Raw genomic sequence first — 46,802 nt, 5'->3', positions numbered from 1 at the left:
AGATACAAAATCTTTAGGTAATAACAAAGCCCCAGCTTGTGAAAGTCGGGGCTTTGTGCTTAAAAAAAAGAAGGTGCGCATTTTGACACACCTCCTTTTTCAGTTTTCAATAGGTATTAGTTTTTTTTAAGGTAAAAAGATTGTTTTCAGGATAACGGTGCAAATATAGTCGCTTTTACTGATACTCTCCAAATTATAAAACATGTCATATAACATCTTTTTGAAAATTCTTTGGATTTATTATCATTTGACGCAAAAACGCCTGTAACTTACCCGTTATAGGAGACAAATATAGGATAAAATTTTAAGGAGCCCTAATTTCTGTTTAAAAAACTGCAAAAAATTATCTATTCGGATAGTTCTCGTCTATCTTTCCGCTATGCTTTAATACCTTGGCGTCAATGAAGAAAACAATCTCTTCGGCGATATTATTAATGTGGTCGCCGGAACGTTCCAATTTACGGAAAACGCTCACCAAATCCACACACGTATGTACTGTTTCAGGATGTTCAATGATATAATCGGCAAGGATTCCCGTTGCCTGTGCGTTGATTTCGTCCAGCAGATTATCTTTGCCGAATACGGTAGTTGCCATTTCAATACTCTCCTCATGCAAGGCACGTTTTGCCAGTTCCAACATTGAAAGTACCTCAGCATGCATCTCACCCAAACGCAGACGCGTCATTAACTCAGCGTCAAGCACCGGTTCTTTGCAACGTATCACGAAACGGGCAATCCCTTCCGCAAAGTCTCCCAAGCGTTCCAGATTCGTATTAATCTTCAGCATAGCCAATACAAAACGAAGGTCGATTGCTACCGGATTGTATAGTGCGATAATATCTTCCACATCACTGTCTATTTTTAGTTCGAAGGCATTCACCCGGCGTTCACGGACCATTACCTGTTGCGCCAACTCCTTGTCGAGTGTCAAAACAGCCTCCCCGGCACGGTCAAGCTGATTATACACCAACGTCCACATCTCGTCAATTTCCTTCTTCAATAGAATGAGTTCCGATTCTATAAACTTTACCATAGTCTATTATATATAAGTGTTAATATTCCTATTTATCCCCGCCATTCCGGTACAAACTATCCGAAACGTCCTGTAATATAATTCTGCGTAGCCTCTTTCTCCGGATTCGTGAAAATCTTCTTCGTATTGTCAAATTCCACCATTTCACCCATATAAAAGAACGCGGTCTTATCACTTACACGAGCTGCCTGCTGCATATTATGCGTTACAATCACAATCGTATAGTCCTTCTTTAATTCGTGAATCAATTCTTCCACTTTAGCCGTAGAAATAGGGTCGAGTGCAGAAGCAGGCTCATCCATCAACAACACTGAAGGAGATACCGCCATTGCACGAGCGATACAAAGACGCTGCTGCTGCCCGCCGGACAAAGCATAGGCCGATTCTTTCAGTTTATCTTTCACTTCATCCCAAAGCGCAGCTCCTTTCAGCGTTTCTTCCACCCGTTGACGAATGAATGCATTATCCTTCACTCCATTCACACGAAGTCCATAAGCCACATTCTCGAAGATACTTTTCGGAAAAGGATTAGGACGCTGGAACACCATTCCCACATTCTTACGAAGTTCGTCCACTTCCACTCCTTTCGCATATATATTCTGTCCGTCAATACGAATCTCCCCCTCCAAGCGGGTAGCGGGAATCAAATCATTCATCCGGTTGAAAAGCCGGAGAAAGGTAGACTTTCCACAACCGGAAGGCCCGATAAACGCAACAACCGATTTTTCCTCAATCTGCATACTGATTCCTTTCAAAGCATGGAAATCACCATACCAGAAATTCACATCACGCGCATCTATTTTTACTGTATCCATATATTATTTAATTCGTCTTTACTCTTTTTTCAAAATATTTCCTCAAAGCATTAGCCAGCAGATTCACCAGTAGGATAATCACAATCAGGACCAATGCAGTGCCATAAGCTAACGGCAACTGCGCCTCCATATCTGTTCCACTGGTCGAAATCACATACAAGTGATAAGGCAACGCCATACACTGGTCAAGAATACCGGTCGGCAACTGCGGCAGGAAGTAAGCGGCGCAAGTAAACAGAATAGGAGCCGTTTCACCCGAAACACGCCCTAAAGCCAGAATCAGCCCGGTGATAATGTTCGGCATTCCCATAGGCAGAATTACATGCCAGATCGTTTGCAACTTTGTTGCTCCCAATGCCCGACTACCTTCACGCATACTATCCGGAATAGCCTTCAACGCTTCTTCCGTAGTACGTATCACCAAAGGTACACAAAGTAAGCCTAACGTCAAAGAACCCGCTAGGATACTGTCACCAAAGCCCATATAATTGACAAACAATGCCATACCAAACAAACCGAACACAATAGAGGGAATACCACTCAGGTTATTCGTCATTACCCGGATAAAGCGTACCAATTTTCCTTTCGGCGCATACTCATTCATGTAGATGCCACTCATCACACCTACCGGGAAAGCAAACAACGCACTACCTACCATTAGATAAAAAGTACCTACGATAGCCGGCCAGATACCTCCACCCCTCATACCGTCCGTAGGTGCTGAAGTGATAAACTCCCAACTGATAGCACCACTGCCTTTATATATAATAAACCCGAGAATTGCAAAGAGTATCAGCACAATACAAAGACTCAACAAGCGGAAAATTCCGAAAGCCAGCTTCTGCGAACGATGTTTAGCCTTATTATTACTACAAATTTCCATTTTATTTACTACGTTTTAATCCTTTAGAAGAAATGTATTCCACGCTAAAGTTAATAATTAGTGTGATGAAGAACAGCACGACGCCCAACATAAACAAGGCCTGATAATGCGGACCACCGGCAGGAGCTTCTCCCAATTCCGCCGCAATGGTAGCCGGAATGGTACGCAACGGTTCGAGAATAGTAGTCGGAATTACGGCAGCATTACCCGTCACCATTAACACCGCCATTGTTTCACCGATAGCCCGTCCGATGCCAAGCACTACTCCGGAAGTAATCCCCGAAATAGAATAAGGAATCACTACCTTATATATAGTCTGCCATTGCGAAGCTCCTAATGCCAGACTCGCCTCCCGCATAGCACGCGGACAGTTTCTCATCGCATCCTCCGTCACCGTAATTATGGTAGGCAATGCCATAATAGCCAGCACGACACTTCCTGCCAATCCACTCTCGCCCACCGGAAGATCAAACAGTTTCTGAATCAACGGAACAATAACGATCAATCCGAAAAAGCCGTATACAACGGAAGGAATACCACTCAATAATTCAATAATAGGTTTCAGCCAGCTCCGTACCTTCGGATTTGCCACTTCGGACATATAAATAGAAACCGAAAGTCCGAACGGTAATGCAAAAAGAATAGCAAACAAGCTTACCCACAACGTACCGGCAATCAAAGGCAGAAATCCGAACTGTGCTGCCGGAGTTGCCGTCGGAAACCATTCGGCACCTGCAAAAACATCCTTTACCGAGATCGTGTTATCCTCTATAAGATGCACCGAGTCAGGATGAACGATAAACTTCTGCGGAACAAATGCCACAATACCCGGCATCTTTTCCACTAGTTCCGTTATCTTCTCACCTGCATATTCATAAGCGGGGCCGAGTTCTTCTTCGGTATAATACTGTGTTATATCCTCCAGACGGAAAACCCGGATAGGCAGGTCTTTCCCGCCGAGTTCTTTCCAGTTCGTTATCTCCTCATCGAAAACATTCTTTATCTGCGCCGGAGTCAGCACGCTTACCTTATTACTCTTATTCAGCGCCAACACATATCCTTCTTCAATCACTTTACTTTTGAATAGCCCGAAAGCTTCAGTAAACAGGAAAAGAACGATAAGCAGAATTGTAATACTCGTTACGAAACCGCTACAAGTCAGGACACCTTCTATAATCTTTTCAAAAAACTTTTTCATACCTATTTGAATTCTGATGCAAAGAAAGCATCTCCTTATTAAGGGGATGTGACTAACGTTTGAAGGAAATGTTTCAATCATATTACATTTGTATTACAACATCTATTTCCACCCTACATGAAACAAGAATGTAATATCCAATTGTTTTATTTGCACCAGCAATAAAAAGAATAATTTATGAAAGTGAGAAGAAACTTATTAATCGCCTTTTCCCTACTCTCTCTTAGTGTCAATGCACAACGTATCAAAGGCAGCGACACTGTATTGCCTGTCGCCCAGCAGACAGCAGAACGGTTTATGAACCAGCACCCTGACGCCCGTGTCACAGTGACTGGCGGAGGAACCGGTGTAGGTATCTCCGCTTTAATGGATAACACAACGGACATCGCCATGGCCTCCCGTCCAATCAAGTTCAGCGAAAAGATGAAAATCAAGGAAGCCGGACAGGATGTAGACGAAATCATTGTAGCCTATGATGCTCTTGCCGTAGTGGTACATCCTTCCAATCCTGTGAAACAACTTACCCGCCAGCAATTGGAAGACATTTTCCGTGGAAAGATCACCAACTGGAAACAAGTGGGCGGAGACGACCGCAAAATAGTAGTGTACTCCCGTGAAACATCTTCCGGAACTTACGAATTTTTCAAGGAAAGCGTATTGAAAAACAAAAATTATATGTCGAGCAGCCTTTCCATGCCTGCCACCGGTGCCATTATCCAGTCTGTCAGCCAGACAAAAGGAGCCATCGGATATGTCGGTCTGGCCTATGTATCTCCACGTATCAAGACTCTCTCCGTATCCTATGACGGAAGCCATTATGCTACGCCTTCGGTAGAAAATGCCACCAACAAAACATATCCGATCGTGCGCCCTCTTTATTACTATTACAATGTAAAAAACAAAGAGGCAGTCACCCCCTTGATTCAGTTTATTCTTTCACCCGAAGGACAGGAGATTATAAAAAAGAGCGGCTATATTCCGGTTAAGTAATCACATCCGTATCTATCAGAAGATGTGTTAAAAACCTGAATTAGAAAACAATTGGCAGATAGTCTAAACTTTTTTTCTATTTTTGAGGTTTTATTCCTTTTTTTTTCATAATATAGCCGATAAATATAATTATCACCAGAGCTTTAAATATGGAATTTGAGGAAAAAGACCTTGCAGCAAAGGTTTTTCATGGAAAAAAAGATAAACTACTATACATACTAGAACTTTCTTATAAGAAGTACTATAATTTGTTGTATAACTATGGATTAAAACTAACCAACGATTCTGAGTTGGTTCAGGACTTTATCCAAGAAATATTCACTAAACTTTGTAAACGTGAAAATATCGATAACATTTCTAATATAAAGATATACCTACTCCGTGCTATGCGTAATATAATCTACGATTATTACGCAGCCCAAAAAGATATAGTCAGCATCGATGATATGGAATTCTTAATTCCTGATAATGATGAAGTATTCAAGACATTCTTTTCTAAAAATGATGAGGAACTGCAAAAATATCAAACCTTATTGCAGACAATCAATTCTTTGCCCAATCAACAGAAACAAATTCTTTATTTATTTTACATAAAGGGATTAACTCATAAAGAGATTAGCGAAGTGTTGGATATCAATCCGCAATCATCTATGAACTCCCTTGCCAAATCTATCCGCAAGCTACGCATACAGTTCGGGCAGATATCCGAAAAATAGAGAAACCTTCATCGACGGATTTATTTTGTAAATATCCGAAAATGAAGGTTTTTCTAAAACATTAATATCTGACGAGTATATTAACGAACAGGTATTTCTACACGCCTCCCATCGGCCTGGACTGCATAAAGCTTAGCATCAGCCAGATCAATTCCACCAGGTATATCATACCCATACATATTAAAAAAATAAAGCAGGTCACCGTCCGCTGCCCCACGACGTAACTCGAAAGCCACAGCATTCTCTCCATTCTTCACTGAATATCTACGACCGTTAACCGTGCAATATACTTCACTGCTGACCGGTTTTACACTACCTTTAAACTGTGTATAATACCCGACATCCGAAGGCTCACTATCCAAACCAATATCTCCGGCTTTACGGTCTTCAATATATTGAAACGCGTGTTTCGGTTTGGGATAGATAGACATCTCTGCCTTTGCTTTCCGAATCATTTCCTCTGTTACAAGATAATCATAAGTTCCATATTGTTCGATGACACCCTTTCCCGGTATAAAGAATCCCCACAATTCAAAAAAGTCACTCAAATCCTCATGAGCAGCCTGTGAAGCCTTTACCGCTAACTTCAATTGAGCAGCTCCCGGGTTATTCTCATCAATACGATCTGCCCGTAATAATTGGAAAAGCGTTTGCCAAAATTTTTCATTATAACCACACCGATGATAATAATTCCACAGTTGCCAATACATACGCATATGGATTTCGGTATCTTCATTCATGTGATGTGGGTTTCCCATGTCGAACCAAGCCTGTCCTTCTACAAAACGCGCATCAGCCAAATGAAAAAGTTCACTACCACGAGAACAATATTTGCCTAATTTATAAAGCACATAATTAGAAAATAAATTATTGGAAGATTCAGTACAACCAGGCCAGTTTATCGCTTTCTGATGAATGTGTCCGATCTCATGTGCAGGTCCCCAGGCATTATCTTTATCTGCCATTACATTATCCCTCAATAAGATATTATCAAGATAAGTATAAACAAAAGCCACACGATAATCCGACGCCCACATATACCCATATTCCGGTGAAATAGCAAAAATATGATTATTCATTTGTGAAGGCCATACATCTTCAATCCCCATTAATTCCTGTTCCCAGCCAACAATATCATCCCACAAGTTAATGGCGGAAAGTATTCTATCGGGAACAAAACTCCGTAATTTTTCAGTATGGAAATAAAACATGATCTTATTACCACGAACACAAAAATACTTATGGTTTGCCGCAGCCAACAACTGTGCATATTTCTGATCCGTCTTATGATCTTTCAAATCAAAAAAGCCGGTCACTTTTCCACTACCTGAAGGAATATGAATGTTTACAGGTTTAGCCCTGTCATCATTGAGCATAGCTGTATACATCACAAATAATTGCCCGGATTCTTTCATCGTCAATTTGTTTATACCCGGAGATAGAAAATAAATAGAACCACTTGAGTTGACTATCCAACCTCTATCTTCTTCATCATTCGTATAAGTCTCTCCTATCACTTGCAAAGAGAGTTGCTGTCCGTATGTATCTCCGACCAATACGATGATTTCTTCATCTTTCTCCACCGATATACCGGTAGGATTATCAAGATTGCCATATTTTTTAGTCATCAATTTGTCTGCCCATTCGACAACATCACTGTACGGGGCATACTTTCTGATTCGGAACTCTTTCTCATGTGTATCGTATGTATCATTATACAGAGCTAAAGCCAAACGGGCAAAGTATCCCGGCAATTCATTGATAACATCTTCTGTGACACCTTCGTTCAAGGCAGTACATGAAAGATCTGTGAAGACTTTAAGTAATTGGTCATTCACCGAGCTTTCTTTATTATATCGGAAAAACTCCATTTCATCACAACTCACAAAGTTATTATATCCTGAATATACCATAAATTTAATGCCGCTAACACGCTTTGTCTCGTCAAACAAAACCCGTGACGCCATATCTTGTCCACGAAAATCGTATTCCCCATATTTCACCCAATCAGTATGTCCGATATCAGTGGCCGTATAAACTTCCACCCGACCAAAATTACCATTGCCGGCACGGGTATGATAAATCACATAATCAATCTCTGTATCCGGTTCAAAATAATATTCGAGCGACACTGGAAAATTTGCTGATTTTCCAAATAAAGAATGATAGCCATCAGCTTCAGGAGTAAACTTTCCGTCAAAAGAACATTCAATTCCACGACCATTTTGATGTTCCGAATCTTTGCCTCCAATAACCTTTACCTGGATATCTTCAGGCACCTCGAAGGTAGAAAACTGTAACACCGTAATCATATAATCATGAATAGCAGATGTTACGGATATCGTAGCAGTTCTATTATCACGAGTATTATTAGACTCTGCCTTCATCACTATAACCTGTCCTTTTTCCGGATCAGCCTCTTTATAAACTTTAAGCCAGTCCGCATCACTTTCCACCTGCCAATCCGACATAGGAAGCGTAGTCTTTACCTGAACGACAACGGTAGAAGCATTCCCGTCCAAGCTCTGTTGCAAAGCAGTTCCCTCAATTTCAAATTTTGAATTTAATTGTTCCTCATCTTTACAAGATTGCAATAGAAACAACCAAACTCCAATGAATCCAGCTAATCTTATGATATTATATATTTTCACAATTTCCTCCTTTCTATTCAAGTTCGAACACTGTTAATACAGCAGCATGGTCTCCAGGCCATACGTCATCTATCTCAGGCATTGTACGTACAATCTTCGAAGCAACAGTTTTTATTCCATTACCTTTACTATAAATAAAATCAACACGAGAAGTCTGCGACTGTCCGAAAATGACCGCATACGTTCCTTCTCCCCGCTCCAGTTCATCCGGGTTTATCTCTCTGAAAGTATCCCTAAAACCTTTATCAAGCATATAACGTGACACGGGCAGTTCCTCAGCTATATATCCGAAATGAATAGGAGCCGCCTTATGCGTCCAATCCAAATGGCTGCACGAATTAAAGTCCCCACCGATAATGACCGGCATAGAAGAATCCACATAAGGAATCAAGTCATTCTCCAACAGACGTTTCATATCGACCAAAGCTAATATACTATCCTCCGCAGCCCACCTATGAGTGTCCATTCCATAATTAGCATAATAACAAGTATATTCCGGCCGGTAGGCATAACGCAACCAGCAAGCATTCACATACACCTTTTTCCCGGAAGGGAGCGTGATTATAGCAGGATTTGAATAAAAAGTATTCTTCGTCTTAATTTTCTGTATAGGATAACGGCTAAACAAACACAAATTATCCCCTGGAGAAGGAGTCTGCAAATTAAATCCGATAGCTTTTGCTATCATTTCTTGCGAACCGTATCCTTCTTGCATAGTAACAACATCAGCACCGGACTGCTTAATCAGATCGATAATACGTTCGCGCCCATCTTTGCCCAAATGTTTACCTCCGTGCCAGATATTCCATTGGAGTACTTTCAGATATTTCTTATTATTCCGGCTATCAGATGTAATCATTACCGGGAGACAATCATCGGATAATATGGGAGTAATAGAACGACGGCCTATTTTTACAGACTGAACGTTTACTCCCAAGCAATTACCCAATACAGCCTCAGCATTGACATCGACCGTAACTAATAGATAGTTGGTACCATGTTTCAACCGCGTGAATTCGTTTTCCGAAAGACGTATCTTTATCTTTCCGGATTTCGGGACCAATCCGCCTTTTACCAATTCAATCCGTACATTCGAACGAGGTTTCGACCCGGTATTATAAATATGGATCCGTTCGATATCTTTCAACGAAGTACAATTTCCAAAATCAAGCACCAGTTCTTTTACCGCTTTAGGCGACTGTTCACCTTGAGTCTCTATACGTAGTTTTAACAGTTGAAAGTCTCGTTTTCCCCGGTCAACATCCCATTCGGCAGGCAAAGCCACTACCTTGAACAATTCTTGTTCTCCATATTCCGCACGAAATAAAGGGTTATCATTTTCAACCGCATAAGCTAAAGGGGCAGACTTATATTGCTCCAGACGGCCGTTACGCAAATGAAATGACAACCGTCCCTCCGCAGCTCTATTGATAGAGATATCCTCCGATAAATCATCAAAATTATAATAACCTTTCAAACAATCAAACTGACTGTGCCGTGCTGTGACCGGACGATACATCCATTCATTCAATTCCTTTTCCGTCAATCCTGTTTTCCAAATGCGCACTTCATCAATGCAACCACCAAAAGCGCTCTCTGATGATTCATTGATTCCGATTGCTCCGGGTAAAATGACAGTGGCAGTATCTTTACGAGCGACTTCCCGGCCATTAATATATAACAAGGTACAACGTCCATTACAGACTGCTGCTACATGCGTCCACTTTCCTTTAGGAATTTCTTCCCCAACCAATCCTGTAGCTACATTGCACAATCGTCCATGATCTATCACCAACGGCAGATAGTCCAACGAATTGAGTTCACTGTATTCTCCACCGCCAATAATCACTTCCTGCGACTTCCATTCATTATTATCAGGTTTAATCCATGCTTCCAATGTCCAATGGCGGCATAAGGTATCCATACCTATACGCAGATTATTGTCTTTACCGTCCAAACAGACAGCCTTGTTGGATTGTGCCAATAAATGTATTCCAAACAAACTAAAAAAAATAGTATATAACAATGTCTTCATAATACTTATTATAAAAAGTAGGGCCGGGAAGACCAAAGAATAACTGCGGTCGACCCGGCCACTAAATAAAAAAGTTAAGAGAGAGAGAATCAATTATAATATGGATTCTGCACTAATTGTGGCATTTTATTAGTTTCCTTCATCGGAATAGGCATTAAGTACTGTCCTTTATGGAAATTACGGATCAAAGGAATCTCTCTTACCTGGAAGAATCCTGCATCATCATTGGCAGCCACATTCAAACCTAAATCGGGTATCCCCAAATATTTCTCTGCAATTTTCCACCGACGAATATCAAAGAACTTCTGACCTTCAAGATAAAATTCAAGAGAACGTTCCTGTCTGACAATCTCCCTCAATCCTTCTTTTGTGTCTTGGTAACCGGGGTTAGTAGAAAAATTATCCCAGGCCTCGTCTACTTTGGGAATGCCCGCACGTACACGCACTTTATCGATATAATCTTTAGCTTTATCCAATTCTCCAATCTCCACCAAGGCTTCTGCATAATTCAAATACATTTCAGCCATACGGAAAAGAGGTAGCGGATAGTGCACCACGCCATCTTCATACGAAGGATGCACCAGTTTTTTGTTATGATATCCGGTAACAGAATAATAAAGGTCTTGATTTCGCTTACCATGACGGTCATTATTGCGTAATTCCTCCACAATGACCCGCTTGGCAGGATCATCACTCGTTATCTCGCCGTCATACTGCGTGATTTCATAGAAACCATGATGAAAACCTATGTTTGCATAAAAACGCGGCTCTCTGTCAAGATGCATTTTTATAGAAGTACCATTACTAACATTCGAGTAATTGTTTCCGTCATAATTCACCGGTAGCTCAACAATATTAAACCTCCCGTCATAATCATATGTCTTATCTTTATCCATTGGCAATCCATTCTTTGTATAAAACGATTCCACCATTTGCAATGTAGGCGCTATACCGCCTGAACCATCATACACAATGTCAATATATTGGCGAGGAATAGACCGATTCTGAATATCATAGTATCCTTCTTTCCGGGTATCAGCCCAAATGACTTCCGGACTTGGATTTGAAAAATCAATCACAGAATAACGTATTCTACGTTGTGCCGGATTAGATAATCCCGGACGATTATCGTCAGGAGTACCTGCATCATTATCATCATAAAGCCGGAAATTCAGTTTTTCCAGTTCTGTAATAGCCTGCAAAGAGATTTCCGCACTTTTTCTCCATTTGTCTTCCGAGTATTCCTGTGCAATCAAATGGCGTCCGTCTTTCTTACTTTTAAAATCGGCATACATCTCACTGTTACCATTAAATAACGGTGAAGCCGCATATAAATAAAGCCGGGATTTCAATGCATAGACAGCTACTTGTGTAGCTCGCCCAAAATCTTTTCCGGAATATGTGGTAGCCAAATCAGGAAAAGCTTCATCAAGCTTGCGATTTATGAACTCTACCACCTCATCATAACTACTACGTTCAGGAAATTCTTCAACATCCAACTTTGGGTCATAAAGTTTATCAATAATACATGTAGGACCGTAAGAACGCAAGGACAGAAAATGATAATAAGCTATCAAAAAATTAGCTTCGCCACGATAATGTTGCTTATCTGTAGGAACCAGATTTTTTGCCTTATCCAGGATATCCAGAAACATATAGCACTGCCGGATACCTTCCCAGATAGGAGACCATGTATCAGAAGTCATGTGCAGACTGGAAGGCCCGTATGTACCTTCATTAAAAGTAGAAAACATTTCTTTACGATAAAAAGAAGTTTCCGCCCCACACATCATCCAATAAGCATTATCACTAATCGCTCTGTTGGTAGGAAGAAAAGAATAACATGAATAAAGGTAATTCCGTACCAAATCCGGAGTTTCGTAAGAATCTTCTTCTTTCACAACTTCATCTGGTACAATATCCAAATAGTTACAAGCTGACAAGCCTAGCAAAAAAAGTCCACAGAACAAATATTTAAGTTTCATAGTTTTATAATTTTGTATCGTTTGATTACTGTATGGTCATTTGAAAACCAATATTGAACACTCTCTGGGTAGGATAATAAAGACCATTACCACCTCCCATTTCAGGATCCCAATGCTTGAAAGGAGAAAATGTCAGTAAGTTGACCCCACTTAAATAAAAGCGCATACCTTTATAAGTATAACCTATCTCCGCATTTTTTAATTTCAAGAAAGCTGCATTCCTTAACCAATAAGTAGAATACTGATCGTTATTACCATTACTATCTTTAGTCAAGCGTGGATACGCTGCATTTGGATTAGGATTATCAACACTCCAATGATCATCAGCCACAAATTGTAACATATTTTTAATACTCGTTGTGCCAAAGGGATGCATACCATACATCATGAAAGAGGTACGAGCCACTCCTTGGAAAAAGAAAGAAAAGTCCCAGTTTTTCCACTTCATAGAAGGGCCGAAACCATATACAAGCTCCGGATCATAAGGATGACCAATAGCCACACGATCATTACTATTAATTACATTATCATATTCTCCTTTTGCATTAGGCTGATTTACATATTTAATATCACCCGGCTGTGGTGTATAACCTAAATCTTGGCGCGGAGAATTGTCAATAGTTTCTTGGTCGGGGAAAAGTCCATCAGCTACATATCCCCAGTAAGTACCCAATGGATGCCCTACGTCGGACAATCCCGGATATTCAAAATACGGAGGCTCATCCATTTTCAAGACCTTGTTACGAGCAAAAGTCAATGTACTTTTGAAAGAAAGGAAAAAATCTTTCGTGATTTGTTTATTGTAGTCTATAGCTAAATCTAATCCTTTGTTCTCCATTTCTCCATTGTTGGAAGTAATTTTAGTTTCACCTGTACCAACAATTTCCGGAATGGAATTTTCACGGGTCATAAAAATATCACGGCGCTTTTCTCTAAATATATCAAATGTCAGATTAAAGTCATTGAATAACTGTAAATCAAGCCCCAAATTAATTTTTTCACCAACTTCCCAAGTTAAATCAGGGTTAAAATATCTATTCCATGACGGACCGGAATAATACGTATCTTGCCTAATACCCGTCGTATAGGAATCGCTACCACCCAATACAAGATCTTCCATATAAGCAAAGCGCCCTGCATTCGTAGCATCATTGCCAACCAATCCCCACGAACCTCTGATTTTCAGATTTGAAATGACCGGTTTTATTGGCTGCCAGAATTTTTCATTTGAGATGTTATAACCAACAGCTATTGAAGGGAAAAAGCCAAATCGATGTCCTTTAGCGAAATTCTCCGAACCGTTATAACCAAAATTTCCCTCAATATAATAACGGCCATCATAAGAATAAGATACACGTCCAGCTACTCCTTGCTTCCGTTGCGGCAAAGATGAAAAAAGTGTAGTAGGACCATTAATATCATATTGTTCCTGATTATAAAGGAACATAATATTCAAATCGTGTACTTCTTTAAAAATACGATTATAGTCCAAGATAGCCTGAAAATACATTTTCCTATCCCCGTTCCGACTACCGTCATTTGTCAATGCGGTACTTTGTTCGTCACCAATACGGGTTATTTTATATTCCATGGATGAAGGACCATAAGAAGACATATAGTAATGGTTATAGCTAGCACTACGTTCTGTAGATGAACTACTATAATTTTTAAATGAAAATAATCCTGTAAATTTCAAACCCTTAGTAATCATATCTAATTCTTGTGCCAATTTGAAATTAGCAGTAATAGTAGTACGCAAATTTGTTTTGTATCCTGTCACGTATTCCGCCACCGGATTTCTATACCATCCTTGTCCATGAATGCCACCAGGTTTGTCTCCCCATAAAACAAAATCACGGTCTGACATATTTGCAGGAAAACGTACTGGAAAATCTACCGGATTTGCTTCCATAGAAAGTTGGAAAATATCATTCACATCCATTAAAGGAGATTTCTTATCGGCAACAGAAAGATTCAACCCTAAAGATATTTTAGTAGTTCTGGTCGCACTAATATTCAAATTGTTTATAAAGTCGTAATTATAATTACGCACATTATTATTATATGAAAAATAGTCCTTGCTTAATGACTTTAAATGTCCGTTACTATGCTTGAAACTGGCACTCATAAAGTAATCCATTTTCGAACTACCTCCACGTATATTAAAATTGGCACGTTCAGAAAAAGCACTCTTATTAAATATTTCATCAAACCAATCTACATTAGGATAAATATAAGGATTCAATCCTGCAATAGTACCGTCAATTTTTTCCTGTGAATAAGGGCTTACATCGCATCCCGGACGCGATACCGCTTCATTAAACATTTTCATATACGTGGGACCGTCAACCATATTGGGCACACGCGTCATTGTAGATATAGCTCCTTCCAACCGAAAATTAATAATAGGCTTATCCAGATTCTTACCGTTTTTAGTCGCAACAATCATCACTCCATTGGCACCACGTGTACCATACAACGCCGTAGCAGTAGCATCTTTCAGAATAGAAAAACTTTCAATAACCTCAGGATCCAACGCATTCAATTCCGTTGAACTAATTTCAACCCCATCCATGATAATCAAAGCAGAAGTGTTACCATTGAAGGTCGATTTACCACGGATCCAAAAGTTAGCGCCATCAGCTCCCGGTTCACCACTGCGTTGCACCGCTATCACACCGGCCATACGTCCTGCAAAAGCAGTACTCAAACTCGAAGAAGGTACTTTAAGTTCCTGCGGCTTGATCTGCTGAATAGATCCCACAAGCGATTCTTTCTTCTGCCCTACACCAAATGCAGTAACGACTACCTCTCCCAGTTCTGCTGCAGACTCTTTTAAAGCAATAGCATAAATATTACCACTCTTTACCAAAACCGACCGATCCTGATAACCAACAAAGGAAACAGTCAAGGTATCTCCCACAGCACATTCCAAAACAAAGTCACCTTCTATATTCGAGGTAGTTCCTGTCATACTTCCGTTCACCCTTATAGTAGCTCCGATAATAGGTTCCTGTGTGCTATCATCGGAAACGATTCCACGAATTGTTTTTTTCTTTTGCGTTGTCTTTTGCTGCGATTTTTCGGAAGCGTTTTTCTCTCGTATAATTATCTGCTTCCCGTCTATATCATAGATTAGTGTTGTGTTCTTTAATATTTCATCCAAAACTTGAGTAATATCTTTCTTATTGACATCCACATTGATTTTTTTCAATAAGTTTTTATCCGTAGAATATAAAAAGATATATTCACTGTTTTTCTCGATATACTTGAATATATCTTTCACAGTAACATCCTGTAATTTGAATGAAAATACTCCATTGTTTTGTTCCATGGCAACCATGGAAATCGGAAGAAGCAATGCAAAGAACAATAACATTGCCGAAATTTGTTTTCTTCTAAAATAATCCATATTTTTGCATAATAGTTTAGATGCTCATGGCATAAAATGTCATTCATCCAGGCTCGGATAATGTGAGGTTATCCGGGCTTTTTTTATTTGAATGAAAAATACCACGAGGGATTAATAAAATAAATTAAAAGATTAAAGGTAGAGCAGTCTTTGACTATATCTTCTACCAGAAGTTGAGTGAAGTGTTACTTTTTCTTTTTCATAGGCATCGTGTGTTTTTAAAGATTAGTATTTCGGTTAATAAACAAATAATATCCATTAGCAGTTGCACGGATACCGATAGGGTGTATTTTTGAAATTCTTTCAAGAACCTTTTGCAGTGGCACACTTAAATCAATCGTTCCTTGTAAAGGGAAATTTTCGATAGACGGATCACAAGTAATTTCACAACCATAATAGAGGGAAAGTCGTTGCAATATAGTACTCATATCACGCCCTTCCAAAGGAAAGTGTCCTTTCGTCCATGCCGTATATTCTTCCGCATTAACAGAACGTTTGACATTAGCCACCCCTTCGGATAATTTCAACAACTCGTTCGGTTTTACGGCGGTCTCCTTATTTGCATGATCTTTCACTATGATAGAGCCACGCACCAAAACCACTTCTGCCTCACGCATTGCTTTGTAAGCATCGACATTGAAAGCAGTTCCCGTCACACGGATATCAAAACCGGAAGTTTTCACTATAAATGGTTTTTCAGTATCCTTCTTTACATCAATGAAAATCTCGCCGTCTACATAGATTTCACGGGATTTACCCTCAAACACACTAGGATATACGACCTTAGTACCAGCGTTTACATACAGCGAAGTCCCGTCAGCCAGTACCAACCGCGATGTTTTCCCTTTAGGAACAATCAATTGGTTATACTCCGTCTTTTGCGGTTTACTTTCCACTTGCTGCTCATTGACCGAAGCCTCTCCTTCCTGCGAATAACTGATACGGGCGCCTTTATCCACTTCTATCCGTTGCTGTGCATGAGTGATAAGAAGCACCTGTTGCACCGTATCAGTCGTACATTGTTCCAATAATGCAATAGCAGTATCTATGGAATGTGAATGATGATCCATATATATTTTTGTTCCCCAGGCGATACCTGCAAATAAAGCAGCCACCCCTGCCGCTAACATATATATTCGCAAATACCTGTGTCGTTTGGAAACAGGCTCGCGATTTACATTTTGCATTAAAGCATTCCAGCGTTTTTCTATATCCGCTTCGGGTACTTCTTTCTCCAAAGTCCGGAAATAGGAAATCAACGGATCACGTTCATTATCTTTATCTTGTATAGTGTCTTTTTTCTGCATAAATTAGAGTTCGTTTTATAATAAAGACGGAATGGATAAAAAAACCTACTCCATTATTCTGGATTTTTTTTAATTCTATGGCTCCGTTTTTCTCATTTCCACTTTTTATTGTTACTTTTGCAGCTCTTAAATAGAGCTAACACACTTACCGTTATGACAGATATAAAAAACGAAGAAGCAGGTGAAAAGAAAAGCTTGAACTTTATTGAGCAAGCAGTAGAGAAAGATTTGAAAGAAGGTAAAAATGGAGGAAAAGTGCAGACGCGCTTCCCGCCCGAGCCTAACGGATACCTTCACATCGGTCATGCCAAAGCTATTTGCCTTGATTTTGGCATTGCAGAAGCACATGGAGGTGTATGTAACCTTCGTTTCGACGACACAAACCCTACCAAGGAAGATGTGGAATACGTAGAAGCTATCAAGGAAGATATCCAATGGTTAGGTTACCAATGGGGAAATGAGTATTATGCTTCCGACTACTTCCAGCAATTATGGGACTTCGCTATCCGCCTTATACAAGAAGGAAAAGCATATATCGATGAGCAGACTTCCGAACAGATTGCACAGCAAAAAGGAACTCCTACCCAACCGGGTGTGGAAAGTCCGTACCGGAATCGTCCTATCGAAGAAAGCCTCGAACTTTTCAAAAAGATGAATAGCGGTGAGATCGAAGAAGGCGCTATGGTGCTCCGTGCAAAGATTGACATGGCTAATCCCAATATGCACTTCCGCGATCCGATCATCTATCGTGTGGTAAAACACCCGCACCACCGCACAGGCACCACATGGAAAGCCTATCCGATGTACGACTTCGCCCACGGACAAAGTGACTTCTTCGAAGGAGTTACCCATTCCCTGTGTACGCTCGAGTTCGTTGTGCACCGCCCGCTTTACGATCTCTTTATCGACTGGTTGAAAGAAGGGAAAGACCTGAACGACCATCGTCCCCGTCAAACGGAATTCAATAAATTGAATCTTAGCTATACACTGATGAGTAAGCGTAACTTGCTGACACTGGTGAAAGAAGGCCTGGTAAACGGCTGGGATGATCCTCGTATGCCGACAATCTGCGGTTTCCGCCGTCGCGGTTATTCTCCCGAATCTATCCACAAATTTATTGATAAAATCGGATATACCACTTACGACGCGCTGAATGACATCGCTTTGCTCGAAAGTTCTGTAAGAGACGACCTGAACAGCCGTGCTATCCGTGTGTCCGCCGTTATCAATCCGGTGAAACTTATCATTACCAACTACCCGGAAGGACAGGTCGAGGAACTGGAAGCTATCAACAATCCGGAAGATCCGGAAGCAGGAAGTCACCTGATCGAATTTAGCCGTGAACTGTGGATGGAACGTGAAGACTTTATGGAAGATGCTCCCAAGAAATATTTCCGTATGACACCGGGACAGGAAGTGCGTCTCAAAAATGCCTATATCGTAAAATGTACAGGATGTAAAAAAGACGAGAACGGTATCATCACCGAAGTTTATTGTGAATACGATGCAAATACCCGTAGCGGTATGCCGGATGCCAACCGTAAGGTGAAAGGAACACTTCACTGGGTAAGCTGCAACCACTGTATGCAAGCGGAAGTACGTCTGTACGACCGTCTGTGGAAAGTAGAAAACCCGCGCGACGAACTGGCTGCTATCCGCGAGGCCAAAAACTGTGATGCATTGGAAGCAATGAAAGATATTATCAACCCCGATTCACTGAAAGTTCTTCCGAACTGCTACATAGAGAAGTTTGCAGCAACCCTGCCTCCACTCTCCTATTTGCAGTTCCAACGAATCGGTTACTTCAACATTGACAAAGATTCAACTCCGGAAAAACTGATATTCAACCGTACAGTGGGCTTAAAAGACACGTGGGGTAAGATCAATAAATAACTAAGCCGTCAGGCTTTACTTTATAACATGGGGCTGTGTCAAAAGGAAATGAACAAGAACTTTTGTAGCAGCCCCATGTCAGCAATTAAAAAGAAAAAAATAAAATGGGGAGAAAAAATTCACCAAGTGCAAAAAAAGAACTGACTGAAATCATCCAAAGATACGAAGCCGCCAAAGCAGAAAAACGACAACTATACCTGGATGGCGACCAGCTCGCTGATATTGCCGATTGGTATGCCACCGAACGCAAATTCAACGATGCACAGGAAGTCATTAATTACGGACTTCAACTGCACCCCGGCAACACTGGCTTACTGATAGAACAAGCCTTTCTTTATCTGGATACTCAAAAACTAAGTAAAGCCAAAGAAGTGGCAAACAGTATCACAGAAACGTATGACTCCGAGGTAAAAATGCTGAAAGCAGAACTGTTACTGAATGAAGGTAAACTGGAAGAAGCACAACAACTGATAAATACAATCGAGGACACCGACGATCTGGCCTCAATCATCGAGATCGTTTATCTTTATATGGATATGGGATATCCGGAAGCCGCGAAAGAATGGATAGAAAAGGGACAAGACCAATATGGCGAAGAAGAAGACTTTATCGTACTTCAGGCCGACTATCTGGGAGCAACGCAACACATGAAAGAAGCTATCGAGTGCTTTGACAAGTTGATTGACATCGCTCCTTATAACCCTTCTTACTGGATGGGACTGGCAAAATGCTATTTTATGAGCGAGGATATAAACAAAACTATCGAAACCTGTGATTTCGCACTGGCTGCCGATGATAAATACGGAGAAGCTTACGCTTACAAAGCACACAGTTTCTTCTACCTCAACAACCCCGACAGCGCTATCGAGAATTACGAAAAAGCCATTGAATACAAAGCCATCCCCCCCGAATTGGGGTATATGTTCATGGGGATGTCCTATGCTACCAAAGAAGATTGGGAAAAAACAGAAGAATGTTGTAACCAGGTTATCCGGATTTTTGAGGAAAACGGAGACAGCGGTTCGATTCTACTGATAGATACTTATACCACTAAAGCAAATGCCGTTGCCAAAATGGGAAGATATAAGGAAGCTCACCAGCTATGCAAGAAAGCAAAAGAAATCAATCCGGACGAAGGCCTTATTTTCCTGACGGAAGGGAAAGTATACCTAGAGGAAGATATAGAGAAAAAAGCAACCCAAGCATTTAAAAAAGCTGCAAAAACCAGTACCGGTCCGGAAATGTGGTACATGATCGGTACTGCTTATTCGGAACACAATTATATGTACGAGGCCAAAGAAAATTATGAGAAAGCCTACAAAATCAATCCGAAATATGAAGACCTGCCGGAAAGATTGAGTGTTATCAGTATCATGACCGATGACCTGGACGGTTTCCTCAAATACAATAAAGATTGCGAACGTCCATTCAGAGAAGAAACCATTCAGCAGTTGTTGAACGGTCCGGACCATAGAAAAGAGGATGAACCGATCTTAAAAGAAATTATGAAACGTCTTAAAGAAGAAAAAGAAAACAATAAATCAAATTAAATCATTCATCCCTTAAAAAATGGAATCAGTAGCAGAACTTCTCAAATGGGTATTAGAAAACTTGAACTATTGGGTAGTCACAATCTTTATGGCTATCGAGAGCTCTTTTATTCCCTTTCCCTCTGAGGCCGTAGTGCCACCTGCCGCATGGAAAGCCATGGCAGACGACAGTATGAACATCTTTCTAGTCATTGTATTCGCAACTGTGGGAGCAGACATCGGTGCATTAGTCAATTATTACCTGGCCCGTTGGTTAGGGCGTCCCATTGTTTACAAATTTGCTAACAGCCGTTTGGGGCATATGTGTCTTATCGATGAAGAAAAAGTGCACCATGCCGAAGAATATTTCAGAAAACACGGTGCGGCCTCCACTTTCTTCGGACGTCTCATCCCTGCTGTACGTCAGCTTATCAGTATTCCTGCCGGATTGGCCGGCATGAAGTTAGGCCCTTTCCTACTTTATACAACGCTAGGCGCCGGAATATGGAATACGGTATTGGCCGTGCTCGGATATCTGATTTATCGGTTTACAGACCTTAAAACAACCAATGACGTTTATGTAATGGCAACCAAATATAGTCACGAAATCGGTTATGTCATTATAGCTGTTGTCATACTGGTTGTCGGATTCATCGCTTACAAAGGACTGAAAAAAAAGAAGAAATAAGTAGTAGATATAAAATATAAAGCGCATCTACCAGTCAGGTAGTTACGCTTTATATTTATACTTGAATTAGAAATTAAACTGCACTCCCACGCCCAATATCTCTTTGAATTGTACACGTGATCCTTTTGTACCGTCTTTCTGAGCTATTTTCACATCATCATCATACATCAGATTGGTAGTCAGAGTGGTTGAGAACCATTTATTGATAATCATATTTACTTGTACTTCCCAATTCACATCTATATTCAGAGGTTTATGCAGATAGTCGGAATATAAGTCAAGACGAGAATATACGGTCATATTCTTTAGAAATTCATATTTGACCTCCCCCTTCAGGTTTGCACCAAAAGCTGATAGCAGATGTTTACCGGGATCTACTCCATAAGCCCCCTCATCAGAGAGACGGTCGTTTAGTACGAAGGTGCCACGCCAAGAAGCAGGAGATAGTACAACTGTAAATATCTTGCCCGGATCATAAGTAAATCCCAAACCGGTAGTCAAATAACCGGGAGCCATAAATTCGGAGATTGAAACATCTTTGTTGATCGAATAGTCATACCCCGGAGAGAATTGAGTTTGGAATGTCGCAAATGCACTGGCATACCAATTTTTGGCAATGGAATAACCGTAATTCGTATTCAGATAAATCTTATCATTTGCTTTTCTCGTACCATCTTCCCCAGTCTTATTAAGTCCGTATGCCAATTCCAGACGATTGGTCCATAAATGTTTTTCTTTCTTGTAATTAATCTGATATGTACCTTGCAAGTCAAAGGCCACAGAGTTATCACCTCCGGCAGCCCAGTTGGTCAGACTAACTTGTGTCAGTTTCAGTCCGGCAAATCCTTCTTTAGTCCAGGGAGAAGTTTGAGTACTATCGGCAGTTTGAGCCGAAAGGGTTCCAATGCCCATAGTTGACAGGGCAAAGAATAAAATTCCTATTTTGTTCATGTCAATAAGGTTTAGTGTATAAAAAAACACAACCTAACAAGAATGGAGGTCTGGTGTCCTGCCAGACCTGTCTACCAGTTCTCATTAGGTCAAAATCTTATAATTCCAAATTAAAAAATCATTTCACAGCAGCCAGCGCCTTATCATAATCAGGTTCTTGCGTGATTTCCGGAACAAGTTCAGTATAAGCTACCTTTCCATTTTTGCCAATCACCACCACTGCACGTGCCAAAAGTCCGGCCAATGGCCCGTCCGCCATACGCACACCGTAGCTTTCATCAAAATCCGAAAAACGGAAGTCTGACAATGGAATTACATTCTCAATACCTTCCGTCGTGCAGAAACGACCGTGAGCAAAAGGAAGATCTTTAGAAATAGCCAATACAACCGTATCTTTCAATCCGGCAGCCATCTTATTAAATTTGCGTACCGACGTTGCGCATACACTTGTGTCCAAACTTGGGAAAATATTCAAAATCACATTTTTACCATTCAAGTCTTTCAGAGAGAAAGAAGATAAATCTGTTTTTACCAGCTCAAAATCGGGAGCTACTTTACCCACTTGTATAAATTCACCGATCAGTTTCACCGGTTGTCCTTTGAAATTTGTTGTTGCCATAATGCATATTTTTTTTTAAATTTACTTTATATAGAAAACAACTATTCCTCGAAATATGTTCACGGAAAACCTTTTCTAAATTCAAATTGTTATTCCACAACGAAATTACTCTAGTATTCAATTTTAAATATAAAAACGTATGGAAACAGTATTCAATGAGATTCAACACTCAGTAAAAAATTGGTGGGCTTCTCTTCTCTTGGGAATCGTGTATATTATTGTAGCCCTCTGGCTGATGTTTGCACCTTTAAGCAGCTATGTAGCTCTAAGTATCGTATTCAGCATATCCATGTTGATAAGCGGTATCTTGGAAATCCTCTTTGCAGTCAGCAATCGAAAAGGTGTGCCAAGCTGGGGCTGGTATATCGTGGGAGGAATCATCGACGTTATTCTCGGCATCTACCTGATTGCCTATCCCATGGTCAGCATGGAAGTCATTCCGTTTATCATAGCCTTTTGGCTCATGTTCCGCGGCTTCTCCTCCACCGGTTACTCGATCGACCTGAAACGTTATGGTACTCGCGACTGGGGCTGGTACATGGCTTTCGGTATCCTTGCCATTATATGTTCCTTATTGATATTGTGGCAACCGGCCATAGGTGCACTCTACGCGGTCTATATGATTTCTTTCACTTTCCTCATTATCGGACTATTCCGTGTCATGCTTTCCTTTGAACTTAAGAATTTGCATAAAAGAAAATAAAATTCTTTCGGCACTTACTTTGGTATTTTGTTTATCTTTGTAGGCAATTTACATGAATCAATTAATTAAAAAGGAAGAAAATTATGGCAATGCATACTTGGTTTGAGTGCAAGATTCGTTATGAAAAAGTAATGGAAAACGGAATGCAGAAAAAAGTTACCGAACCATATCTTGTTGATGCACTCAGCTTTACAGAAGCAGAAGCACGAATTATTGAAGAAATGACTCCATTCATATCCGGAGAATTTACAGTTTCCGACATTAAACGTGCCAATTATAGCGAACTTTTCCCCAGCGACGAAGAAAGTGCCGACCGTTGGTTCAAATGCAAACTTATTTTCATCACGCTGGACGAAAAAAGCGGTGCAGAGAAAAAGACTTCCACACAGGTATTGGTACAGGCTGCCGACCTGCGCGATGCAGTTAAGAAACTGGACGAAGGCATGAAAGGAACCATGGCAGACTATCAGATCGGCATGGTATCCGAAACTCCGCTCATGGATGTATATCCTTACAGCGCCGGACCGAATGACAAACCGGAGTTTGATCCGTCAAAAGCATAAGCAACAATGAGTATTGCTGAAAATTTAAAGCAAGTACTGGCCGAACTCCCGCAAGGAGTCCGGCTGGTTGCTGTCTCAAAATTCCACCCCAATGAAGCGATAGAAGAAGCATATCAAGCAGGACAGCGTATTTTTGGAGAAAGCAAAGTGCAGGAAATGACAGCTAAATACGAAAGTTTGCCCAAAGATATCGAATGGCATTTTATCGGACACCTGCAAAGTAATAAAATTAAATACATGATACCATACGTAGCGATGATTCATGGAATTGACACTTATAAGTTACTGGCAGAGGTCAACAAGCAAGCTGTCAAAGCAGGACGCATCATCAACTGCCTGTTGCAAATCCATGTGGCACAGGAAGAAACTAAATTTGGTTTCAGCCCCGACGAATGCAAAGATATGCTGAACACCGGAGAATGGAAAGAACTGACCCATGTCCGTATCTGCGGTTTAATGGGAATGGCGAGCAACACCGATAATGTTGAACAAATCAACCGGGAATTTTGTTTACTAGACAGGCTCTTTAAAGAGATAAAAACAACCTGGTTCGCCGATTCGGACGCTTTCCGGGAATTATCCATGGGTATGTCACACGATTATCACGAAGCTATTGCTGCAGGAAGTACCTTAGTACGGGTAGGAAGCAAGATTTTCGGAGAACGAAATTATTAAATTAGAAGTAGTAACTACTAAAAAAAGATTCATTATGACCGATTTAAAAACTACTTTCGCAGGGCTTTCTCTTAGAAACCCAATCATCATCAGTAGCTCGGGACTGACTAACAGTGTCGGCAAAAATAAGAAATTGGCAGAAAACGGCGCCGGTGCCATTGTTCTGAAATCACTGTTCGAAGAACAGATCATGCTGGAAGCGGACCAACTGAAAGATCCGGCTTTCTATCCGGAAGCAAGTGACTATCTGGCAGAATACATCCGTGAACATAAATTGTCCGAATATCTGACTTTAATCAAAGAAAGCAAAAAGGAATGTCCTATTCCTATCATTGCCAGTATCAACTGTTACAGTGATTCCGAATGGATTGACTTTGCCAAACAAATTGAAACAGCGGGTGCCGATGCATTAGAAATCAATATTCTGGCTTTACAGTCCGATGTTCAATATACATACGGTTCGTTCGAACAACGTCATATCGATATTCTCCGCCACATAAAAAAGACAATCAACATTCCGGTTATCATGAAACTGGGCGATAACCTGACTAATCCAGTGGCACTGATTGACCAGTTATATGCCAACGGTGCGGCTGCAGTTGTCCTCTTCAACCGTTTCTACCAACCGGACATCAACATTGAAAATATGGAGCATATGTCCGGTGAAATATTCAGCAACGCTTCCGACCTCGCCAACCCGCTTCGTTGGATCGGCATTGCATCTGCGGTAGTAGACAAGATTGATTATGCAGCTTCCGGTGGTGTAGCCAATCCCGAATCAGTAGTAAAAGCGATTCTTGCCGGCGCTTCAGCTGTGGAAGTGTGCAGCGCAATCTATCAAAACACCAACGCATTCATCGGAGAAGCCAACCGTTTCCTCTCCGCCTGGATGGAAAGAAAAGGATTCAACAATATCGCTCAATTCAAAGGTAGACTGAATATTAAAGATGTAAAGGGCGTTAATACATTTGAACGCACCCAATTCCTGAAATATTTCGGAAAGAAAGAATGATAAAGAGTGAATTATAAATAATGAACGGTGAACTCATTGCAGCATGACAGCTCAATTTGTTCACCGTTCGTCGTTTACAGTTTATCGTTTAATAAAGATTATCTGTTTATAGCAAGTTACTCGCCAGTTCACTCAACTCACTACGTTCGCCCTTCAACAGGTTGACGTGCGCAAAGATATTCTGATCTTTCATGCGGTCAATCATATATACCAGCCCGTTAGACTGGCTATCCAGATAAGGCTGGTCAATCTGTTGGATATCTCCGGTAAATACCATTTTCGTACCTTCTCCCGCACGAGTGATAATCGTTTTTATTTCGTTCGGAGTCAGGTTCTGCGCTTCGTCGATAATACAATACATCTCGCTTAAACTGCGTCCACGGATAAAAGCCAGAGCCTCAATTACCAGTTGCTCGCTCTTTTGCATATCCTCAATGCGTTTCACCTCTGTGGAGTTCGTCGCAAACTGACGTTTGATTACATTCAAGTTGTCGAACAACGGTTGCATGTAAGGAGCCACTTTTTCCTGTGCGTCTCCCGGAAGGAAACCGATATCCTTATTCGAAAGTGCCACTACCGGACGTGCCAGTAATATCTGTTTGTAATCGGTCAATTTACCCAAAGCGGCAGCCAATGCCAATAAAGTCTTGCCCGTTCCCGCCTTTCCCGTCAGTGCCACCAGTTTCACATTCGGGTCATTCAGAATTTCAAAAGCAAAACTTTGTTCGGCGTTCCGGGGCTCGATTCCATAATTCTTGCCTTTCATCACCCGGCAGATAGAATGAGTAAAAGGATTATAACGTGCCAATACACTATTACGATCACTCTTCAGCACAAAACATTCATTCGGATGAATCAGATCCTTAAAGTCAAACTCGCTCAAGTCGAGTCCCTCTTTAGAAGAATAGATACGGTCGATCAATGCCGGATCTACATTTTCAAATATTTCATTGGATTTTTCAAAGACATCCACATTCACGACCTTATCTGTGATATAATCCTCACAAAGAAGTCCGATAGAACGGGCCTTCATACGCAAATTCACATCCTTGGTCACCAGAATAGACTTCATTTTCGGATATTTCGCCGTCAGATATTCAGTTGCCGCGAGAATCAGATGATCCGGTTTCCTGATAGGGAAAGACTCCCATACTTTAGTAGCCGGCACATTGCTGGTCACAACAAACAAACGTCCCAATCCTTCTCCCAGTTTCACCCCTTCGGAGAAAAGTTCGTCGCTTGTCAACACATCCAGTTCACGTACAAACTCACGAGCATTGAAATTAATCTGCTCGTTTCCCTTCTTAAACTTATCCAGTTCTTCGAGTACGACAAGAGGGAGATAGATATCATTTTCCTGAAAGTTCTTCAAGCAATTGTAGTCGTGAAGAATAACATTTGTGTCCAACACAAAATTTTTCTTAGTTCCCATGGTTTCTTTAAATTTAAATGTTGATATTTGCACTCTCATTCACCAATCCCGCATATAAAGTTGAATTGGTGGTTCTAAAGATAAACAAATTAGCGGGCAATAAAGATTGCCCGAAGTTAAATATTATAAAACATGGATTATCAGAACACTTTAAAGTACTTATATGAGAGTATGCCTATGTTTCAGCAGATAGGTGGAAAAGCATATAAGCCGGGATTAGAGACAACACACAAATTAGATGAACATTTCGGATATCCTCATCAACAATTCAAGACGATACATATCGCCGGAACGAACGGAAAAGGTTCCTGCTCCCACACTATTGCGGCAGTATTGCAGTCGGCCGGATATCGGGTCGGATTATTTACTTCCCCTCATCTGGTGGACTTCCGAGAACGTATCCGCATCAACGGAGAAATGATACCGGAAGAATATGTAGTAAACTTTGTCGCAGATCACCGTTCCTTCTTCGAGCCACTGCATCCTTCATTTTTCGAGTTGACCACCGCAATGGCATTCCGTTATTTTGCCGATCAGAAAGTAGACGTGGCAGTGATCGAAGTTGGCATGGGCGGACGGCTGGACTGTACCAATATCATCCAGCCCGACTTATGCATCATTACCAACATCGGCTTCGATCATATGCAATATTTGGGCGATACATTACCCAAAATAGCCAAAGAGAAAGCAGGGATTATCAAAGAAGGAGTTCCGGTAGTTATCGGACGGGCAAAAGGTCACGTGAAGCGCGTGTTCACAATAAAGGGAAAAAAAGTAAATGCTCCTGTCATATATGCACAATCCATTGCCCCATACAACTGCATGGACTGGCTTTCCTATTCACAATCACAAGAATTAAGAGAACGGCTGACTAATATCCAACAAACTTTGTATGAATCGGTAGAAGATAAAGACGAAAATTTCGAACAAAATTTCCGGGAGCTATGTCTGTTTTTAAATCCGGCAGACAGCATGCACGCGCTGGACAAAATACTTGATAAAAGAAAAGATGCCATCCGAATTACAAATGGCATGTTTCCTTGCGGACTTTTTATGGAGTTAAGTGGTATTTACCAGTTTGAAAATTGCCTCACAATACTAACAGCCCTCGAAGAATTAGAAAGAATAGGCTATCGCATTCTTCCCAAAGACTATCTCAACGGTTTCTCCGATGTATGCCAACTCACCGGACTAATGGGACGTTGGCAAAAGGTGTACAGTTATCCGGATATTATTTGTGATACCGGACACAATGTTGACGGAATTAAATACATCTGCGAACAACTCGATTTTTACCAACAGACTCTCAAGCAGCAACTCCATTTCGTATTCGGCATGGTCAACGACAAAGACATAAGCAGCGTTCTGAAATTGCTACCGAAAAATGCTATCTATTATTTTACCAAAGCAAGTGTGAAACGGGCGCTTCCGGAAAACGAGCTCTTGAAACAGGCAGAAGAAGCGGGATTGACAGGAACGGCCTACCCTACTGTGGTAGATGCCGTACAGGCAGCTAAAAAGAACTGCCTCCCTAAAGACCTTATCTTCGTGGGAGGCAGCAGTTTCATTGTCGCCGATTTGTTAGCGAACCGCGATACACTCGATCTCCACTAACGCATCCTTTGGCAGAGCTTTTACGGCAACCGCCGAACGTGCCGGAAAAGCTCCGTCGAAATATGTAGCATACACGCCGTTCATCCCGGCAAAGAAAGACATATCTTGAAGGAATACAGTTGTTTTGACAATGTTTCCCATTGTCAAACCTGCTTCTTCAAGAATATGTTTTATATTCTCTAACGACTGACGTGCCTGTTCTTCAATACCTTCCGCCATTTTTCCGGTAGCAGCGTCAATAGGCAACTGTCCGGACACAAAGATCATTCCATTTGCTTCTATCGCCTGACTGTAAGGTCCGATAGCTCCCGGAGCCTTCTCACTACAAATTACTTTTTTCATATTTATTTCTTTTTCTGTTTTATTGATTTTCAAAGATAGCAAAAAAAAGCCTCTCACAAAACGAATTTTGCAAGAGGCCGTCTATTTCTTCTTAAAAAAGATTATTCAGCTTTTTCTTCTTCAACAGCAGGAGCTGCTTCAACCGGTTTTTCAACTTTTACTTCTTCTCTTGCAACATTCACCGTTACATTTACCGAAGAAGGCTGTGCTTGATACGGCATACGGTTTTTCGGATCTTCACCATATTGGTTAGGGCCTACCGTACCGTCTGCAAACAACATATAAAGTCCGAATAGTGCGTTAACAATAGGAACAAACATCAGCAGAATCAACCAACCTGACTTGTCCAGGTCGTGCAAACGTTTTACCCCCTGTGCCAAAGAGAACCACATGGAAGCAACCAATGCAGCAAGACCGATCAACAAACCGAATACCGAACCACCTGCAGATCCCATACCCGCACCTAAAATAAAGGTACCGATACCCAATGCCCATGCAATACTAAACACTATACCACCAACAATGCCTGACAGGAAATATTCGATTCTACGAATACGACCGTCAAAAGAAAAAGGAGCTTTGAACATAATTTATTAAGTTTTATATGAATAAAATAAGTGAATTATTATTCGTGTTTCTCAATATGGAAGCAAAGATATAAAAAAAATTAAATAGAGAAAGCAATTAGGCAAAAAAAACGAAAAAGTGCCCCATTTTCTGTAGAAATCACAATCTCACCCCATCCCATTCCATTACTATCACCCATTCTTTCGGCTGACAAGTTCCGTGAGAACAGTGAGGAACTGTAGCAACCACCAAGTCACAATTGGAAGATAGTACAATTCTTAATTCTTTCAGCAACATATCCAGCTGAATCATTAAATGAAGATACTTCGTCATACACCGGATCACTCGTACATACTGATAAATACACATATCCTCTCCCCGTCTTATTCCCCCCAATGTTTTTGAGGAAATAGCAAATTCATCCATAAAAAATGCATTAATAAATGCGCTATCTGTATCCATTAAAGCCAATACCAAATTGCTTAAAAACTCATAAGGTTTTTGTTTTTCTTTCGCCATGTCATTCTATGATTAATAATTTTAAATTTTTCAGTTTATATTTGCTTTATCAAGTACTTTCCACATAGGAAAGTAACCCTATTTTTAATATACCGACCTTTGCTCCCGCTATCTGATAGTCAGGTAGCACAATCTTACAAAAAACAATTTTATATGAAAGTTCTAGAAGAAATCAAAGTCTCGGTTTATGAAAATGTGTATTCAAAAAAGCCCAAAGTCATGTCTTTCCTTGAAGTCATTATTATGTGTATTCATCCTGTTTATGCAACGATTATCAATACCATCCGTAGATATTATGCAGATGGAGATCATGCTGCCGCACAGAAATTGAAAAATCAACTCCCTTGCTTCACTCCGGCAGGTACATTCAATGGAGCGCATGCTATCAAACGCTTCCTCCTCCCCAGTCATATTGTCGGACTCGATTATGATCACGTAAAAAATCGTCTGGAAGTCATTCAACGTTGCGCGGCAGACCCGCATACGGTAGCGGCCATAGAAAGTCCGACCGACGGTGTGAAAGTCTTCGCCTATGTAGAAGATATCGAAGGCCGCCATCGTGAAGGTCAGCAATTGGTGAGCCGTTACTACAATCAGTTGCTGGGTCTGGAGAGTGATCCGGCGTGCAAGGACGAAAGCCGTCTGTGTTATTTCAGTTATTCTCCCAATGGATACGTTGCCAGTCTCTATCAGGCATTTACTTTGGAACCATTAATGAGAAAAGAAGAAAACTCCTCTTCCAAAAATGAAAAACTTCCTCCTTTCCCCCTCCAAAACAACCCTACGGAAAATACTTCTGAAGACGAAATCAACAAGTTCATTTCGTCCTATATTTTCCTTCATCCCTTAACAACCGGGCAACGCCATTCCAACGTGTTCAAACTAGCCTGTGAAGCCTGCCGCCGCCACTATCCGCAAGAAAGCATATTACGCGGGCTAACAGTCTTTTTCGAGCACACAGATTTTCGTGCCGAAGAACTGACAAGCGTATTATCATCTGGTTACAAACAAGTTAACAATCAGACATCCGCAACAGTTCCACCGGCTTATTCCCCCTGTCAAAAAGACATAAGGACAAAAGTCCCCTATGGTACTTTAGAAAACTCCGACAGCACCGAAGAAGCCTATTGGCTGGGAGAAGAATTCAGAAAAGAGACGCCTTTATTTCCTCGTGATTTGTACAATAATCTTCCCGACCTACTGAATGATTGCATCATCGAAGACGCGAGTGACCGCGAGCAAGACATCTCCCTCCTTTCCGATCTCACAGCGCTAAGTGCGGTACTTCCACAAACTTTTGGAATTTATAATCACAAAAAGTATTCCACTCATTTGTTCTGTGTTATCTTTTCTTCTGCCGGTAGTGGCAAAAGCATTGCTCAAACCGGACGCTATTTATTGGAAGAAATACAGGCCGAAATACTGTCTACCAGTGAATCCATGCAAAAAAACTACCATACAGCGCACAACACTTGGCAAGCAGAATGTCAGCAAAAAAGGAAAAAAGGAGATACATATTCCGAAGAACCTCAAAGACCTCCTTTCAAGATGTTATTCATCCCCGCCACTACCAGTTATACCCGCATGCAAATTCAGATGCAGGACAACGGTTCGCAGGGAAGCATCATTTTCGATACGGAAGCGCAAACACTCTCCACAGCCAATCATCTGGATTGTGGGAACTTCGACGATATGCTCCGCAAAGCTTTTGAGCACGAAAACATTGATTCTTCCTATAAAGCCAACGGTATCAGTCCGGTTTATATCCGTCATCCTAAATTAGCCTTACTTCTGACGGGTACTCCCGGACAGATAGACAGTTTGCTAAGCAGTTGCGGGAACGGACTCCCCAGCCGTATTCTGACTTACACTTTCCGTGAAATTCCTCACTGGAAAGAAATGGGCGATGATTGCATTTCATTAGAAGACTCTTTCAAGCCGATTGCTCATCGTGTCTACGAACTATATAATTTCTGCCTGGCCCATCCTGTTCTATTTCATTTCACCCGTCCACAATGGAACCGTCTGAATGAGATTTTCTCACACATGCTGTCCGAGGTAGCCATGGAAGGCAATGATGATCTCCAAGCCGTAGTGAAACGCTATGCCTTTCTGGTGATGCGTATCAGCATGATTCAAACCCGTATCCGGCAATTTGAAGCTAATGATCTTTCTCCCGAGATTTATTGTATAGATGCTGATTTCGAGCGTTCTCTTCAAATTGTCCTGTGTTGTTACGAGCATAGCCGTCTGTTACACTCATCCATGCCGGTCCCTTCGGTCCGTCCACTGAAAAATCCGAACGTTATTCGCAATTTCGTCAATGAGTTGCCAAATAGCTTCACTACAGACGAAGCGATCCGGCTCGGCGCAAAACACGATTTCAATCTCCGTAAGGTAACACGTCTTCTAAAATCGCTTAACGGAATAAAGATCAGTAAGATATCTCATGGTTCCTATATCAAGTTGAACAAGCAATAGTCACAACTGTCTTTTTTGTCCTTTTGTCCTTTTGGAAAATCGGAAAAACATTGGAGGATTTGAAAAAAACATCTCAATAATTGAAATCAAACATTGGGAAGTTTCGATACAAATCTCCCAATGTTTTTTCTATTTATCTATGCGCCTGTATACGTCACTATGCGTCATGCCGATTCCCCGATGTATTACTTTTGTCATGTAATCGATTACAAAGTTATCAGAAATTAATAATTAAAATTTAAAAAGTTATGGCACAGAATTACACTCTCATGGCTCGCAAGAACCTGTTGAAACCTGATGAAACTCCGAAGTACTATGCAGTGGCGCGTAGCGGTCGTAAAGTGACTGTCAAGGAAGTCTGCAAACGAATCTCCGAACGTTCCTCTTATTCAAAAGGAGAATTGGAAGGTTGTATCGGTGAGTTCCTGCTCGAAATAGTCAACGTACTGGATGAAGGAAATATCGCCCAAATGGGTGACCTGGGCAATTTCCGCATGAGCATCAAAACGGGCACTCCTACCGATACGGTAAAGGAATTCAAGACATCGTGCATCGATAAGGGCAAAGTACTCTTTTATCCCGGAAGTGATCTCCGCAAATTGTGTAAGACGCTGGATTATACATTGTATAAGAGCGATTCTTCGGCAGATTCGGACAAAGATCCGCTTCCTGATGACGGTGACGACAATCAAGGAGGTTCCGGCAGTGGGGTAACTCCGGATCCGTCAGTATAATCAACCGATTGTTGTTGGGTTATTGAGTTCAAAATGTATAAGTATTTATTCTTTAATTTAAATTCGTATGAAAAAGCAACTTTGGAAAAACATTCTCCAGTTTATTGTAACTATTGCAACGTCGGTCATTTCGGCCTTGGGTGTAACGTCCTGTATGGGACAGTAATCTTCTGGTCATCTATATGAAAAAACCAGAAGATAATTATCTCCCCCGTGAGATTAAGTTATTGGTGATTCATTGCAGCGCAACGCGCTGCAATGTTCCCTTCACCGTAGAACAACTTCGGCAATGTCACCTGCAACGCGGATTCAAGGATATCGGCTATCACTTTTATATCACCCGGGACGGAGAGCTTCATCACTGCCGTCCGATATCAGAGCCGGGTGCACACGTGAGAGGCTTCAACCGACACAGCATAGGCATTTGCTATGAAGGCGGACTGAACGAAAATGGGTGTCCGGCAGATACAAGAACCCAAGCGCAGCGCTTTGCATTGCTCGACCTGTTAACGATACTCAGACATCAGTATCCGGAAGCGCAAATCCTGGGGCATTATCAACTCAGTGCTTCGATTCATAAAGCTTGTCCATGTTTTGACTGTCGCAAGGAGTATATGGATATATAAAAAGAACTACGGGAGCTGTCGAACGTGCAGTCTCCCGTAGTTCTTTTTATGTTTATATCATTTATAAATCTCCCGGCTTTCCCAAGTAATAGGTAATAAGCCGTACTTCTCTCACAGAAAAAGCTTTCGTTTTCGGATGAAAGTCCGTAGCCAGTATCTCATCCATCAATGGCTTGCATTTCCGCATCCAACGCCGAAGTTTATTGACCGAAGCACGGATAGTCAAATCAGGAAAATACATCTGGGCCAACTCTTGTTTATTATAACATTTCACTACAAATTCTGAATGTTCCATCGTTTCTTTATTACTGTTTTATATGCTATAAAGTTATAAAAAATTAAACATATAAACAAAGAAAGACGATACTATTATCCGATATAATGAGAATAAAAAGAAAATATCAACTATCTTCACAGACCGTTGATATCGTGGGAAATTAACACCAGATACACCTCCGGTGCCAGGGCGTAAATTAGAAAGGTACCGTCGTACTCTTTCTAATTCACAAATGTAGGAGAATCATGCGTTCAGCATGAAACTAGGGACCTACATTCTCTTCATCTCACATACAAACACTCTATTAGTGCTGATTACATCTCAACATTTTATTTTATACCACTCTCAAAACTTCTTTCCAAAGCAAATGTTTATAAAAGTCTTCACTAATATTTTAAAGTCAAACCACCACGAGCGATGTTGCAGATAAAACAAGTCATACCGCAAACGGCGTAACATCTTGTCCATCGTATCCGTATAACCATTATACAAAGTTGCATATGAAGTCACTCCCGGACGAATCTGATACAAGAACTGATAACGGGGATCATGCTTAATAATCTGATCAATATAGAATTTACGTTCCGGACGGGGACCGATAAAAGCCATATCTCCACAGAAGACATTCCACAACTGTGGCAACTCGTCCAAATGGTGTTCGCGTAGAAATCTTCCTATCTTAGTCAATCGAACATCTCTTCCCCCCGCATAAAGTTGAGGGCCCATAGACTCTGCATCCAATCGCATACTGCGAAACTTATAGATATAAAACGGCCGTCCGAAACGCCCGATACGCTCTTGCTTAAATATAGCTGCCCCACCATCTTCCCGTTTCACAGCTATATAGCAAATCAAAAATAACGGAGAAAAAACGATCATTAAAACTGCTGCAACGATACAATCCCCTATTCGCTTTACATTGCGCTCAAAAGCATTCATTCCGTCCGGAATGAAGTCCTCACTATACCCCATAATAATTTAATTAGAAAATTTAAATACAATACCGTTTATTTGATATATTTAAAAATGCCGCGAAATGCGTAATTAATGAAATAGAAAGCACTTCTAAAGTATCCAAGTTTCTCAATATTCATATAAATATTCCAAACCCATGGAAGTACTTTTATTTTATTAGAAGACAAAGAAGATTTTCGAATTCTATATTCAGCCAAACAGCTTTGCGTATTCACTGCTAAATAACCTTTTTTTAATATGGAAAGCCATAATATATAGTCTTCATGACCTTCAGATACAAAAAAATGTTTTCCTGTTTTTAAAGTATCATATACTCCTGTAGAACAACCTATAACATTTCCGCAAAGTAATTGATGATAGGTACAACTTTTAGGAGCTAATATTACTCGTCCATATCTGTTTCCTGATTCATCAATCTTCTCATAATTTGAATAAACTACAGCTATATTAGATGTATTAAAAAAAGGAAGTTGTCTTTCTAGTTTTTCAGGTTTCCATAAATCATCGCTATCAATAAAAGCTATAAAACGTCCTTCAGCTTCCTCAATAGCTTTATTCCGAGGAATAGTAGCAGAACCAGAGTTCTTCTCCAAACACAAAAGTCGAATCCTTGAATCTAGTTTACAATATTGTTCTACTACTTCTTTCGTATTATCGTGTGAACAATCGTCCACAATAATCATTTCCCAATAAGGATAAGTCTGATTTAAAACAGATTCAATTGTTTTAGAAATAAATCTAGCTGAATTATAACAAGGAGTAATAATAGAAACTTTGTCTTTCATATCAAAAAAGAAGCCAACTCTTCAACTGAATTTCTTTTCCATAAGGTGAATGTGCCCACAATTTTGGAGCAATCACAATTTTCTCAAAAAATGAATAGGATATCCATTCCTCATTAATAACAAAAGCCAAACAAATTATTATAGCTATAATACTTCCATGTTTCAACAAAGAAAATATTTTATCGCACCCTTAAACATAAAATACACTTCTCTCCAAAAAGAATGTTTATTTTTATACATACTATACTTCCTTATAGCAAAATAAAAGATCATAAATGGAAATAAATATTTAGACAAACAAGCGAATAGGGCACCTCTTCCTTCTTCATAATTTTGAATAAATTGAATACCAGAATGAAGGCAATCTGGATGTTTTACAATAACTCCAGGCACATAATACATATTACTTTCTGCATTGTAACAATCCGTCAAGAATATAAGATATTCTCCTAACGGAAATTTTGCACCTAAGCCAAAAAGGGTATTAAACAAAACTTTCTTTTCTATTATAGTCTTCCTGAATGTAATTTCTATGTCTGAGATATTTTTCAATGTATATTTATTATGTTTGAAAGAGTTATCACTATAAGATTTGAAATACTTTCCTGAGAAATATTGCGACTGAAATGTAATGATATCAGCATCTTTATGTTCTATATAGGCATTTGCTATTCTAATCATAGAATCATGTTCCAATACCACATCATCATCTAGAAAAACTCCTATATCGCCTTTCATATGTAGCATTGCCAAATTTCTGCTATTAGAAGTCCCCTTATCAGGTACTGAAATCAGATGTATATTCTCATGAAAAGTAGAAATTCCATTTAGCGGTACAGCAATATCAATACATTGATTTATCACTATAACATTACAATCATTTAAATCTATATTCTTAAATATAGGATATAAGAACTCACAATTAGTTCTATTAATTGTAGCTACTAAAAAATCAATCTTCAAACTATCCATGACCGATATGGTATAAACACGTTAGCACTAGTAAATACATAATGTAGAAAGAAATATACAACTAAAATATTAAGTGCTAATGTTAACCACTTCTGAGTTTCTTTAGTTGAACTTCTTAATAACAATACCCAAATACCAATAGTTGATAGCTGAAATATAAATACAAGTCTCTGTTGAAATATATACATTTGAAAGAATGAATAATAACAAATGATAGACAAAACAAAAATATTAAGAAAGAGATTGAAGCTTTTATTTTCAGAAAGCCTATTACGGTACTTTAAACAAAGTAGTAATAGAATAAACTTCTCAATCAAAGCTATATTAATCTTACCAGTCATCCCCCCCCAAACCTCATGCTTTGAATATTCCATAATGCTCTCACTTATAAAAGAAGGGAGATAAGAGTTCAGCGTTCCTACTATATTTACAAATGAAAGTAATATTGAAATTATTACAAAACCAATAATAGTTCTATTACTATATCTCCTATTCAAAAAGAAATATAAGGGCAAAACAATATACAAACTTGAATGAAATAAAATTGCTATAATGTTTATTGCAATATATTGCCAAAACTTACGTTCTTCTACATACTTCAGAGAAATAAAAAATATTGAAACAGCTATACCTTGCCTGACAAACATCATGTTCGCTTGTAAATATCCATATCTCATATAAAGCAATATAGCTAAAAAGCAAAAAAAAGAATACCTATTTAAAGCAATAAAAAGTAAGCCAACAGTAATAATACACGAAATCAAAAAAACAATATCTATCGTGCCTCCCAATGATTTCACAATACTATTCAAAATGACATAGCCTGGCTCCATTCTAGAAACAACAAACATTTCCGGGTTATTACATAAACTTTCAAAAGGTGGTATCCTATTAAATGTATCAACATATGCCGTCCAGTCATTACCTGTTTCAAATCTAGTACCACAAAACATGATTAACAAACCAATAAGTAGAACCAAGAGAATCTTCCGACTTTTTGTATTCAGTTTTACATAATCTAAAACAGAACAAAATGAAACTAAGGTTATAAGAAAAAGGTATGGAAGCATTTAATACGAGATAACAATTTGTAATAAATATAATTACATAATAACGGCAACACATAAAACTTATACCTGTATGGAAACCAACGAGATATACTTAATCCTCTTTGATAGATCGAACAAGCAAAAACGAAAAAGTTATCAATGTGTTTATAGTAATCTATCAATTTTTCTAAGTGTTGATATACTATTCTAGGAGTATTAACATATTCCGATTTAGTAAACCGTTCATTATCCGATATGAGAAAATGAATCCATAATTCTTCATTAGATAATGATATATTATTATATAACAAATAGTTTTGATATATAAGTTTATGTACTTCATACCGGGATTCCAAATCCTTATTTGCTACTCTAGTTACACTCCCTTGAAGTATTCTATATTTCAACAATACTTTATTTATATTAGCAAATTGTGTATATTTACTCAGTTCTACCCAAAATCCATAATCTTCCGCATTTCGATAAACTCCGTTATAGCATAAATGATATTGATCTAATACCGACTTTCTAATTATCACAGAAGGATGAGCGAAACAAGTAGTAAACAAAAGGGCAGCATTATTAGCTATTGGACTCCGTTTAAAACGATGAATATAACCGTTTAGTGATTTCCCGAAAACCTCTATATCTGTACCGCAAACACCTATCTCCTTATGTTTTTCCATAAAAGACACTTGTTCTTCTATTCTTTGAGGAAGACTAATATCATCCGCATCCATCCTCACAATATAAGTCCCTAATGCAAGTTCAATCCCTTTATTTAAAGAAAATATTAAACCTTCATTTTTAGGATTGACCAATATTTTTATCCTTTCATCCGAATATTCATTTATGATATTCAACGAGCCATCTGTCGAACCATCATCTATAATAATAAACTCAAATTTTTTATATGTTTGTGATAGAATACTGTCTATAGCTTCTTTCAAGAACAACTCCCCATTATAAACAGACATCACAACAGAAACGAAAGGTTTAGTATTCATAAACAGATCCAAGTTTCAGGTATAATATCATCAATGTTTACACGGTTATCATTAATCCACCTTTTGGGTGATATAACTATTTTACCGGGATTAGTATTAAGCCAAGCTCCCCACCAGCTAAACGAACTATTTGCTATAATATTATGCTTACAAGAAGACATTAAATACATATCCCAAAAAGAATTTGTACCAGTATTATGAGACACCACAGTACAATTTTTTAAATTCAAATTGTTCAAACACCATTCCACATCATTTGAAAAGAGAAATAACTTCATATTTAGAACATTCTTATCCATATAGTCCAATGCTCTTTGATAATAATCCAATGTGGCAATATTTTCATATATAGAATTACCAACATAATCTCCTCTACGTATATGAAGACTGACAGAATTTGAAGATAAAATCACATCACTGAGATTTTTATTATAGTTATCTATTATCGAATTTGGAAAGGTAAAAATCTTCCTTAACTCACTCTCTATAGAAGAAAAATATTTGTAACTTTGCCAATACCCTATGTAATATAGATTAGACGAATTATCTAAAACGCGTTTGTCATATTTGAGATATTCTTCAATACACTCTGTATTCCGTTGTTGAATCACTTTTTTTAATATCCTTGAAAGGATATCTCCTCCATGAAAAGATAATTGCATACGTTTCAATAGAGATGCCTCTTTAAACTGTACTCCAAATATTTTTGCTAGTTCAAAACCATTGTGAAGTTTATAACACGAAAATAACGAAGTATCAATTTCTACATCTTTATAATGACTTTGCAAAGCCTTATAGAAAGCATATTGAAACATTTGGTTACCCAAACCACCTATAATCTGAACAATCTTCATTACTCTATATGTTATATAAGTATTCTATCCATACTCCATGTAACACCGCTCCTTACTATACAAGAAGGATTACCTACTACTAAAGATAAACAAGATACATCTTTAGTCACAACTGTTCCCATACCTACTATTGAGGAGTTATGCCCAATCTTTACTCCTTTTAATATTATTGCTCTTTTAACCACCCATACATGTTCTTCTAGAATTATTGATTTAGATTGGTTAATTGGAATTGTAATATCATCACAATAAATAGAATGAGTGTCTGTTGCCCACAGCTTAATTTTATTAGACAACATACAATTAGGAACTATATGAATAAAGTTACTATTTCCCATACACACTAATTTGCCACCACCTATTGAACACCCTTCACTAATAATAACCTTGCAATCTTTACCTATTAAAACAATACTAGTATTATCAGTATTTGTATCACCAAGCAATATCACTTTCATTATTTTCTCCTGACATCGATATAGAGAGATTTTGATTATAGCTATTTTCTAAAATCAATTCTCTTAATAACACGACATGGATTACCTGCGGCAAAAACCCCAGATGGAATATCTCTTGAAACTACACTCCCTGCACCTATTATAGTATTACTTCCTATTGTTACCCCAGGTAATATAGTAACATTACTTGTAATCCATGTGTTATCACCAATAACTACAGGTTTCGCTATTATAGTACTATAATCAGATATATCATGTGTACCAGTTAATATCATATTTCTATAACTAAAGGAACAATTTTCTCCGATTGTTACCATAGCTATGTTTCGTATATAAGTATCACCTAATCCAGTATTCTCTCCAACAGATAAATTATATGATAAACAAAAGAATCCTTTAGTAATAGAAGTAGAAAGGGGTAAGTGCAAACTTCGGAGAAGAGAATTTCTAAGATAAGAAATCTTATTAAATGGAGATATAGAATATAATAAGAGTAATATTCTTACTTTCAAATTAACAGTAGGTCTTATAGAACCTTTTTTATAAACGTCCATAAACTTTATTTTTCAAATTAGACAATACATTCCATAAAACATTTTTTTCCTCTCTCAAAAGCCCCCAATAGTAAGTAGCGCAAACAAAAGATACGCTACTAATAATAAAAGTTGATACTACTCTATAATAACTATCTTCTATTAAGTAATATGGTATCATTCCTCCTATAAAAGAAATAGCAGATACTATTACTACCGGCATAAAAACAGCTTTCATGAATAGTGAATATTTCATATCCGAGTATTTACTCAAATAATATATTTTCAAACATGAAGTCAAAACGCCACAAAAAATTATATTCAATACATACATAGTTATTGGCGAAAAACCTAATATGAACAACACCCCACAAAATGCCAGAAAAACAACATTTAAAACGGTTGTCATAACATTAAATTGCTTTATATTTCCTATTGCTAAAAGAGATGTCCCCAACGCAATTGTCATTTGCTCTACCAAAGAATTAGTTAAAGTCAATCGACCAAAGACCACAGCCCAAGGAGGAACATTCTTCAACCAAAGTGATAATATTATAGGCATTTCTATTATTAAAGGTATAGCAAAAAAAGCCAATATATAATATGAGAATTTACATCCTTTCAACGAGATTCTAATCATTCGTTCTGTTTCTCCTGATCCTTCACTTTTGGCTATTGTAGGATTCAAAGCTTTTAACATGTTATTTGTGAAAGAAAGTATTTGTCCATTGATTTGAATAGCAATACCATAAGCAGCATTCACAACTACGCCAAAAAAATGATTTAATATAATTCCTCTGCCATAACTACCTATCATAGATCCTGATATCCCGATGAAATTCCAACCAGCGAAAGATACCATTTCTCTTAATATATTTTTATTCCAATATTGTAGTGGTGAAACAATACACTCCTTATATCTATGATGACAAAATATTCTCATAATTGTTAAAGTGCAAATTGGAAGTAGAGTCATCAAAATACCATATAAAATTAGCTTATCTTGTAAAGTCCAACAAATAATAAAAGCGATGAATAACTTAAGAACAGACTCAAAAACACCTACAACTGCATAATATCCCATATCTTCATGTGCATTAATAACCGCCTCATAAGGTACTGACATCATAGAAAACACAGTACTAATAATCAAACTAAAAAAGACAATTTTTCCTGCATAAACTCTTTCGCTCGGTATATTAAATACATAATCAAAGAAAAAGACAAGAAGAAGAAGTAATATAAGACCAACTATTATAGCTAAAAAAAAATGAAGAACAATACTTATATTAAAAATAGATTTCTTCTTACACATATTATCTTCGCCCTCTGCAAAAGACATAAAACGCTGAGTTGCAACAGCCATTGAATTATTTACAAATCCCAACATTGCAATTAGACCACCTACAACATTAAATATTCCAAAGTCAACTACCCCTAAAGCTTCTAACAAAAGACGAGTTGAATACAATGTAATAAACATTGTAATAGCCATCTTTAGATATAAGTATCCCGTATTTCTAATAATTCGTGAAGAGTTCATAAAGAACAGACCTAAGTTTTTTGTTACATACAATAATCAACAATTAATTTGGTCGTCAAATTAAACAATGCTTTTGGTTTTCTACTGATATTTTGTAATATGGAATAAAATGCAAGAGCCACTTCATTGTTACATTCTCTTTCGATATTCGAAATCAAAGCAGAATCAAGTTGTCTCATAAAATATTTATATTCAAAAACAGATTTAGCCGAACTTTGCAAATATTCTTTAATATGGCATATATAATTGCAATACTCTTCATAGCTCATGTTAATAAGAAAGTGATTCAAATCGTCAATGGAACTGAAATCAGTATAACTTATAAAACATTGTTTAGGAATATATTTTTCTATATTACTAGCTCCCCAATATACAGGCACAATTCCAGCTGTAAAACAATCAAATATCTTTTCTGTAACATAACCATTCACATTACACATATTCTCTAAACACAAAGCAAATTTAAATTGTGTATATACTTTCTTTTTACTTATACATACTCCTTTATAAACTCTCAAATTCTTTAGCCATCCCCGTCCATACAATGAAAAATAAGTACAACTATATTTATTATAAAAAGATATAACTTTTCTTCTTACAGAATAAAGCTCATTATGTTGGAAAGATATTTTATTACCAGAAATATTAACTAATAAATTCCTCTTTTCAAAATTCTCTCTAGTAGGACATTCTATTACATTTGTAAAATGATATGGATAATTTATCTTCAGGTATTTGTTTCCATCAACAATATCGTCATTCCACGTAAATATTACATTAAAGAAAGGTTCTAGTTTCGCCAAATTCTTTTTAGAATGATGATTATCTACAACTTCTGGTTCCCATGCAAAATAATATAATCGTTTTACTTTAGATTTAATACAACGTATCAATTCATTATAATCAAGTTTAAAGAAAAGTACACAATCTAGGCTGTCTAACGTATTATATTGATCTAATGTATTTATAGAAACACCTCGCTTTTCGTATTCTTGCTTAATATAATAATAGGGAGTTATCAAATCATCAGAATTAGTAGACTCATTATCTTTATCAAATAATATATCATTAGCCAGCCCACTATGAAAAGGGACAATTGCAATTTTCATAATAAATTCATTTTAACTAATTTCAATATACTTATATTTTTTTTATAATATAATTTTCACATTTTCCACAAACAAAAACTCTTATTTTATCTATCACTATCCCTAACACAAATACTACAATAACAAACACCATTAAATAAAGAAGAAAAAAATTTGATTCTGCATACAATGTTATATCAAAAATATGATCAGAAACATATAAACGAAGATTATCTAATAGATACACAGCCAAAACACTTGCAGCAATACTATTCACCAATCTCGATTTCAATGCAAGACCTTTAAAAAAGAAAAATACACATAAAGAAGAAAAAAGTACCAATGGAGAGCAATCCATAGAGAAAATTCTACACTCTTTATGAAAAACATAACTAATCGTTACATTTAGCATAACAATAAGAATGGTCAAAGACAAGAAAGACAATAGACATAATGATTTTGAAATTTTCTTTTCAGAATAAAAGAGAGACAAATAGCGTCCTATTATATACAAAAAAAGAATATATGTCAAACATTTACCACCATCCGTCAATATCGTATAATAGTAAGATACAAACAATGTTGGCAATACCGAAAACGTAACAAACAAAATAATCAACAACCTATTATACTCCATTTTAGAAAGAGCGAGCATTGCTTTATTTATAAAAGGAGAGAGTAGCATTAAAATTAAATAACAAGCAATGAACCAATTCTTATATCTTAAAACTACTATCAATGAATCAAAAAAAGAAATATTAAAAAGCCAACCATGATTTGCGATAAAAGAAATTACAGTGCAAAAAGTAGTAATTAAAATTAATTGTATAAAACGCTGCATTTTAAATTTCACACCAAAATACCCACTTAACAATACAAAACAAGATACACCTATATTACCTATTGCAGATATTACATATCCTACAAATAAATTAAACAAGTTTTCCTTACAATTCGCTTGAGCATAAGAATGCATTATCAAAATCAGTATAATTGCTAAAATTCTAAGACATTCGAAATTAGATGAACGTGTTTCCGACATATCAAATTCTCCTTAATATACTATACTCTTTATTACCTTACAAGGATTTCCAGCCGCAATACAATCAGAAGGAATATCTTTGGTTACAATACTACCACTACCAATAATACTACGCGCACCAATAGTAACTCCTTTCAATATAATACATCTTGCTCCAACAAGTACATTATCTTCAATAACTATAGGAGCACTTGCAGCAGTCACCATATCCACCGATTCTCCATATTCATTAGTTTCTTCAGAACATCTTATTTTCCAATCTAGATTATGGGCATCAGTATCCATTATAATACAATCTGCCCCTATAGCCACAGAATTCCCAATCGAAACGCTTTCCTTTACCCAAAGAGTTGACGAACTTATACCTACATCATTACCCAGCTTTAGAGTAGCCTTTTTACCCACATATATACAAGTTTTAATATTACGACTTAAAGGATTTAAACCCGCACCACTCATAATAGTGCAATTATTACCAATTTGTACTAATGCACCTACATGAATTTTTAAATATAAATGATTAAATACTCTAAAATTCTTTCCATACTTTATATTATTCAAAAAGAAATATATTTTGTTCCATCCTATATATAAGGAAGAACATATTTTAGAGCAGAATCTTAATGCTTTAACATACATCATTTTAATAGTTATCAAAATAAATATAATCACCGACTTACTCATATATTGGTATTAAAAATCAATCAGCTAAAAAAACACAAACAATAGTTATTAAACTCACTGTTTTTTCAATCCAACAACATATCCTAAATATTTTATACTGAAAAAAGACTCAACTCAATGAAAATGATTTCTTTGAAATTAATATACTAATAATTGTTACACTGATAAATTTAAGCTGAAATTTCCTTCAATTGATTAAATAAATCTTTTCCAAAAAATGTCCAAGCCATCACCCCCCCCACTAATAGAAATACAAAAGCTAAAACATATATTTTCTTACTGATTCCCGAAGGTGACAATGGTACTACAGCAGGCTCTACAATAGCAAATACAGGTTTTTCTTCCTGAACTTTGGCCCTGGCAACTTGAAGTTGATTAGCAACCTGACTATACACTTGATAAGCTAAGTTCATATCATTCTGCAACCGTTCCTGTTCCGTACGCACACTTTGTAAAATAATATCATCATGAGAATCCATGTAATTAGCATACTCTTTCTGAGCTATGTAATATTCTTGTTGGCGTTCTTTGAATAGTTTCTCCAAATAAAGGCAATCTTCTTTAGCCTTAGAGGTACGATAAGTTATAATGTATTCCTGTAATTTCCCTACAACAGAATCAGCAACTATTGCAGCAACTTTAGGATTTTGCAAAGTTACAGTTACGGAAGTCATAGATGTATTCTTATCCACAGTAACAATAATCATATTTTTTAAAGTTTCAATTTTCTGTAACTCCTTCCTAGATAATTCAAATATCCCCTGATTCACTCTATTAGAAACTATTTTTTTATCTTCTTTAATAAACAGTGACTTCACCCCACTCATTACCATGCTTGGAAACCCAATCACATACCCCCACCAGGGAGAAGATTCTTCATCTAAATATGAGCTTAAAGATATTTCCCTACTCCCTGATACAGGGACTTTCATTTTAGAAAGTTCCAACAAGAAAGGAGTAGAAGATGCAATATCAGCAGACAAAGAAGCGTTCAAAGCATCAGTGCCTTCATTCATAGAAACTCCACTTCCCAAAAAAGAAGCTGCCAAACCGGATAAACCTCCGCCTTTAGTATTTCCCATTTCAGGAGAAAGTGTAACTCCAACTGTATATTTTTCAGGAATACTTATTGCGACAATTACACCGATTAACAATCCGATACCCGCAGCTTTATAGATTATCTTACGAATACCTATAATTTTACGAAGAATATCCATCAAATCGATTTCTGCCTTTTCATCTGTATGATTATCTTGTCCCTGTTTTATTTCTGTTTTAGATTCTCGTTCTATCAGAGTAACCATAGAAGTATTTGTTATTTCTTTATCAAGTTAGCAATAGAAGCAACCATCATTCCCAAAGTACTGAACGTAGTAGCATAGCCTAGAATATTTCCAATATTAGTTTTCTTCTTAGCCTTACTAGGAATAATTATCTCACACCCGGGTTCAATCTGTTTCTTACCACTACCCTTCACCTTAGTCACCTGACCATTCATATAAACAATGAACTTCTTACTCTTCTTCGCATTCTCTGAATAACCTCCCGCCTGATTCAGGTAG

Annotated in this window: 43 protein-coding genes and 1 pseudogene; 14 read left to right on the top strand and 30 right to left on the bottom strand. The window is 38.3% G+C overall.

Annotation, left to right across the window (positions count from 1 at the left end; genetic code table 11):
* Positions 1–343 precede the first annotated feature (343 nt).
* Genes phoU through pstC form a run of 4 tightly spaced genes read right to left on the bottom strand, consistent with a single transcriptional unit; the run spans position 344 to position 3,929 of the window.
* The gene (phoU, locus tag BHV72_RS12895; RefSeq protein ID WP_005678190.1) at positions 344–1,033 is read right to left on the bottom strand and encodes a phosphate signaling complex protein PhoU; all 690 of its coding nucleotides are present in this window, start codon (positions 1,031–1,033) and stop codon (positions 344–346) included.
* Between the two features lie 56 nt (positions 1,034–1,089).
* Positions 1,090–1,848, bottom strand: coding sequence for a phosphate ABC transporter ATP-binding protein PstB (pstB, locus tag BHV72_RS12890; protein ID WP_005681294.1), 759 nt, complete (start codon positions 1,846–1,848; stop codon positions 1,090–1,092).
* A gap of 7 nt (positions 1,849–1,855) precedes the next feature.
* Positions 1,856–2,731, bottom strand: coding sequence for a phosphate ABC transporter permease PstA (pstA, locus tag BHV72_RS12885; protein ID WP_005681296.1), 876 nt, complete (start codon positions 2,729–2,731; stop codon positions 1,856–1,858).
* Between the two features lies 1 nt (position 2,732).
* Entirely contained in the window at positions 2,733–3,929 is a 1,197-nt protein-coding gene (gene pstC / locus BHV72_RS12880) for a phosphate ABC transporter permease subunit PstC (RefSeq protein WP_122134564.1), read from the bottom strand.
* 177 nt (positions 3,930–4,106) lie between these two features.
* Between pstC and BHV72_RS12875 the strand changes: the two genes are divergently transcribed.
* Positions 4,107–4,919, top strand: coding sequence for a PstS family phosphate ABC transporter substrate-binding protein (locus tag BHV72_RS12875; protein ID WP_005678186.1), 813 nt, complete (start codon positions 4,107–4,109; stop codon positions 4,917–4,919).
* A gap of 149 nt (positions 4,920–5,068) precedes the next feature.
* Positions 5,069–5,635: an RNA polymerase sigma factor gene (locus tag BHV72_RS12870; protein ID WP_286856125.1), complete on the top strand. Its 567-nt coding sequence runs from the start codon at positions 5,069–5,071 to the stop codon at positions 5,633–5,635.
* Positions 5,636–5,715: 80 nt separating this feature from the next.
* On the opposite strand, the gene BHV72_RS12865 is transcribed toward BHV72_RS12870, so the two are convergent.
* The 5 genes from BHV72_RS12865 to BHV72_RS12845 form a co-directional block, all read right to left on the bottom strand.
* Complete coding sequence (locus tag BHV72_RS12865; RefSeq protein ID WP_286856124.1) at positions 5,716–8,286, bottom strand: M60 family metallopeptidase; 2,571 nt, start codon at positions 8,284–8,286, stop codon at positions 5,716–5,718.
* A gap of 13 nt (positions 8,287–8,299) precedes the next feature.
* Positions 8,300–10,321 carry a LamG-like jellyroll fold domain-containing protein gene (locus BHV72_RS12860; RefSeq protein WP_286856123.1) on the bottom strand — a complete coding sequence of 674 codons (2,022 nt, stop codon included), beginning with the start codon at positions 10,319–10,321 and terminating at the stop codon, positions 8,300–8,302.
* Positions 10,322–10,410: 89 nt separating this feature from the next.
* Positions 10,411–12,306, bottom strand: coding sequence for a RagB/SusD family nutrient uptake outer membrane protein (locus tag BHV72_RS12855; RefSeq protein ID WP_286856122.1), 1,896 nt, complete (start codon positions 12,304–12,306; stop codon positions 10,411–10,413).
* Between the two features lie 25 nt (positions 12,307–12,331).
* Positions 12,332–15,718: a TonB-dependent receptor gene (locus tag BHV72_RS12850; RefSeq protein ID WP_502691115.1), complete on the bottom strand. Its 3,387-nt coding sequence runs from the start codon at positions 15,716–15,718 to the stop codon at positions 12,332–12,334.
* Positions 15,719–15,936: 218 nt separating this feature from the next.
* Positions 15,937–17,025, bottom strand: a complete 1,089-nt coding sequence (locus tag BHV72_RS12845; RefSeq protein WP_122134574.1) for a FecR family protein — start codon at positions 17,023–17,025, stop codon at positions 15,937–15,939.
* Positions 17,026–17,178: 153 nt separating this feature from the next.
* On the opposite strand from BHV72_RS12845, the gene BHV72_RS12840 reads away from it, so the two are divergent.
* The 3 genes from BHV72_RS12840 (at position 17,179) to BHV72_RS12830 (ending at position 21,135) form a co-directional block, all read left to right on the top strand.
* Positions 17,179–18,918 (top strand): glutamine--tRNA ligase/YqeY domain fusion protein, encoded by a 1,740-nt coding sequence (locus tag BHV72_RS12840; RefSeq protein ID WP_005678178.1) that lies wholly within the window; start codon positions 17,179–17,181, stop codon positions 18,916–18,918.
* 104 nt (positions 18,919–19,022) lie between these two features.
* Complete coding sequence (locus BHV72_RS12835) at positions 19,023–20,468, top strand: tetratricopeptide repeat protein (RefSeq protein WP_022041490.1); 1,446 nt, start codon at positions 19,023–19,025, stop codon at positions 20,466–20,468.
* Between the two features lie 19 nt (positions 20,469–20,487).
* Complete coding sequence (locus BHV72_RS12830; protein WP_005678176.1) at positions 20,488–21,135, top strand: DedA family protein; 648 nt, start codon at positions 20,488–20,490, stop codon at positions 21,133–21,135.
* Positions 21,136–21,201: 66 nt separating this feature from the next.
* Here the strand turns inward: BHV72_RS12830 and BHV72_RS12825 are convergent, their stop codons facing one another.
* The gene (locus BHV72_RS12825) at positions 21,202–22,086 is read right to left on the bottom strand and encodes a DUF3078 domain-containing protein (RefSeq protein WP_055173627.1); all 885 of its coding nucleotides are present in this window, start codon (positions 22,084–22,086) and stop codon (positions 21,202–21,204) included.
* Between the two features lie 118 nt (positions 22,087–22,204).
* Positions 22,205–22,705: a thiol peroxidase gene (gene tpx / locus BHV72_RS12820; protein WP_005678174.1), complete on the bottom strand. Its 501-nt coding sequence runs from the start codon at positions 22,703–22,705 to the stop codon at positions 22,205–22,207.
* 139 nt (positions 22,706–22,844) lie between these two features.
* Here tpx and BHV72_RS12815 point away from each other — a divergent pair, with 139 nt between their 5' ends.
* From BHV72_RS12815 to BHV72_RS12800, 4 genes are all read left to right on the top strand, one after another.
* The gene (locus BHV72_RS12815; RefSeq protein ID WP_005678172.1) at positions 22,845–23,408 is read left to right on the top strand and encodes an HdeD family acid-resistance protein; all 564 of its coding nucleotides are present in this window, start codon (positions 22,845–22,847) and stop codon (positions 23,406–23,408) included.
* An 83-nt stretch (positions 23,409–23,491) separates the two neighbouring features.
* Positions 23,492–23,971, top strand: a complete 480-nt coding sequence (locus tag BHV72_RS12810; protein ID WP_005678170.1) for a DUF4494 domain-containing protein — start codon at positions 23,492–23,494, stop codon at positions 23,969–23,971.
* 6 nt (positions 23,972–23,977) lie between these two features.
* Complete coding sequence (locus BHV72_RS12805) at positions 23,978–24,646, top strand: YggS family pyridoxal phosphate-dependent enzyme (protein ID WP_005678169.1); 669 nt, start codon at positions 23,978–23,980, stop codon at positions 24,644–24,646.
* A gap of 34 nt (positions 24,647–24,680) precedes the next feature.
* Positions 24,681–25,658 carry a dihydroorotate dehydrogenase-like protein gene (locus BHV72_RS12800; RefSeq protein ID WP_055173629.1) on the top strand — a complete coding sequence of 326 codons (978 nt, stop codon included), beginning with the start codon at positions 24,681–24,683 and terminating at the stop codon, positions 25,656–25,658.
* A gap of 106 nt (positions 25,659–25,764) precedes the next feature.
* On the opposite strand, the gene BHV72_RS12795 is transcribed toward BHV72_RS12800, so the two are convergent.
* The gene (locus BHV72_RS12795) at positions 25,765–27,090 is read right to left on the bottom strand and encodes a PhoH family protein (protein WP_005681302.1); all 1,326 of its coding nucleotides are present in this window, start codon (positions 27,088–27,090) and stop codon (positions 25,765–25,767) included.
* A gap of 132 nt (positions 27,091–27,222) precedes the next feature.
* On the opposite strand from BHV72_RS12795, the gene BHV72_RS12790 reads away from it, so the two are divergent.
* Positions 27,223–28,704 carry a bifunctional folylpolyglutamate synthase/dihydrofolate synthase gene (locus BHV72_RS12790; RefSeq protein ID WP_005681303.1) on the top strand — a complete coding sequence of 494 codons (1,482 nt, stop codon included), beginning with the start codon at positions 27,223–27,225 and terminating at the stop codon, positions 28,702–28,704.
* Here BHV72_RS12790 and BHV72_RS12785 read toward each other — a convergent pair.
* The 3 genes from BHV72_RS12785 to BHV72_RS12775 all read right to left on the bottom strand — a co-directional run bounded on the left by BHV72_RS12785 (position 28,672) and on the right by BHV72_RS12775 (position 30,132).
* Entirely contained in the window at positions 28,672–29,046 is a 375-nt protein-coding gene (locus BHV72_RS12785; protein WP_005678164.1) for a RidA family protein, read from the bottom strand. The genes BHV72_RS12790 and BHV72_RS12785 overlap by 33 nt on opposite strands.
* A 101-nt stretch (positions 29,047–29,147) precedes the next feature.
* Positions 29,148–29,633: a DUF805 domain-containing protein gene (locus tag BHV72_RS12780; protein ID WP_005678162.1), complete on the bottom strand. Its 486-nt coding sequence runs from the start codon at positions 29,631–29,633 to the stop codon at positions 29,148–29,150.
* Positions 29,634–29,772: 139 nt separating this feature from the next.
* Positions 29,773–30,132 (bottom strand): hypothetical protein, encoded by a 360-nt coding sequence (locus BHV72_RS12775; RefSeq protein WP_005678160.1) that lies wholly within the window; start codon positions 30,130–30,132, stop codon positions 29,773–29,775.
* Positions 30,133–30,285: 153 nt separating this feature from the next.
* On the opposite strand from BHV72_RS12775, the gene BHV72_RS12770 reads away from it, so the two are divergent.
* From BHV72_RS12770 to BHV72_RS12755, 4 genes are all read left to right on the top strand, one after another.
* Entirely contained in the window at positions 30,286–32,613 is a 2,328-nt protein-coding gene (locus BHV72_RS12770) for a DUF3987 domain-containing protein (protein ID WP_122140795.1), read from the top strand.
* A gap of 248 nt (positions 32,614–32,861) precedes the next feature.
* Positions 32,862–33,347, top strand: coding sequence for an HU family DNA-binding protein (locus BHV72_RS12765; protein WP_005678158.1), 486 nt, complete (start codon positions 32,862–32,864; stop codon positions 33,345–33,347).
* 67 nt (positions 33,348–33,414) lie between these two features.
* Positions 33,415–33,513 (top strand): smalltalk protein, encoded by a 99-nt coding sequence (locus BHV72_RS12760; protein WP_005681308.1) that lies wholly within the window; start codon positions 33,415–33,417, stop codon positions 33,511–33,513.
* Between the two features lie 16 nt (positions 33,514–33,529).
* Complete coding sequence (locus tag BHV72_RS12755) at positions 33,530–33,973, top strand: N-acetylmuramoyl-L-alanine amidase (protein WP_055173635.1); 444 nt, start codon at positions 33,530–33,532, stop codon at positions 33,971–33,973.
* A 61-nt stretch (positions 33,974–34,034) separates the two neighbouring features.
* On the opposite strand, the gene BHV72_RS12750 is transcribed toward BHV72_RS12755, so the two are convergent.
* From BHV72_RS12750 to BHV72_RS12680, 15 genes and pseudogenes are all read right to left on the bottom strand, one after another.
* Positions 34,035–34,268: a DUF4248 domain-containing protein gene (locus tag BHV72_RS12750; protein WP_005681312.1), complete on the bottom strand. Its 234-nt coding sequence runs from the start codon at positions 34,266–34,268 to the stop codon at positions 34,035–34,037.
* Positions 34,269–34,595: 327 nt separating this feature from the next.
* Complete coding sequence (locus tag BHV72_RS12745) at positions 34,596–35,222, bottom strand: sugar transferase (protein ID WP_005678150.1); 627 nt, start codon at positions 35,220–35,222, stop codon at positions 34,596–34,598.
* 35 nt (positions 35,223–35,257) lie between these two features.
* The gene (locus tag BHV72_RS12740) at positions 35,258–36,010 is read right to left on the bottom strand and encodes a glycosyltransferase family 2 protein (protein WP_005678149.1); all 753 of its coding nucleotides are present in this window, start codon (positions 36,008–36,010) and stop codon (positions 35,258–35,260) included.
* A gap of 162 nt (positions 36,011–36,172) precedes the next feature.
* The gene (locus BHV72_RS12735; protein ID WP_055173638.1) at positions 36,173–36,982 is read right to left on the bottom strand and encodes a glycosyltransferase; all 810 of its coding nucleotides are present in this window, start codon (positions 36,980–36,982) and stop codon (positions 36,173–36,175) included.
* Positions 36,970–37,935, bottom strand: a complete 966-nt coding sequence (locus BHV72_RS12730; protein WP_171028100.1) for an EpsG family protein — start codon at positions 37,933–37,935, stop codon at positions 36,970–36,972. Before BHV72_RS12730 ends, BHV72_RS12735 begins: the two co-directional genes overlap by 13 nt.
* Positions 37,936–38,027: 92 nt before the next feature.
* Entirely contained in the window at positions 38,028–39,038 is a 1,011-nt protein-coding gene (locus tag BHV72_RS12725) for a glycosyltransferase family 2 protein (RefSeq protein WP_055173641.1), read from the bottom strand.
* Positions 39,035–39,892, bottom strand: coding sequence for an alpha-1,2-fucosyltransferase (locus tag BHV72_RS12720; protein WP_055173642.1), 858 nt, complete (start codon positions 39,890–39,892; stop codon positions 39,035–39,037). Before BHV72_RS12720 ends, BHV72_RS12725 begins: the two co-directional genes overlap by 4 nt.
* An 11-nt stretch (positions 39,893–39,903) precedes the next feature.
* A complete protein-coding gene (locus tag BHV72_RS12715; protein ID WP_055173643.1) occupies positions 39,904–40,350 on the bottom strand; it encodes an acyltransferase in 447 nt (148 codons plus the stop codon).
* A gap of 41 nt (positions 40,351–40,391) precedes the next feature.
* Positions 40,392–40,904 (bottom strand): acyltransferase, encoded by a 513-nt coding sequence (locus tag BHV72_RS12710; RefSeq protein WP_055173644.1) that lies wholly within the window; start codon positions 40,902–40,904, stop codon positions 40,392–40,394.
* Complete coding sequence (locus BHV72_RS12705; protein ID WP_172681119.1) at positions 40,891–42,378, bottom strand: MATE family efflux transporter; 1,488 nt, start codon at positions 42,376–42,378, stop codon at positions 40,891–40,893. The genes BHV72_RS12710 and BHV72_RS12705 overlap by 14 nt, the downstream gene beginning before the upstream one ends.
* A gap of 71 nt (positions 42,379–42,449) precedes the next feature.
* Entirely contained in the window at positions 42,450–43,535 is a 1,086-nt protein-coding gene (locus BHV72_RS12700; protein ID WP_055173646.1) for a glycosyltransferase family 10 domain-containing protein, read from the bottom strand.
* 31 nt (positions 43,536–43,566) lie between these two features.
* Complete coding sequence (locus BHV72_RS12695; RefSeq protein WP_138334251.1) at positions 43,567–44,556, bottom strand: acyltransferase family protein; 990 nt, start codon at positions 44,554–44,556, stop codon at positions 43,567–43,569.
* A gap of 12 nt (positions 44,557–44,568) precedes the next feature.
* A complete protein-coding gene (locus BHV72_RS12690; protein ID WP_229066737.1) occupies positions 44,569–45,240 on the bottom strand; it encodes an acyltransferase in 672 nt (223 codons plus the stop codon).
* A gap of 170 nt (positions 45,241–45,410) precedes the next feature.
* Entirely contained in the window at positions 45,411–46,544 is a 1,134-nt protein-coding gene (locus BHV72_RS12685) for a chain-length determining protein (RefSeq protein ID WP_055173648.1), read from the bottom strand.
* 11 nt (positions 46,545–46,555) lie between these two features.
* Positions 46,556–46,802 (bottom strand): annotated as a pseudogene (locus BHV72_RS12680) (capsule biosynthesis protein); the annotation flags it as partial.

The organism is Bacteroides sp. 43_46, assembly GCF_001915455.1.
In the GTDB taxonomy this organism is placed as follows: domain Bacteria; phylum Bacteroidota; class Bacteroidia; order Bacteroidales; family Bacteroidaceae; genus Bacteroides; species Bacteroides caccae.
The sequence above is the reverse complement of the archived record's forward strand: the minus strand, read 5'-3'. Positions and strand labels throughout refer to the sequence as shown.

What these genes read in the sequence shown, in the direction of transcription:
- pstC (WP_122134564.1), bottom strand. Translation starts at nt 3,929, where the DNA reads ATGAAAAAGTTTTTTGAAAAGATTATAGAAGGTGTCCTGACTTGTAGC.
- pstA (WP_005681296.1), bottom strand. Translation starts at nt 2,731, where the DNA reads ATGGAAATTTGTAGTAATAATAAGGCTAAACATCGTTCGCAGAAGCTG.
- BHV72_RS12715 (WP_055173643.1), bottom strand. Translation starts at nt 40,350, where the DNA reads ATGAAAGTGATATTGCTTGGTGATACAAATACTGATAATACTAGTATT.
- BHV72_RS12690 (WP_229066737.1), bottom strand. Translation starts at nt 45,240, where the DNA reads ATGAGTAAGTCGGTGATTATATTTATTTTGATAACTATTAAAATGATG.
- BHV72_RS12845 (WP_122134574.1), bottom strand. Translation starts at nt 17,025, where the DNA reads ATGCAGAAAAAAGACACTATACAAGATAAAGATAATGAACGTGATCCG.
- BHV72_RS12745 (WP_005678150.1), bottom strand. Translation starts at nt 35,222, where the DNA reads ATGGGGTATAGTGAGGACTTCATTCCGGACGGAATGAATGCTTTTGAG.
- BHV72_RS12760 (WP_005681308.1), top strand. Translation starts at nt 33,415, where the DNA reads ATGAAAAAGCAACTTTGGAAAAACATTCTCCAGTTTATTGTAACTATT.
- BHV72_RS12705 (WP_172681119.1), bottom strand. Translation starts at nt 42,378, where the DNA reads ATGGCTATTACAATGTTTATTACATTGTATTCAACTCGTCTTTTGTTA.
- tpx (WP_005678174.1), bottom strand. Translation starts at nt 22,705, where the DNA reads ATGGCAACAACAAATTTCAAAGGACAACCGGTGAAACTGATCGGTGAA.
- BHV72_RS12685 (WP_055173648.1), bottom strand. Translation starts at nt 46,544, where the DNA reads ATGGTTACTCTGATAGAACGAGAATCTAAAACAGAAATAAAACAGGGA.
- BHV72_RS12795 (WP_005681302.1), bottom strand. Translation starts at nt 27,090, where the DNA reads ATGGGAACTAAGAAAAATTTTGTGTTGGACACAAATGTTATTCTTCAC.
- BHV72_RS12735 (WP_055173638.1), bottom strand. Translation starts at nt 36,982, where the DNA reads ATGGATAGTTTGAAGATTGATTTTTTAGTAGCTACAATTAATAGAACT.
- BHV72_RS12830 (WP_005678176.1), top strand. Translation starts at nt 20,488, where the DNA reads ATGGAATCAGTAGCAGAACTTCTCAAATGGGTATTAGAAAACTTGAAC.
- BHV72_RS12770 (WP_122140795.1), top strand. Translation starts at nt 30,286, where the DNA reads ATGAAAGTTCTAGAAGAAATCAAAGTCTCGGTTTATGAAAATGTGTAT.
- BHV72_RS12750 (WP_005681312.1), bottom strand. Translation starts at nt 34,268, where the DNA reads ATGGAACATTCAGAATTTGTAGTGAAATGTTATAATAAACAAGAGTTG.
- BHV72_RS12780 (WP_005678162.1), bottom strand. Translation starts at nt 29,633, where the DNA reads ATGTTCAAAGCTCCTTTTTCTTTTGACGGTCGTATTCGTAGAATCGAA.
- BHV72_RS12835 (WP_022041490.1), top strand. Translation starts at nt 19,023, where the DNA reads ATGGGGAGAAAAAATTCACCAAGTGCAAAAAAAGAACTGACTGAAATC.
- BHV72_RS12800 (WP_055173629.1), top strand. Translation starts at nt 24,681, where the DNA reads ATGACCGATTTAAAAACTACTTTCGCAGGGCTTTCTCTTAGAAACCCA.
- BHV72_RS12730 (WP_171028100.1), bottom strand. Translation starts at nt 37,935, where the DNA reads ATGTTTTGTGGTACTAGATTTGAAACAGGTAATGACTGGACGGCATAT.
- BHV72_RS12790 (WP_005681303.1), top strand. Translation starts at nt 27,223, where the DNA reads ATGGATTATCAGAACACTTTAAAGTACTTATATGAGAGTATGCCTATG.
- BHV72_RS12875 (WP_005678186.1), top strand. Translation starts at nt 4,107, where the DNA reads ATGAAAGTGAGAAGAAACTTATTAATCGCCTTTTCCCTACTCTCTCTT.
- BHV72_RS12755 (WP_055173635.1), top strand. Translation starts at nt 33,530, where the DNA reads ATGAAAAAACCAGAAGATAATTATCTCCCCCGTGAGATTAAGTTATTG.
- BHV72_RS12765 (WP_005678158.1), top strand. Translation starts at nt 32,862, where the DNA reads ATGGCACAGAATTACACTCTCATGGCTCGCAAGAACCTGTTGAAACCT.
- BHV72_RS12710 (WP_055173644.1), bottom strand. Translation starts at nt 40,904, where the DNA reads ATGGACGTTTATAAAAAAGGTTCTATAAGACCTACTGTTAATTTGAAA.
- BHV72_RS12775 (WP_005678160.1), bottom strand. Translation starts at nt 30,132, where the DNA reads ATGGCGAAAGAAAAACAAAAACCTTATGAGTTTTTAAGCAATTTGGTA.
- BHV72_RS12825 (WP_055173627.1), bottom strand. Translation starts at nt 22,086, where the DNA reads ATGAACAAAATAGGAATTTTATTCTTTGCCCTGTCAACTATGGGCATT.
- BHV72_RS12860 (WP_286856123.1), bottom strand. Translation starts at nt 10,321, where the DNA reads ATGAAGACATTGTTATATACTATTTTTTTTAGTTTGTTTGGAATACAT.
- BHV72_RS12855 (WP_286856122.1), bottom strand. Translation starts at nt 12,306, where the DNA reads ATGAAACTTAAATATTTGTTCTGTGGACTTTTTTTGCTAGGCTTGTCA.
- pstB (WP_005681294.1), bottom strand. Translation starts at nt 1,848, where the DNA reads ATGGATACAGTAAAAATAGATGCGCGTGATGTGAATTTCTGGTATGGT.
- phoU (WP_005678190.1), bottom strand. Translation starts at nt 1,033, where the DNA reads ATGGTAAAGTTTATAGAATCGGAACTCATTCTATTGAAGAAGGAAATT.
- BHV72_RS12700 (WP_055173646.1), bottom strand. Translation starts at nt 43,535, where the DNA reads ATGAAAATTGCAATTGTCCCTTTTCATAGTGGGCTGGCTAATGATATA.
- BHV72_RS12840 (WP_005678178.1), top strand. Translation starts at nt 17,179, where the DNA reads ATGACAGATATAAAAAACGAAGAAGCAGGTGAAAAGAAAAGCTTGAAC.
- BHV72_RS12850 (WP_502691115.1), bottom strand. Translation starts at nt 15,718, where the DNA reads ATGGATTATTTTAGAAGAAAACAAATTTCGGCAATGTTATTGTTCTTT.
- BHV72_RS12810 (WP_005678170.1), top strand. Translation starts at nt 23,492, where the DNA reads ATGGCAATGCATACTTGGTTTGAGTGCAAGATTCGTTATGAAAAAGTA.
- BHV72_RS12720 (WP_055173642.1), bottom strand. Translation starts at nt 39,892, where the DNA reads ATGAAGATTGTTCAGATTATAGGTGGTTTGGGTAACCAAATGTTTCAA.
- BHV72_RS12695 (WP_138334251.1), bottom strand. Translation starts at nt 44,556, where the DNA reads ATGTCGGAAACACGTTCATCTAATTTCGAATGTCTTAGAATTTTAGCA.
- BHV72_RS12725 (WP_055173641.1), bottom strand. Translation starts at nt 39,038, where the DNA reads ATGAATACTAAACCTTTCGTTTCTGTTGTGATGTCTGTTTATAATGGG.
- BHV72_RS12805 (WP_005678169.1), top strand. Translation starts at nt 23,978, where the DNA reads ATGAGTATTGCTGAAAATTTAAAGCAAGTACTGGCCGAACTCCCGCAA.
- BHV72_RS12815 (WP_005678172.1), top strand. Translation starts at nt 22,845, where the DNA reads ATGGAAACAGTATTCAATGAGATTCAACACTCAGTAAAAAATTGGTGG.
- BHV72_RS12785 (WP_005678164.1), bottom strand. Translation starts at nt 29,046, where the DNA reads ATGAAAAAAGTAATTTGTAGTGAGAAGGCTCCGGGAGCTATCGGACCT.
- BHV72_RS12740 (WP_005678149.1), bottom strand. Translation starts at nt 36,010, where the DNA reads ATGAAAGACAAAGTTTCTATTATTACTCCTTGTTATAATTCAGCTAGA.
- BHV72_RS12870 (WP_286856125.1), top strand. Translation starts at nt 5,069, where the DNA reads ATGGAATTTGAGGAAAAAGACCTTGCAGCAAAGGTTTTTCATGGAAAA.